We start from the raw sequence: 57,671 nt of genomic DNA, 5'->3' as shown, positions 1-57,671 counted from the left end.
AGATAGCTATCTATATAGCTATCTATCATGCGCCCGCGCAACTGCGTTACCTGGTTTCGTAATACGCGGCAAAGACACTCGCGTTGGAGCGGGTTTCCGGTAGCACGTAGACAATGCCACTCGTTGCGCTGAACGCCGGGCTGATGAAGTTTCGGTAGAAATCGGCCGGCACGTTGATGCAGCCATAAGAGATGCGCTTGTCCTGAATACTGGACGACGCCAGACGCTCGGTACGGCGCTCTTTCGGGTTGCTGGTCACGACCGGATGCATCGCAATAGCATTTTTATAATCCACCCAAAGAATTTCTTCGCCTTTCAGATTACGGGCCAGTGAGGCAACAAAACGACCTGCGGGCGTGGTGCGTTCTTGTGGGCGGATGCTGGATAGCTTCTGCTGCCCGATGCCGGGTACCGAGTCATCGCCGATTGCCAGGCCCAACAGCACCGATGCCGAGCCTGCGAGCTGGCCGTTGGCATTGAACACCAATACGCGGGCCTGCTTTTTGTCGATGATGAGAAACGGCATGCCCAGGTTATCGCCCGAGTCGACCACCCAGTTGGCGGTGTCTCGGGTTTCCCGGGATACAGCGTTGTTGCGGAAATCCGCTCGTCGGGATACAGAGCCCGATTGGACTTCCTGTGCAGCAGCTGCCAGTGCCGGCAGCTGGAAAGCACCCGCAACGATCAGCAGCCCAAAACAGACGAATGCCGATGCCCGAGGAAGAACCTTCCTCGGGACGCTGCTTTTTTTCGTCCTGGGCAAGAGGCGCAAGGCAATACTCCCATCAACAGTCATGACGCGCCCCATTCTCCAGCAGCCAGAGCCCTGACTGCCGGTTGGCTCGCTGTGGTTCAGTTACGTTCCTGCTTGGGCAAATAAACCGGGGCTTTATAGGGGTAAGGTATCTGGTGGGCGGCGGCTTTTTCCGAAGCATTTTCCGCGGCCTTGACCGGTACCGGCAGGATTGGCGTGACCTGCGCCAATTGACTGCCAGGCACATTGATCCCGGCCCCCACGACGGTCAGCGCGGACAGTGACGGGATATACGCGGCGGCAACATTCGAGCGTTCGCCCTGCGGGTCGCTATCACTTGACGGCCTGCCGGGTTCGCCCGGGTTGTTCGGATTGTTCGGATTACCCGGGTTGTTTGGATTACCTGGATTACCCGGATTGCCTGGGTTGCCTGAATTATTGATATCGGGAGTCGTTGCGCCCGGGTATTCCTGCACCGGCAAACCAGATGGAGTAGAAGCGAGTGGCAGCCCCGGTATGCCCGAGACAGGGGATCTGGAGCCCGTGGGTGTCGGATTTGCAGGTGTCGAACCAAGCGGTGATGAAACCGGAGTCGCCGAACCAGGCACTGTCGTCACCGGTGGTGTCGCGCCAGGCACAGTTGTACTCGGGGCTGTCGAGCCAGGAACAGTCGTGCTCGGTGGCGTCGAGCCAGGCGCAGTCGTACCCGGGGTCGTGCCCGGCAATGTCGTGACCGGTGGCGTTGTAACGGGTGGCGTCGTAACAGGTGGCGTTGTCACCGGCGGAGTCGTGACTGGCGGTGTCGTAACCGGAGGTATGGTCACTGGCGGGGTTACCACCGGCGGGGCCGTGATCAACAAATTGCCCGGAGCGTAAGTGATCGTGTAGTTGGACGGATTAAACGTGCCTGCGGTCGCGTTGCTGGCCGTGATCAGGTAAGGACTGCCTGTGGCGCTCGCGCTCGCGACTGTCCCCAGGCTCGTCAGGGTCGCGCCGCCAACGGTCTCGCCATTGACCAGCCCCAATGAGGTGAAAGCCGAATTCGGAATCACCAGCGTATCGCCTTCGGTCTTGCTGGCGTCGTTGGCCGTGATGGTCAACGGGGCTGGCGTGATGTTCGCCAGGGTAATGCCGGATCCTGGAATACCGGCAGCTGCCGTCACATTGTCAAACGGCGCGAACAAGGCAAACAGGCCGCTGTTGGCACCGCCAAGGGAATAACTGTTGTAAGTCACCGTTTTGCCAGTGCCTACGTTTGCCGTATCGAACGTGGCAGTACCGCCCTGCGCCACGACGCCAGCCGGGTTGTTGCGCAACGACAATATCGCCGCGTTGTTGCCGTCATAGACCTTGTTGTCAGCCTGGAGGTAAGTCCACATGAACGGCGTCAGCGTCGCGCCACCGGTCAGGGTGAAATTGCCGGTGAAATCCGTTGGCGTTGTGTAGGTGGTCGGCGCGTAGTAAATCTTCACGGTGGACACCGTGCCGGTCACCACGGCCTTGGCCCCGAAGCTTACGGTGCCCTGATTCAGGCCATCATTGGCAGCCACCAGCAACGCGTTGCCGTTGGTCACGGTGAGTACCTGGTTGAGTTTCACATTCTTGCCAGCCACCATCGTGACATTGCCGCCATTGCCACCGGCCTGCGTCGCGCTGATCGTGGCGTTCTGATTGACATCACGTATGGCGAGCAGCTGCAGATTTCCCCCGGTCGTGGTGATGGGTGCACTCACCTCGATATCACGCGCGGCACTCAGGGTCAGCGTGGTCGTGGCCGTCCATGTCACCGGATCCTGGACCAGAATATCGCCGTTGCCTGTGCCTATAGGGTTTTGAATCAGGACGTTATTGGTAGTCAAGTTACCCGAGAGCGTGGTACCGGAGATATTGCCCGTGCTCGAAATCACGTAATCCAGGGGATCGATCAGCCAGGTTCCCGTCTTGCCATTGGGTGCCAAGGTGGTAATCCTTGAACCCTCGGCGACGTTGACGTGCGCCGCAGAAGTCTCGACAAAACCTCCGGAACCGCCATTGGGCGCGCTGGCATCCAGAGTGCCAGCCACGTTCACGGTGCCGTTCTGCATATCGCCCATCAACATGATGGTGCCGTTGCGATTTTCGATGGTCTGGGCCCGGACGACGCCGGTGTTGTTCACGGTGGAAGGCAACAGGCTGTTAGCCGATTGAGCGGTCATCAGCACCCGGCCGCCATCGGCCTGGATCAGCCCGCCGTTCTGCACCAGCGCATCCACCGCGCCCTTGTTGACCGCCACATTGAGCAGCCCGTCGCCCGCCACATCCAGGGTGAACGCGTTGCCAGCCGCCAGCGCAACGGTGCCCATTTGCGCCTGGATGACGCCCTGGTTGCTGACATTCGCGCCCAGCAGAGCAACGGAGCCGCCGTTGGCATTGATCGAGCCGTGGTTGACCACGCTGCCGGCCCCGGTGCCTTCGAAGTTATATTTACCGGCCATGAAATCGCTGTCGCTGATGTTGCGCGTAGAGCCCACCAAGCCGCCGACATTGACCGACGCACCCTGACCGAAAACGATACCGTTGGGGTTGACCAGGAACACTTTGCCGTTGGCATTCAGGCTACCCAGAATGCTCGAAGGGTCCGCGCCCAGCACCCGGTTGAGGGCCGTGGCACTGCCGTTGGGCTGTACGAAATTGACCGCCTCGCCCGTGCCGATATTGAAACTCTGCCAGTTGATCGCGGCATTCTGGCTCGTTTGAGTAATGGTCGTAGTGGCTGCACCCGAACCGATCGTGGCGCTGCCAGCCGACACCGCTCCGCCGACGGGAAGGGCATAGGCGTTGAATCCGGCCGAAAGCAGGATCGCAGCCGTCAGCAGTTTCAGCGTGAAATGGAAAGGAGCAACGGCGACGAAGGTGCCGGCCTTGGCATTCCAGCTGGATGGGTAATGGGTATTCATGGTGTTTACCTACTTGATTCAGGCATTGCTGACGTGGGATTCGCTGCGGTAACCGGGCCTGCGATCAAAAATATTTGACCATCTGCACCCAGAAGCGGCCGTTGGAATCCGGAGCCGAGGTAGCTTTCTCGCCGCCCAGCTTTGTCGCGTAGTAGGTCTTCACGGAGTAGTTATTGAAGTCGAACCAGTTAATGCCCACCCCTGCCCCGCTCAGCGTTCTGGTCCGGTCCGAGTTATCCCAACGATTCTCGTTGAGCGTGACCGTACCGCTATCGACGAAGCTGATCAGTTGCAGTTGCCCTAACCATTGTTCAGAGAATTGCGGCAGCAGATACCGGGCTTCCAGAGTCGCCAGATAACCTTCATCACCAAAGGCTTCGCCCTGAGGATATGCCCGTACGCCGTCTATCCCGCCCAGGTACATCTTTTCCGAGATATCCAGGTTCTTGGAGGCAACTTGTCCATTGATCGCGCCGTAAAGCGAAAACGCATCCGTGACCCGTTGCAAGCGCATGGCACTGAAACCCAACTTGTCGTAATGCCCGTTACTGCGGGCTGTAAGTCCATCTGCCGAGCGCGCTTCGCGGGTTTCGATATCAAGGTTGCCGGTCGACCAGGTCAGGGCGCCCGCCGTCAGTCCACCGCCGCCAAAGTCATCGCGATGATCGCCACGCAGCGTTGTCATCAGCACCTCGACGTTCCGGTCGACATGGGACGACACTAAGTCGATACGGTCTTCGAAAGTCTTGTAATCAAGACCAACCTGAACATACAGATTGCTTCGGCGTGAACGCAGCAGCGGGTAACTGCCGTAGACACTGACAATGTCCGCCGTGCCGTTGCCGTGTAAGTCACTGAACTCTTTACCCAGCTTATAATCCAGCCGGCTATAGGCTACGCCCGCAGTCGCCTTGCCAAACTGCATCTGATAAGCCGCGCGGGCATAGTCCAGACCGTCAAAACTGGAGAGCGCGCGAAGTGTCGCAACGTCCCCCTGGCCTGCCAGATTATTGATATTCAAAGTCCCGCCCAAACGGTACTGACCGGTATAGCGGTTGCCGCCGTTATCGGCGTCGATGCTGCCTGTTACGAGTTGTCCAGGCGTCACATCGACAATCAGGTCGGCCGCGCCCACCGATGCGCCGGGCACCAGCGTTGAGCGCACGTCGACACCGGGCGTGTCCGACAACAGCAGCAGATCGCTTTCAAGCGCAGCGGAGCTGATCACATCGCCGCTGTGCAGGTCGTCCACTGCGCCATTGGCCAAGCGGTTGGAGAGGTTGCTCTGATTGCGCATCGTGACGGCCCCATAGTGGCCTTCGATGACCGCAATCGTAACGGCGCCGTTCTTGATTTCCTGGGCTGGCAAGTAGGCCTGCGCCACAAAATAGCCCTTCTGGTGATAGAAGTCGGCAATCTGCGCGGCCATCGCCTGCAATTGGCCAAGGCTGAGTTCCTTGCCCGCAGTGAAGCCCGTCAACTTGAGCAGGTCGGCTTCGGAATAGAGCCGTTGCCCGGTCAGATGCAGGGAATTGACCTTGATCCGGGCGCTGTCTGAAGCAGGAACTGCGGGTGCCTGGGTCGGTTCGACCTGGATTTTGGGGTCCACTTTTTTGAGTGTGGGCGAGGCGGGAATCTGTTGAATCTGACTCCCCGCGCCCGGAGGAAGCTGTACCGCATACGCCCCCTGGCTCAAGGTCAATAGCACACACGCCACAAACTTCTTCTGCACAATAATCCTCTCGGTATTTCTACCTAATGGTATTTCTACCTAATACAAGAGTCCTGTGACCCCACAGGCTCGGTGCTTTCTAGATCAACTTGATGAATAACCGCGTGCAGCAGATGGCGTTTAAGGCATGTGCAACAGAGCAACACCCTGTTGTTAATAACAATCGGGGGCGCTTTCGACATTTCTGATCATGCAGACAAAACTGTTCTAGCCGCAAAACTCACACGAACTTTCGCCCGGAAGCCATTAATAGTTGCCTGCATGATTCACTACAGATAACTATCCGGCTACAGGACGAATGACAACAATTTGGAGTTTTACCGGCGGTGCCGACTCAATAAAACCAGTCATAGCACCTTGATCACCACAGTTTATGCTCACCGTTGTTTTTAGCAAGCAAGAGACGACCGATATAGGTATAAGTACCTATTAGCCAAAAATCAGAACCGGTTAATTACTTTCAGGACTCGGGGATACAGAAAAGCAGGGTCCAGGCCATGATCAATTCGGTAATAGTGCTCGCTCCCATTTTCTGCATGACCCGGGTCCGATGGATGTCCACGGTTTTTTTGCTGTTGCCCAGCTGAGTGGCGATTTGCTGGCTGGTCATATCAGCCAGCATCAGATCCAGAACCTCTCGCTCTCGAGACGTCAGGTTGTCGAGCCGCTGGCGGTAATCGTCAGCCAGGGCTCGGCGGGCAAAAACTGATTTTGCCCGGTGGGAAATTTTCTCGAGCTTTTGCAGCAGTTGATCATTGCTGAATGGTTTTTGCAGAAAACCAATCGCCCCGGCACGGGTTATCTGAATGGCGGCTTCAACCGTTGCATGCCCGGTCATGATAATGACAACCACATTCAATTTGAGGCGCACGATCTCATCCAGCAGCACCTCGCCGCGCATTTCAGGCATCGCCAGATCAAGAATCATGCAGCCAGGAAGCCCGTCGTAAGCCTTCAGAAACGCGGCGCCGCTGGCATGCAGCTGTACCGGATAGCCGGCAAACGTCAGCAACTGATGGAGGGCATCGCGAGTATTGCGATCATCATCGACGACATGGACAGTCACAGGGGCGCTGGCATTATTGAAAGTGTTTTGAATGGTCATGTCCACGGCCCAGGAAAGCCAAGCCCGGATCGGACCAACGTCCGTCGTGTCTTGGTAGGCCGAATACTAAACCCAAGGCGAGCATTTGGCACAAACATAAACGCCGATTAAAGCGACTCGACAGTTGCCGCTTGTCTAGTTCTTTGCGCGCTGTCGTAAGAAGTCAGTAGCAGCACTGGCGTAAGTCCGACGACCACCATGCAACTTTCTGCTGTTTGGTGAGCCTATCTATCAGCCATGAACGTTCGATTTTTCGCCACGCTCGGCTAGCACGCGTTGACTGACTCTCTCAATCAGCGTTGAGCGCAGCAAGACCGGTAGGAAATCAATATGCGTCTGGGCGATTTCATTTTAGAAAACATCGAATCGATCCTTCAGCAGTGGGAAGATTTCGCAACAACAATTGCCCGCAACAGCGACCTGAATTCGCTCGAATTACGCGCCCATGTGGAAAAAATGCTCGGGGCGATTGCCACTGATTTAATAACTGTTCAAATGAACGATCAGCACATCAGCAAGTCGCACGGCGCTGCGCTAGGACAACACGATGAAATAGCCACAGACATTTACGCTATTACTCCGCTGATGGCAGGTTCAAGCATCGACCAGATTGTTGCGCAATATCGTGTCTTGCGCATGAGCGTATTGATGAAGTGGATGCAACGGATCAAGTCGGGAACGGATTTCGAAGTCGAAGACATGCTGCATTTCAACGAGTCCGTGGATCAAGCCGTTGCCCGATCCATCGCCCGTCAAGCGCTCGCCGCCGAGCAAGCCCGCGCGCATTTTCTTGGCACCCTTGGACATGACCTGCGCACGCACCTTGGGGCGATACTGCTGAGCGCCGACGTCTTGTTACACCGCAAGGATATTGGGGCAGAGTCCGCCAAAGCGGCGACCAGGATTCATACCAGCGTCCAGCGCGCTGACGAGGTAGTCGGGAATCTTCTGACATTCCAGACTACCCGCCCAATCGCCGAGCCCGCATAAACGTGTCGTACTCCCCCTCCTACCAGACTATGCAGGGTTCGGTAGGACCGGATTTTTAACGGGGAAACGGTTTAGCGCATGTCTGCATATGGCGTCACCGGTTCGATCGGCATCGGCAGGTTGCCTTGCCATTCATCGAAGGTGTAGCGCAAGTACAGCATGGCGCGGCTGGGGGCGTAGCCTTCGCTGTGTTGCAGGGAAATCCCCGAGCCCAGGACCAGGTGATCGGTCAGGCGACGTTCGACCAACGCTTGCAGACGAACGCTCGCGCCGGTGCTGCTGCTGCCGGCCTTGGTCAGGGAAGTGTCGGCGTCGATATCCAAACCGGCTGCTGCGGCCTGGCTGAACAGCTTTCCGGCCGGGCCATCCAGCGGGTACAAGTCGCTGCCATCGGTTTTCGAGAATGACCAGCCCACCGAACTTTCCAGCTGGGCGGACCAGTTGGCATTGCGCCACGCGTAGTTGAACGGCACGCCAATCGAGTAGTACTGCTGCGGACTGTAATAACCGCCCTGCCCCAAGGTGTACTCGCTCAGGTCCTTGTCGTAGCCCCAATACATCAGCGTCAGGCCGGTGCGCATGCGTTGGTCAGCACGGTCCACCAAGCGGTAGTAATAACCGGTCATGGCTGAAAGCCGCTGGTTATCGACCACGTTCTTGCCGCGCAACCAGTGGCTGCCGAAACTGGCCCACACGCCATCCACGCCGCCTTCGTCATGGCTCAGGCTCAAGGTCACGCCGTTGCTGGTCACGCCGCCCCAACGCGTACCAGTGACGGGATCAACAGCACCGGCGTAAGACACCACCGAGTTGCTCATGGGCCGACGCGAGGCGGTCAACGTCCAGCCAATGGATTTCCAGTCACTGCTGTAGCCAACACCGCCCAGCCAGTTGCCGACTTCGAAACCTTGTGGCGTATGGCCCAGATCCAACGCCCATTGGGCATTTTTCCAGCCCACGGCCAGGCTCGGACCGCGGGTGCTTTGCGAGGTGCTGCGGCAGCCATTGGGCACCAGCGCGCCGGTGGCCCGGTCACGGAATTGCACAGCGCAGGTGCCGAATTCTTCCCGGTGCAGGCCATCGGTGTCGGTGTCGAAAGCCGTGGCTTCAAGATCGACCTGCTCGGCCTGGACAAAACCCTGACCCTGAGCGAACGGCGAGTCGATGCGCAAAATGGTCGTCTGGGTCGTCAGGTCGGAAATCCCCGGTGCCGTGTTGTCATTGCGCCAGGCGAAGTCGCGGTAAAGATTGACGGTCGGGTTCTGCTGTTTGTACAGCTCGTCGACGTCACTGCGCAGGCTACGCGGCATCCAGTCGTCGCTGTCCCTGGCGCGACTGGCCCTGGTCATGGCCACGTTATCGCGGGGGCTGGCCTGGCCAGGTGCAATCAAGCCGGCCGCCGCCATGCTGCGGGCGTAATTATCCAAAGCCTGTTGCGGCTGATCCCTGGCCATCAGACGCGCCGCATCGCGGTAGATCAGTGGGTCGGTCTGCGGCGTTTTCAGCAGACTGGCAAATATCGCGCTGGCTTTAGCCTTGTCGCCCACAGCGGACCAGGCATTGGCCAGCCGTCGCTGCCAAGGCGCAGGAGCCGAAGGCGCTACGATGATTTTTTCCAGATCGGTACGCGCTTGAGCAATACGCCCCATGGCAATCAGCGCTTCGATCAAGCCCAGCTGCGCCTCGGCATCCTGTGGTTGGGCCTTGAGCACTTTGCGGTAGTAGCTTTGGGCCTGCGCGTGGTCTTCACGCTGCGCCGCCCAATCGGCAAGGGTGCCAAGGTCGTCGACGGTAGGAGCACGCAGCAGCAAGGCAATGGCCTGGGGTTCATGCCCGGAATTGCGCAGTTTTTCGGCCTGTGCCAGCAGTTGCCGACGCTTGATCCGGAGGTCCAGCTCGCGCATGTTATCGGTCCACGCAGCGGCCGGGATTTGCCCGAGGCTGGCCGCTACTTCACTGTCGCGGTTCGCGTTGGCCAGATACAGGCCATGGGCGTAGCGGGCCTCGGGATTGCGGCTTTGACGCGCGAGCAATTGACGGAACGCATCATCGGCTTCGCGCGGTCGGCCCAGGGCAATCTCGGCGGCCGCCAGACGATAGGTCAGCCATGGATTGTCTTGATCCTGCAGGCGGATTTTCTTCAGCAGCACCACCAATTGCGCCCAGTCCGAATGCTGGCTGGCCAGGTCGGCTTGCAGGTTCAGGCGCTCAAGTTCGATGCTCTGGCGCAGGCTGGCAAATTCCGGCTGGCTGCTGGCTGGCAGGGAATTGAGGAAGGCTTCGGCGCGCTCGCTGGACTGTGCGCGATACAGCCGCATCAGGGCGCGCACCACACTGCCGTTACCCGGTTCGACCTTGCGCGCCTGCAACAACAGGGCTTGGGCCGCGATGTCATCGGACTCGGCCATGGCGACATTGGCCAGGCCAATCAAGGGGTCGGCTGAATCAGCCTTGAGACTGCGCGACTGCTGATACGCCTTGCGCGCCGCTGCATAGTCCTTGCGCTGCAGAGCTTCGTCGCCTTTTTGCAGGATCATCCAGTTGCGGGTCACTGCCTGCAGATCCTGCCATTTGCTGATGTAATCGGTGTCCTGTTCCTTGCTCAGCGCCGTGGAGAAAGCTTCGTACGCGGCCGGGTATTTGTTCTGGCGCATCAACGCCGTGCCCAGGGCACCATAAAGACTTGGGTCTTGGGGGTAGGCTTTGATAGCGCGACGCAACAAGCTTTCGGCGGCCGCGCTGTTGCTGGCGGTGTCCTGCTCAAGCAGGCGCTTGGCTTTGACGCCCGCCTGCCAGGCCGGATCAGCCAGCAAGCCTTGTTGCGCGGCGAGCTGTTTGCTGGCCTCTTTGGCAAACGGCGAATACGGGTAATAGCGAACGAATGCCTGCCACGCCTGCGCGGTCTGCGGGTTGACCGGCAGCTTGATCAGGTAGTTGTATTCGCGCTCGGCGGCATTGTTGCTGGCCTGCGGGTCGGCTGCCAATTGATGCAGCACGGCCAGGGCTTCGTCATTGCGATCCTCGGCAAACAACAGCCCGACCAGCATCTGGCGCACGCTGGCATTGCCGGGGTAATCCCGATCCAGCGCCTGCACATGACCGAGCACCACGGCACGCTGGCCGCTGATGCGACTGCGCGCGCTCCAGTACTCCATGGCCATCGCCAGATCCGGCGGTTCTTTCCCGAACAGCGCTTCGAAGGCTGCGCTGGCCTCGTCGAAACGACCGGCAGCGGCCAATAGCCGAGCCTGCTGTAATTGGCGCAGACCGTCCTGGCTCTGCAACTTGATCAGCGCCTGGGCCTGACGCAGTTGCGCCGAGTCCGGAGCTTGCTGACGCAGGCGAGTCAATAATTGCTCGATCCAGGCCACGTTCTGCGCCTGGGTCTTGTCGGCCAGCGCCTGACGAATCTCGCCCACCAGCACTTGGGGATGATCAGGAGCGATCAGTTCCAGCCGCGCCAGGGAGTCGCGAACCAGATCGTCGCGCTGCAAGGCTTCACCGATGCGCATCTGTTGCAGCAGCCAGCGCTGTTGCTCTTGCTGTTGCGCAGAAACCGGCATCGCGGCGCCGAAGCTGGCACCGCTCAGACAAGACAGCATGAGTACGCAGCGCAAGGCCACGACCTTGAACGTGCTCGGTTGGGATGCCAGGTTCACTGCGCGCATGGACGTGTCCAGTTCGGTTGCAAGCGTCCATCCTTGTCGAATCGATAGCGCTGCTCGTCCCAGCCCTGACCAAACATCAACAGCGACTGGTTGTAATAGGCGTCGGCCAAGGGCGGCGCTTGCTGCAGGCGCACCCGTTGGACGGCCAGCGCCGCCGCGGTGGACGGGTCGCTGGCCAGTAGCGGCAACAGGGCCGCCGAAAAACCCACCGGCCCGGTGCCCATGGTCTTGCCGCTCCGGGTATCAACCTGCTCCGGCACCTGCCCGAGACGCGCGGTGGCCTCCAGCATGGGCTTGAAGTGATCGAGCAAGGCGCTGCGCTCGCGAGCATCGGGTGCCAGCATGCCCAGCCACAGATAGACACGAATCGCGTCATAGCTGCCGATTGCACTGTTGGCATCGGCAACAACGCCTTGCCCGGCCTGCCACATCAACCAGTCCGCAGCAAAACCTTTGGGCGAACCTTCGATCAACAGGCGTCGGGAGTTTTCCGCCACTTCGGCCCAGATTGGCGCGATGAGTGCGAATCGAGCCAATAATTGCGGCGGCACATAACTGGGGTTCAGGCGCCAGCCCTGAGCGGACTCAAAACCCACGCCCCCCGGCAGCAACATCAGGCCAAGGCCCGGCAGTTCGCGCAGGGTTTGCGCGGCACTGCGCCACAGCAAGTGCTGACCCAGCGTCAGGTAATCCGGCCTGCGCCACAGGCGGCCGGCTTCCAGCAGGCTGTAGGCAATCCACAAATCGGCGTCGCTGGCGTTGTTGCTGTCGAGCACCCGCCATTGGCCATCCTTGTCCAGACCCCATTGCCAGGCGGGCAGGCGACGATCGAAAGCACCGCTCGCCAAATTGTTGCGGGTCCAGTTCAATAGCCGCTCGAAGCTGTCCGGATCATTGGCCACCAAGGCAAAAAACAGCCCGTAGCTCTGCCCTTCAGACGTGGTGACCTGCTGCGGGGAAGATGCATCGATGACCCGCCCGTCAGCGCTGATCATCTGCTGCCTGTAGTTTTCCCAGGCCGGCCAGGCGCACTGGCTCGCGCCCAGGACAGGCCCCGCCATGAGCGGCAAGACTGCCGCAAGGAGCAATGATCGGGCGATGCTCACCGACTTACTCTTCATACGCCAGACGACGACGCGCCGCCCACTGCAGGACACGCCAGGTGAGGAAGGCACTGAGCAGCACGCCAGACACCGCCAGGAAAGCAAGCAGGACCGGGTGTTCCGACAACTTGAACCAGAGCATCAGCCACCACGGCAGGCTGCCCACGTAATAGTGGTCGCCGACCATCTGGCTTTGCACGCCACTGCTGCGGATCAACACCACGGAGCCGGCCACTGCGTCCATCTTGCCGCTGTCATTGAGCGTCTCGCGCAATAACTGGAAGTCGGCGTCTTCAGTGGCCAGCAACGCCACGATGCTGCGCTGTTCATGGAGAGGCGATTGCAGGCCGACAATGGCCGCAATCGGACCTTTAGCCGAAACCTCGACCCGACTGGCAGCCGGATTGCCCGCGCTCTTTTCCTGGGCAGAACCCGGTCCTTGGTTGTTTGCCTTGAGCAGCCAGTCCCGGGAACGGTCGAGTAACAGACTCATGTCGCGGTTATCGCGCATGTCCGGGGCGAAAGAACCGAGGATCAGCAGGTCTGCGTCGTGCTTTGACGCGTCTTCCCAGTTGTCGCTCAGCGTCAGGTTCATCGCAGGCAGACCCGAACGCGCGGAGATTCCGGCCACCGCTTCCAGGTACGTGCTCAGCTGTACTGCGCTGGGCTGCGGCGGCAGCAACACCACGGTTTCAGACAGGTCCGCCATGCGGCTGTACGGGAAACCACTGCGGGCGAACGCTGCCAGGTCAGGCATGGCGATGTAGTGGTGATAGCCGGACATATCGATGGTCGACTGATCATCGATCACCGCCTGAATGTCCACCGGCAACGACGTCTGGCAGCGATCACGCTGGGAACTGCTGGCGGTGGTGGCGAAGCTGAAATTGAATTTCAGGTTATTCCGGTCGCCGATCTTCAGCGCCGGAACCGACAGCTTTTCATTGACGTTCGCCGACTCGCTGGACAGCACGGCCAGGCGCAATTCTTCAAGCCGGTCATTGCTGTTGACCAGCAACGGCAGGCTGGTGATGAACTGATTATTGAGGCTGATGTTCAGTCGCGAACCGTCATTGGAGGCCGGTGGCGTGTAGCGGTATTTGGTTTGCAGCGGGATGCCCTGGTTACGCCAGACAAACAGATCCGGCGGCAGGTTGATGTCCAGGCTGATGGGCAACGGTTGCAGGCCACTGGCGCGCAATTGCTCGGGATACTTGATCAACTCGGAGAAACGCACGGCCCGGTCGGTGCGCATCCAGTTCGGCGCGTCGTAGGGCTGGCGCGGCTGAATCTGCTGCACCTTGTCGATGACCACCCGATCCCCCCGGAACAGATCACCCCCCAGTGCCAGCGCTTGCGCGGCAGCGACCAGATCAGCTTCGTCGCGGCCCAGCACCAGCAACACCTTGCTGTAGCGATCGACAGGATTGTCGATCATCTGCACCACCGGAGCCTCTACCGCCGGGAACTGCGTGAGGTCGGCCAGGAATGCCGGGCGATGGCTGTTGGTGGCGAACACGATGGATGCGGTCACCGGCGCAGCGGCCGTGGCGGCGGGCAGTTGGTCGAACAGCACCGGAAATTTCGTGCCGCGCCAAGCGGCCTGGCTGCCGAAATACGAGGCCAGAATACCTGCGGCACGCTGCTCGCCCTGAGTTGGGGAAGCGGCGAATACCATGTTCAGGACCGGCTCGTCATAGCCGCGCGAATCGTAGAAAGGCATCGGGAACCACGCCAGATCGTTCTTGACGATCAGGGCCTGTTCTTTCAGCGAAACCAGGCTGGTGCGGCTGATATTGACCCACAGCGCGCTGTTGGAAGGCTCTTCGCAAATGTCGGTGTAATGGCCGACAAACTCCAGGCGGACCCGGTTGAAGTCGCTGATCAGGCGCGGGTCGAGATCGACCTGGCGCACGGTCTTTTTCCCCAACTGCTCCTTGTCGATGGGGATCACGCTCATCAACACATCGTTGAGATAGACCCGCAGGTGCGACAGCGTGGGCAGCAGGGCCGGCGACGGGGTGTATTCCAGTTGCAGCTTCGCGTCGCTGGCGATGCGGTCGCGACGCATGGTGAATTCAAACTGATCGGTGTTATGAGTGCCCAGCAACAGGCTGTCGGCCACTCGTCCCAGTTGCTGAAAATTACGCGAAACGTCCCAGCTCGGCGCCGTGCTCGCCACAGCTGAAGCCACCGTCGGCGGCATGACCGGTGCTTGAGCCTTGGCGGCTTGCTCCTTGAGGGGCAATTCCTTGAGGGGCTGGGCCTGAGCGCAGCCGATGGCCAACGACAGCAGGCTCAGCAACGTGAAATTCAAATAGCGACTCATGGTGCGCATACCGATCGAGAAGGAGAAGAAAGAGGGGCTGCCTTGGCGAAACGCGGCACATAGCTGAGCAGCCAGGCGAGCAAACGCATGAACGGGCGGGCCAGGGTTCGGGTCCAGGCAGGCAGGTATTGATACAGGCGGTAATAACCGGTGGCGCCCAGACGCAGCACGTCGATAAAACTGTGCAGCGGCCGGTCCGGGACGAACGCTTCGTTCCAGTTCAGCCAGGCGTCGGCACGGGCGAACGTACACTGCACGTAGTCGATCCGCTGATCCGCAGACAGCTCGTTGAGGGCGATGCCGATAAAGTTCTTGTGGCTGCGGCTGACGATGCCGGGGAACAGAAACTCCCGTTCGCCACGCTGCATCAGCAGGGAAATCCGCTCGCCTATGGGCAGTGCCAGTTCAATGTCCAGCCGAACGCCCGTGCCGCCTTCGGAATAGTCCACCAGCATGCAGGGATAGTAGCGGCCGTTTTGCAGACGTATCGCGGCCGGCAAGCGGGCCTGCACCCGATGAGTTTCGCGTACCTGGCGTACTTCGGCGGCAATCGCCACGGCCGAGCCGACGATCAGCAGGTTGTAAATGACCCACAGACTGCTGACCAGCGTGGTGCCGATCTCATTGCTCGGCCCGTAGAACAAACGCCATACCGCAAAGCCCAGGCCGGCGACATTCAGCACCGCCAGCACCAGATACGGCCTGGCAATGCCCCAGTCGAACTGGTTTTCGGCCATCAGGCCGCCCTTGGCAGTGACGTTGAATTTGCCTTTCTTCGGATTGAACAACGCGACAGTGGTCGGCCGTGCGATGTACCAGGCCAGCACGGTTTCATAGACTTCGCCCCAGAACGTCAGGCGGTGTTCGCCCTGCATGCGCGAGTTGGTCAGGCTGGCGTGAACCATGTGCGGGATCACGTACAGAATGATCATCAAGGCCGGGGCATAGATGATGTAGGCGTGCATCAGCAGAAAGGCCAAGGGCGCGGTCAGGAACACCAGACGCGGCAGACCCGCCAGAAAATGCAGCATCGCGTTGGCATAGCAGATGCGCTGGAAGATCGTCAGCCCTTTGCCCAGCAACGGGTTGTCAGTGCGGAAAATCTGCGCCATGCCTCGGGCCCAGCGAATCCGCTGACCGATGTGCGCCGACAGGCTTTCAGTGGCGAGTCCGGCGGCCTGGGGAATGCGTACGTAAGCCGAATTCCAGCCTTTACGGTGCAGGCGCAGCGCGGTATGGGCGTCTTCGGTGACGGTTTCCACGGCAAAGCCGCCGATCTCATCAATCGCCGAACGGCGCAATACGGCACAGGAACCGCAGAAGAACGCGGCATTCCACATGTCATTGCCATCCTGCACCAGGCCGTAGAACAACTCGCCTTCATTGGGCCGCTGGCGGAAGGTATCGAGGTTGCGCTCGAAAGGGTCCGGCGACAGGAAGTGATGCGGTGTCTGCACCAGCGCCAGCTTGGGGTCGCGCAGGAACCAGCCCACCGTAAGTTGCAGGAATGAACGCACCGGCACGTGATCGCAGTCGAAGATCGCGACCAGCTCGCCATCCAGTTGCTTCAATGCCTGATTGAGGTTACCGGCCTTGGCATGCTTGTTATCGGCGCGGGTGATGTAATTCACCCCGGCCTGCTCGGCGAACAGGCGAAATTCGTCACGCTTGCCATCGTCGAGAATCGAGATGCGCAATTTGTCATGCGGCCAGTCGATCCCCAAGGCGGCGTACACGGTACCGCGCACGATGGACAGGTCTTCGTTGTACGTCGGAATCAGCAGATCCACGGTGGGCCACAGTCGCGTGTCGCGCGGCAGCTGCGCCGGCGGGCGATTCAACGGCCAGCAGGTCTGGATATAGCCGAGCAACAACACCAGCCAGGAATAGGTTTCGGCGATCAGCAGCAAGACGCCGCAGGCCAGGTCCAGCGGACTGTCCCAGTTCAGGGTCGCGGTGTAGCGCCACCACAGGTAGCGACAGGAGACGATGATCGACAGCATGATCAACAGCAGCGTCGGAAACCGACCGGGCACACGGCGGATCACCATGGCCACCGCCCACAACAGAATCACGAACATCAATTGCGAGGCATAGCTGAAAGGTTCGGTGATGCATACCACCACCAGAAGCAACCCGACACCGGCGCAGATATAGTTCAGCCACTGCTGTTGGCGAAGGTTGAGGCTACGCCACCACTGGGCGCCGTCATGCATCATCTTGCTCTCGCTGGCATGCTCGGGCAGGCCATTGAGGAAAACGCCGATACGGTTCCAGACCCGCTGGTTGGACTGCCCCACGTTGCTGACCCATCGCGGGGCCGAGCGCCGCCGGGCTTGCGGCCAGGGGCGGAAGACCAACAGCCACAGGCTTTGCAAAACGATGCGCAACGGGTCACCGGCACTGGGGACCTTGCTGGCAAGGTGCGGATACCAGCGCTGGCGCTGTTCCATCAGGCGCTGCCAGACCGGGGATTCGAGCCGCAGGAACAACCAGGTCAATGCCGTGAACGACGCCAGCATAAACGCCGTCGGCGGGTAGCAGTCGTAGCGACGCCGCAGCTGCATGTAAGGAAACCAGCGGGCGATCATGCCAGCTCCCGACGGCGTGTCAGGCACCAGGTCGCCAGGCTCAGCGCGTCTTGCGCGGCAAGGCTGTCCGGCGCGTATTGCCCCACTGGCTGCTTGAATGCCAGTGCTTCGCGCACCGCTTCATCGGCATGGATGGTCAGCGGCAAGAGCCGGGCCGCGTAATGTTTGCGCCAGATAAGCAACAGATCGCGTTGCAACTGGCTGCCCGGATCGAAGCGATTGACCAGCACCGGATTGCTGCCCGCCTGCTGCAACAACAGCACATGGCAGGCAGCATCAGCCTCGGCCAACTGGATCGGGAACAGGCAAGGGCCAATAGTGCCGTGACCCGGCAGGCGTTGCGGCAGATCGAACAGCAGCCAGTCATAATTCGCGGCCAGACTCGCCTGACGTCGGGCCCAGATCTGCGGATCATCGAGCAGCTGTTGCTCGATGCTCGCGGACTCATCGGCACTCAAGCCGCCATAAGGCAGGATCTGCAGGGTCGAGGTCAGGCTCCAGGCCTGCGTGTGCCAGTCCTGGCCATCGAGCATCGCACGCGCCCAACCCGACTCCTGAGAAGCAAGCAGATTGAAATGCAGGCGCAACAGGTTTTCCGGGCACATGTCGATCATCAGCACCCGTTCACCAAGGCTTTCCAGGGCATGGCCGACGGCCGCCACCAGCGATGAGCTGCCGACACCGCCACGAACCCCGCGCACACTCAGCGATGTCACTTCAGCGCTCCGAATCTGTCCTGTTGCACCGGCTGGGCAACCGGCAGCGGCAGTTGCTCTGCCTGCTCGTCGGCGATAGCGAAGTCAGCCAGCAACGGCCAGCGCTTGAGCGCCCGGCTCAACTCCAGTTGCGCCGAAATATCGATGTATTCCAGACTCGGCAGGCGCAACTCGACTTTAAGCCGGGCAATGTCATCGGCCCGCTCATTGCGCGATAACGCCTGATTCTTTACTTGAACCTTTGTGGGTAAGGCAGCCATGCGCCCTTCTCCTTGATCCGAACGTAAGGCTTGCCCGCGTAGTCGAGGACAACGGTTCCAGCGTTTTCCGAGACCACCGGGGTCTCTGGCAGATTGGCCAACAGCGCCTGCCAGTCCGGGCCCAGCCCATCGCCCTGGGGCGGCGCGGCGTACAGGCGCGAGATGATTTCCGACAAGGCCAGATAACTGCTCGGGCCGGTGACATGAATCGGCTCCGTGCGAAGATTCTTGCCCATGCCCACCAGCTTGATGCCTACCGGCACATGAGTGATCGACGCACTCGGGATTTCCCGCATTCCGGAGATCTGCATACGGTCGCCGTGCAAGGCCGCGCCGTGTTCAGGCACGATCACCACGGCTACGCGACGGCCGCTCTTCTCCAATGCCTTGAGGAACGCGCTCAGGTCGTCGATCAACGCCTGGGCTCGCGGTTTGTACTCGGCGCTTTTCGTGCCGCCATCAAGGGTCAGTGCGCGATTGCCGTCATGCAGCGTCGTGGTGTTGTAGAACAGCGCAACCCGCGAATCAGCCTGCGCCTCGCGGTGCTGCCACCACTTGTCCAGCACTTCGCGATCACGCCAGATCGGCGAGCCATCAAAGCCCACCAATGCCCGTTGCAGATTGGCCGTACTGACTTCAGGCCCCGGCAGCGAACCCTGAGCGCGGACTTCGTCGATAAAGCCTTCGAACTGACCGGTATGGTTGAGCATCACTTCGCTGTTGAACCCCAGCTTGCGCAGGTCATCCATCAACAGACATTGTTCAGGCGCCACGCCGTAAAGCTTGCTGTGCGGCTGCTGGCCACAACTGGCGCGCAACAGCCGAATGGCCGCCGGCCCGCTGTAGGAAGTGGCCGAGTTGAAGTTGTCGAACACCATGTCCATCTGCGCCAACAAGCTGTTGTCGTGCAAACCCACGGCGTCCAGATCATCCCAGGCCATCGAGCAGATATTTATCAGCAGCAGGTCGAACGGCTGGGCAGCCGATTGCGACGGCTGGAACACCACTTGCCGAGCGGCCTCGGTGGTGTAGAACTTTTGCAGATAAGCGTCGAGGGTCGGACTGTCCGGCTCGGCACTGACGATTGACGCGCCACCGGCAACGGCGGCCTGGGCCGTGTTCTGCTGAACAGGCACATGCATGGCCAACAGGCCAGCGCCGCCCAGCCAGGCAAAACCGGCCAGGGTCAAGGTGGTAAGGCGCAGCCACTGACGTACAAAAAAGTACGCCACCACCAACAGCAGCAAAGCGCCGCACAGGTTCCAGTCAATGAAACGACCCGCCAGTTCAAACAGATAGTCCCCGGTGAAATTCAGTACGCCGGGCTGGTCCAGCAGCCGGCTGAACGGCGGCAGCCAAGTGTCCTGATAGAACAACGCCACACCCAGCGGCAGGGCGATCAACGTGCGTAGCAGCGCCAGATAACGATGACGCAAAGGCACCAGCAGTACGGCGGCAAACACCAGATTCGGCAGAATCTGCATGTTCAGGTAGCCGCCCCACAACAGCGCCAGCTTGATGATGAAATACAGGTTCCACAGCCCCAGGCCCGGCCAGGTCCAGGTGCTTTGCACTTGGGCGTGACTGCCGTCGAAACGTTCAGGACGGGTCATGAGCATCACTCACAACAGGCGCCGCAGGCGCACGCCGTCGAACACCACGCGGTTGCAGATAGCGCGGCGGCAAATAGCGCTGGAGCCAGCGCTTGATGTGCTGTCCGAAGCTGCGCAGCACGAGCATGAACGCCACCGTCATCAGACAGCTTGCCGCGATCACCTGGAGCAACTGGGTGAAATTCATGAACAACGCTCTGACAGTGACAGCGTGATGCGTTGTGGCACGTAGCCGGCCTGAACAATGGCGCGGGTCAGGTCAGCGGTCACTTGCCCGGTGGCCAGGCGCGCCGTTTCCGGCGTTTGGGGGGCGTCGATGAAATCCTGACGCGGGAGCACATCCGCAGCGGAAAGCACCTTGCATTCGCTGAAAATATCCCGCCATGGCAAGCGACAGATATTGCCCAGCGCGGGCTCCAGCCCGTCGCCACGGCAGGCAAACAGGAACAGATAGAAATTACCGTCCAGGACACAGGCCACATCACCAAAGCGGCGCAGCGTGATCTGACTCAGGTACTGATCGATGTTCAGGTCGCCACGGGGACGCAATCGCAGTAACTGGTGAGCAAGCTCGCCGGATGCACCGCCATAGATCTGATCGAGCAGCTCGATAAACTCCCTGGGAGGTAATATCCCGCGCAGGGCTGGAGGACGCAGACGCTCAAACAGCGATTGAATATCAGGGGTCTGGCGATAACGCCAGATCTGCCCCTGAGCGCTTTCCACCATGCTGAGGAAATTCGCCAGCGTCGTATTGGAAGGCACAATCAGATTGGCCCCGCAGGCCAGCAACAGGCGCTCGTCGCGGTAACGCAGGCAAGGCTCCATTTCCCGCACGATGATCTTCAACGCTGGGCCGCATTGCTCGCGCAGCTCGTGTAATTTGCGCGCCAGAGGTTCTACGTCCTGGTTGCTCTCCAAAACCACAATCACGCTGGCCGCACGGGCGTTGGCAGCCTGCTGCAACAGATCGGCACGGTGCTCGAAAAGGCGCCATTGCTCAGACAACGCGGCCGCGCCCTCAAGGGCCGAGCGTTGGGTCAGGTAAATGCGTTGGTCGTCGGTACGGGTCTGCACCGGATTGGACAGTTGCGTGTCACTCAAGGCAAAACCCTGGTCAGTCACTTCCAGGTCGAACGCTTGCGCTGCGCAAACCCCCAATTCGCTGTGCCAGAAGTTCAACTGATAATGAATCGAGCCGTCCTGGCGATAGAGCTGTGCCAGTCCGGAAAGTTGTTCATTAAGACTCAGCAGGCGCTCGTGCAACAAAGGCGCCTGACCATTGCACAGCACTAATAAAGTGCTGTCGATGCTCAACAACCATTGCCGCGTACTTACACACCAGTTCTGTAGCTGTCGAGTATCCAGATTTTCCAGGTGGGTAGAAGACAGTATCAGCACCAACTGACTGCCACGCACCAGTTTGATGCGATGCAGATCCGAAGACAGCACCTTGAAAGCCTTGCCCGCAGATGCATCGTGGGGGATGGAAAACAAGCGCAGAGTGCCCGGCCCGCTGTCGTCAGCCATGCCTTGGACAACCGCCTGGGGATCGGCGCCGCTGCAGACCAGCGTGGCGCTATGCTTGTGCGACAAGCCTGACAAAAACTGCCGGGCAAAGATGTCCGCGTCGGTCGCATGATCCAGAGCGACCCAATACAAACCTCCCTCGCGCAACAACATCTGCTCATCCTGCAGATGCCGGATAGTTAACGTGACGTGACCCAAAACCTTCCACTCCAACTGCCCGAATGCATAAGCGACACTTAACCGTGCGATTAAATATCGGCAGAACTACCAGAACTTGAAGGTCGTCAACAAAGAGATCAGGGAGTATCAGGCGGCGTTGTCGTCGACACGCATATCTCAATATGTACGCTAAATGATAAGAACCATTCCCATCGAGCTACTGAATTAAAAGTATCCCGCGACAGGCAGAGTTGCCCTGCCGGGAGAGGTAAATGATGTGATATCAAACTGACACTGTCAATATTTTGTAACAAAGACACCGATCTTCGGATGAACGGCAAAACTCTCGTCATTTAATTGGCGGCGGAAATTGTTGAAGGCGAGAAAGCGCGGCTATCAAGCGTGCTTATTAGCTATCTAGCTATCTAAGCGCCGACCGTAATCGTTGGAGATTCTATGTCTGGGGGCAACCGCCAGGCGCCAGACGTATTGTCTGAACCGACGTCTTCCCGGCTAAAGCCGGTCCCACAGTGGGACCGGCTTTAGCCGGGAAGACGTCATTCCAGTAGACGCAAATGCATCGGCTGTACGTGCAGATCCGTTGAAGGCTTGCCCGCGAATCGGGCGCCCCGGTTGGCCAGACGTGCCGCGTTATCGTTCTTCGCGGGCAAGCCTCGCTCTAGATTGCTTTTGTCTGGCCCGCTTCAACCCGCTGGTAACGCCATGCCTTTGGGCCATAACAACCAGATATTGCCCTTCTGTTTCATATCGCCCGCCAGGTGGCCGGCTTCTTCGCCGGTGCCCCAGAACAGATCGGCGCGCACTTCACCGGCAATGGCGCCGCCGGTGTCCTGTGCTGCGACCGGACGCACCAGGCTGCTGCCGTCGGGCCGGGTCGTGGACAACCAGAGCAGGCTGCCCAGCGGAATCACCTTGCGGTCAATCGCCACGCTGTAACCGGCGGTCAGCGGCACGTTGAGCGAACCGCGTGGACCTTCGTTGCTGTCCGGGTTGCGGGCGAAAAACACGTAACTGGGGTTGCTCGCCAACAGCTCGTTGATGCGCTCCGGATGCGCCTTGGCCCAGGCACTGATGGCGCCCATGGTCACGTCTTCTTTCTTCAGCTCGCCCTGCTCCACCAGCCAGCGGCCAATCGCTCGATAAGGACGACCGTTCTGATCGGCGTAACCGATGCGCAGCTGCTGGCCGTCTTCCAGACGAACCCGACCCGAACCCTGGATTTGCAGGAATTGCAGGTCCATCGGATCGGTCAGCCAGGCAACCACGGGCGCATTGAGGCCCTGACTGGTGATGGTCGCTGCGTCGTCATATGGCTTGAGCACCCGACCTTCGAGCCTGCCGCGCAAGCGCTTGCCCTTGAGTTCCGGATAGATGCTGTCCAGGTTCACCACAATCAGATCGTCGGGCACGCCGTACACCGGCACCGGGGTTTGTGGCGTCTGGGTCAGGCTGCCGGGATAGACCGGCTCGTAGTAACCGGTGATCAAACCGTCGGTGCTGCCCGCAGCGGAACGCAGGACGTAAACCTGCAACTGGGCTTGCAGGAACGTGCGGATTTGCGCGCCGCTCGGCGTCGCCGCAAGCGTGCTGGCCGCCGCACACGTCGCGCCCCAGACCGCATCGGCCTTGAGTCGCACACACGCGCTGCGCCATGAGGCGAAACCGGCCTGCAAATCACTGTCGGTAACGGCTGGCAACACATCCCAACCGGCCTGGGTATAGGTGGTGTGGGGCGGTGCGGGTATCGGCGGGGTGGGCGTTGGCGTTTTTTCGCTGTTGTCGCAAGCGGTGAGGAACACCGCCAGTGCAGCCCAGGCCAGGCCGTTACGCCAGGGTGTGAAGAAAGGTGTCATGTGCAGTGCGGCTCCCGTGGAGCGACTTTTGGCCAGCAAGGGTACTCAATGCACGATCAATGCAAAAGCGTTGATCTCCAGCCGCGCCATAACAAGGCAATGACGCCCCGGCGATGTGCAGCGGTCGGGGGTTTCAGGGGCAAGTGGCATTCCGGCGAGCAACGCAAGCGCCCCGCTATTCCCGGCGATCACGCCGCAGAAAGCCCGGATTGACGCTATGGAAAACTGAATTGGCCCGCGTATTGCTTTGTGTAATTTACACAACTGTGAAAGTTACACATGACCATGCCAGCGACCAGCCCCGACATAGCGCCCGTTTTACCGACCGATGAAACCTCGGCATCCGCGCACCGAATCAACTCGATCATCGATCTGTGGTTGGGCGAACAACTGCGTCAGCGGCGCAAGGCGCTGGACAAACCCCTGCGTCAGGTGGCGCTGGCATCGGGCATTTCCGTGAGCCTGTTGAGCCAGATCGAACGCGGCTTGCGCTCCATTTCCCTGCGCACCCTGAGCGCCCTGGCGCAGGAACTGGATATCCCGCTGGAAACCCTGATCCGCAACTCGCAGCCCCGCGACAACGAAACCGCCGGGGCCGTGGTGCGCGCCGGGTTTCACACGGGCATCGACCTGGCCGACAAGGGCATCCAGAAAGTCAACCTGACCCCGCCCGCCGCTCGGGGCAACGTGCAGATGTACCGCGCAGTGATTGCGCCGGGTGGCTCGACCGGCAACGAGCTGTTTTTCACCCACACCGGGGAACAGGTCGGTTACGTGGTTCAGGGCCAGCTGGAGCTGTGCATTCATGACCAGCTGTTGCGGCTCAACACCGGCGACAGTTTTTGCTACGACGGCAGCACGCCACGCCGCTGGCGCAATCCGGGCACCACCGAAACCATCGTCATGTGGAGCGTCACGCACATCAGCAAATAGGCGACGGCAGAACCGAGATTCCCTCGGAACACACCTACTTCACTTGAGGAACGCATATGAAAAATCCATTGGCACTCGCCACATTGTTCTGCGCGCTGACCCTGACGTTCACCACTGCGGCCCAGGCTGCAACGCTCAAGGTCGCCTCTACACCGACAGGCAGTCCCTTTACCTTTCTGGACACCAAGACCAACAGCGTCGAAGGCGTGATGGTCGACATCATCAAGGCGGTTTCCACCAAGGCGGGGTTTGAGGTGCAGATCGAGCCGATGCCGTTTGCGTCGCTGATCGGTTCCCTGACCTCCAAGCGCGTGGATCTGATCTCCGCCGCGATGTTCATCACCCCGGTTCGGGAAAAAGTCGTGGACTTTTCCAGCCCGGTCTACAGCTACGGCGAAGGCGTGGTGGTGCCCAACAGCGACACCACCGCCTACACCAGTTTTGAAGAAATGAAAGGCAAACGGGTCGGCGCGCAAGTGGGCACGGCCTTCGTCGAGCCGCTGCAAAAGAGCGGGCTGTTCAGCGAAGTCAAACTCTACGAAACCACCGCCGACCTGATGCGTGACGCCAACTCCGGGCGTATCGACATCGGCGTACTGGACTACCCGATTGCGGCCTACGCGATCAATCAGAAGCACTTCCCCAACCTGCGCCTGGTGACCACTTACAAGGCCACCATGCCCAACAACATCGGCATCGCCGGCCGCAAGGGCGACACCGAACTGATGGGCAAGATCAACGCCGCACTGGCCGAACTCAAGGCTGACGGCAGCATCGACGCCATCCTCAAGAAGTGGGGTCTGTAAGCACGCTCCGCAGTGTCCGGCGCGCTGCCTTGCGTAGCGTGCCGAGCGCGTTCCCTGCACCTGACCCGAGTAGTCGATCATGTCCGAGTTCCTGACCCAATCCTGGCAATTTCTGCCCATTCTTCTCCAGGGCGCGTGGCTGACCATCCAGGTGACCATCGGCTCGCTGCTGCTGTCCACCGTGCTGGGCCTGGTCTGGGCGGCCATGCGCGTATCGGGTGTGCCGGTCCTGGCCTGGATCAGCTCCGCGATCATCAACCTGCTGCGCGGCATTCCGATCATCGTGCTGCTGTTCTACATCTACTTCGTGATGCCCGATTTCGGCATCACCATGAGCGCCCTGCAAGCGGGGATTATCGGTCTGGGCATCGCGTATTCGGCGTATCAGGCCGAGAACTTTCGCGCCGGTATCGAAGCGGTCGACCGCGGCCAGCTTGAAGCCGCGCAGTCCATGGGCATGGGCTGGTGGCTGATGATGCGCCGCGCCGTGCTGCCCCAGGCGGTGAAAATTGTCCTGCCGCCCTACGGCAACACGATGATCATGATGCTCAAGGATTCGTCCCAGGCCTCGACCATCACCGTCGCCGAGCTGGCGTTGCAAGGCAAGCTGATCGCCACCTCGACCTTCCAGAACGCCACGGTGTTTACCCTGGTCGCGCTGCTTTATCTGATCATGTGCGTGCCGCTCATTCTGCTGGTGCGTCACTTCGAAAAACGGGGGAGCAAATGATCGAGATTCGTGCGCTGCGCAAATCCTACGGCGACCTGCAAGTCATCAAGGGCATCGACGCCTCGGTGGCCAAGGGTGAAGTGATCTGCATCGTCGGCCCGTCGGGCTCAGGCAAATCCACCATTCTGCGTTGCATCAACGGCCTGGAAAGCTACGAAGGCGGCTTGATCGAAATCGACGGCATCAAGGTCGACCGCAAGGCGCCGACCATCAAGGCGATCCGCACCGAAGTGGCCATGGTGTTCCAGCGCTTCAATCTGTTCCCCCATCGCTCGGTGCTGGAGAACGTGATCGAAGGGCCGATCTACGTCAAAAAGGAAGACCGCAAGCAGGCCACCGAACACGCCATGGAGTTGCTCTACAGCGTTGGCCTGGCGGAAAAAGCCGAAGCCTTCCCCGCGCAGTTGTCCGGCGGCCAGCAACAGCGCATCGCCATTGCCCGCGCCCTGGCGATGCGGCCCAAGGCGATTCTGTTCGATGAGCCCACTTCGGCACTCGACCCGGAACTGGTGGGCGACGTGCTGGACGTGATGCGCCGCCTGGCCGAAAGCGGCATGACCATGGTGGTGGTCACCCACGAAATGCAATTTGCCCGGGAAGTCGCTGACCGAGTGATTTTCATCGATCAGGGCGTGGTGGTCGAGCAAGGTCCGTCCGCCGACGTCCTGAACAATCCGCAACACCTTCGCACTCAGGATTTCCTGCGGCGCGTCCTTCATCCGATGTAAGCGCGAGGTTCGCTGCAATGACCCGTACATACTTTCCCTTGGCCCCTTCGCTGTGGGCTGCCACGGCAGTCGCCGCACCACCGGCCGAGCCGTTGGCGCAGGACATGCAGGCCGACGTGGTGATCGTCGGTGCCGGATTCTGTGGCTTGAGCACCGCGCTGCATCTGGCCGAACAAGGGGTTCGGGTGGTGGTGCTCGAAGCGCAGGAAGTTGGCTTCGGCGGCTCCGGTCGCAACGGCGGCCAGGTGATTCCCGGCCTGAAATATGACCCCAGCGAATTGATCGCCAAGTTGGGCGCGGACAAAGCCCAACCCTTGATCGACTTCGCCGCCGGCACCGTGGACGCAGTGTTCAACCTGATCGACAAACATCAGATGGACGTGCCCCGCGTGCGCAACGGCTGGATTCAAGGCTCGCACACGCCCGCTGCCCTGAAGCTGGCGGAACGCCGCGTGCGTGACTGGAATGCCCAGGGCGTCGCCGCGCAGTTTCTTGATCGTGACGAAACCGCGCGGCTGCTCGGCACCGACAAATATCACGGCGGCTGGCTCGACCCACGCGGCGGCGGCATTCAGCCGTTGAGCTATGCCCGGGGTCTGGCCCGCGCCGCGTTGGCCGCAGGGGTGCAGATTTACACCCGCTCGCCGGTCACCGAACTCAAGAACAGCGGCGGCAAATGGCAGGTCAAGACCGCGCAAGGCTGTCAGGTTTCCGCAGAACGCGTGGTGTTGTGCACCAACGGCTACACCGACAATCTCTGGCCGTCGCTGAGCAAAACCATCATCGATGCCAACTCGTTTCAGATCGCCACCGAGCCACTGCCCGAAGCGGTGCGCCGCACGATTCTGCCCGAAGGCCATGTGTCCTCGGACGCGCGCAACCTGTTGCTGTATTACCGCATCGATCACACCGGGCGGTTGATGCTGGGCGGACGCGGCACCTTTCAGGATCCTGACCCGTCGCGCAAAGATCACTGGTCGCATCTGGAAAGCGCGGTACACAAGCTGTTCCCGCAAACCGCAGGCATCCCGATTGCCTACCGCTGGTGTGGACGCGTGGCGATTACCCGGGATTATTTCCCGCACATCCACGAACCGGCGCCGGGTTTGCTCATCGACATCGGATGCCAGGGACGCGGCGTCGGCCTGCAAACCCGCATGGGGCAGGCGCTGGCCAGTTACGTGCACAGCGGCGATCGCAGCGTGTTGCCGGTCGCGCCAACGGACATCAAGGCGTTCCCGCTGTATGGCCTGCGGCGCGCTTACGTCGCGGCGGCAATTGCCTGGTACAAGATGACCGATGGAGGGCTTTGATCGGGGGGTTTGATCAAGGTTGCGTTGGATCCTGCAGCGCCAACGGACAGCCTGCTAAAAAATTCTGAATCAGCGTTAACGCGCCGCAAATGTGCTGTTCGCAAAATACGAACACGAGAATGCACCCGACGCCTAATGGATAAAGGTCTCGGGCCGATAGGCCTGCAACCATCGCGGTGCTCACCGCAAAATTGACAACAATAAAAGGCCTTCACCATGTTGCTGAGACGTCTGAAAGTCGGTCCCCGTGCGGCACTGGGATTTTCCGCTGTCGCACTGCTTGTGATCATCCTCGGGCTATTTGCCCAGAGTCAGATGCAGACTATTCGCAATGGCACCCTGGAGGTGCTGGACGACACCCTGCCGAGCTTTGTCGCGCTAGGTTCGATCAGCGACAAGATGCTGCGCTTGCGGATCATCTCCTTTCGGATCCTGGTAGATCGCGAAGAAAGCCAATTGCGCGGCAGCATCAGCCGCGGCGATGAGCTGATCGGTGAGCTTGGCAAGGCGCTGGACAGCTATTCCAGGCTGATCAACAGCGACGAGGAAAAAGCCCAGTTCGTGTTGTTCCAGCAGGTGCTCGCCGACTATGTGCGCATTCATAAGCAACTGGTGGAAAAATCCGGCACAGGCGATCTCGAAGGTGTGCGCGCGCTGCTGGGCGGCGACTACACCAAGTACTCGGTCAAGCTCGGCGCGCAACTCAACGAACTCATCAAGCTCAACACCCAGGCCGCACAATCGTTTGCGACGCTTTCACAGAGCCAGTACGAACGCTCCAATATCGGGGTGATGCTGTCGATGGCATTGGCTGTCGCCTTGACCATCCTGCTCGCCACCCTGTTCACCCGCAGCATCGTGGCGCCCCTGCGCGAAGCCGTGCAGGCGGCTGAAGCGATAGCGGGCGGCGACCTGTCGCGCCCCATCCAGGTCGTAGGTAACGATGAACCGGCCCGCTTGCTCGACGCGTTGCGCAGCATGCAGCAGAGCCTGAAAAACACCATTCTGCATATTGTCGACTCCTCGAACCAGTTGGCCTCCGCCGCCGAAGAGCTCAATGCGGTGACCGAGAATGCGGGCAAGGTATTGCAGCAGCAGAATCATGAAATAGAACAGGCCGCGACGGCCGTCAACGAAATGACCGCGGCAGTGGACGAGGTTGCCAGCAATGCCACCGCGACTTCCGTGGCCTCGCGAACCGCTGACCAAAGCGCCAGCAATGGCCGCGACCAAGTGGACCAGACCATTGCCGCGATTCATCAAGTAGCACAAAACGCCGGCACCACCGTCAGCCAGGTCACGCAACTGGCCGAGCGCGTGCATGGCATCAGTTCGGTGCTGGACGTGATCCGTTCCATTGCCGAACAGACCAACCTGCTGGCGCTCAACGCCGCCATCGAAGCGGCGCGGGCAGGCGATGCCGGGCGTGGCTTCGCGGTGGTGGCAGACGAGGTCCGCGCCCTGGCCCATCGCACCCAGCAGTCGACCCACGAAATCGAACAGATGATCGTCGGCACCCGCAAGGACACCGAGCAGACCATGGTGGCAATGAACACCAGCAACCAGCGGGTCCAGGAAACTTTGGAGATCGCCAGCGCTGCGGGCCAGGCGCTGCAACAGATTACCGAGGCGTTCAGCCAGATCACCGAGCGCAACCTGGTCATCGCCAGTGCCTCGGAAGAACAGGCCCAGGTTGCCCGCGAGGTGGACCGCAACCTGGTCAATATTCGCGACCTCGCCATGCAGACCTCCACAGGCGCTCACCAGACCAATGTCGCCAGCCAGGAACTGGCACGGCTGGCAGTGGACCTGAGCGCACTGGTCACGCGCTTCAAGCTGGCCTGATCGCCGCTACTCGACACTGGCAGGCCCGGAGCCTGCCAGTGCACTCGCCTCCCGCAACGGGTTATTTCAACTGATTGAGTACCCACAAAATATCGGCATAAGGCAGGGAAACTGAATGTATCTCATCCGAATGCACGCTAGTCTTATAGACACTCAAATGGATGCGCAAACAAAGCCCGCGTTATCAAAGCGCGGGCTTTTGTACGGTATGGGAGAGGACTTGTCTCCGATAAGGCAAGCCCCGGATTGCACATGGAGGGCTGAGGCATTCCGGGGCGCAACGTAGCCTGTCTTGATCAGGAAACGCTCGCGCGGACCTCAAGCCAACACTAACGTGCGTCGTATACGCAGATATTTTTCACCAACCACCCGTCAGTTTCATCAAAGCCTGCCGATAATATTCACACGCATTGGGGGACCAAGGAGCAGACGCAGTATGCAGACCTACATCGACAACCTCACAGAGCAAGGTGTATGTCTCTTTGGGGAAATTCTGGACGTGAGTCAGACTCAGGCGCTGTATCAGCAAATGATCTCGACGCGGGACTTCGGTCCGGGCTTGTTCATGGAGGAGGCTGAATATCTCGCTCAAGAAAACCACTTCAACGCCAATCCGACCAAAACGTTCAACTTCCTCAATGCGTTTGAACCGCAACTGCAATTTATTGAGCAAGACCCGATCCTGACAGGGGTTCTCGGCAAAGTGCTGGGTGATGACTATGAGGTGGTGATAAAGAAAGCAGTTTGCGGTGTACCCGATGCCTGGCTCCCTGAATGGGTGCGAGCAAGGATTCACGACGTCAACGTGGCGAACCTGGGGCCTTATATCCGCAAGCCGTTTCGCGACATTACTTACTTTCGTGGCATCGACTTTCACCAAGACATCATCGATTGGCCACAAGGTCGCGTCGAACTGGACCCGTCGTCATTTCTGACGCTCTATGTGTATCTGCATGAAGTGACCGAGCGTGACTCCCCTCTGCACTTGCTGCCCGGCTCGCATCGTTTGGGCGCGACGTTGTTTCCCCATCGGTTGGAATGCCTGGGGGATGACCGTTGGACGTATGAGGATGATCACGGTCAGCAGATCGAGTGCAGGGATCACACCCTGGTAGGCGGCGCAGGTTATGTGGGCCTTTGGCATAACTGTGCGTTGCACGGTACCCGTCCGCTGGATGATGAATCCGATCGTTTTCGATTGTCATTGCGCTACTTGATAGGCAAGTCCAACGACCATAAAGGTTCGACGGCTATCAACAAGATAAACGACACCCTTCAGGGTGAACTCAGGCCGATCAGGACCCGCCGGGACCTGGATGCCAACGGCGTTGCCCAAATAAAAGGCAATATCATCAATAACGCCTAAGCGTGTGCCGGACAACAGGCTAGCCATGGATGCAGTTGGGTGACTCACGCAGTGCCATCACTGATAATTTGAAAAACGTAGCACGAGGCGGGTATGCGGATGTGGTTCAGGCAAAAAGTACGGGTCTTGATTTTTGGCACCGGCGCCGGCGGTATCAATTACTACAAGAGCTCCCGTGGTAACCACAAGGTCATTGGCTTTCTGGACAACAATCAGCAGAAACAAGGCCAGTCACTGTTTGGCAAGACCATCTATGCCCCCGAACAACTTGCACACCTGTCCTACGATAAAATAATCATTGCCAGTGATTATTACCGCGAAATCAGCGATCAGCTCATCGGAAAGTTGGCCATCAGTGAAAACAAGATCAGTGTCTATTTTGCCACTCAGATATCTCGTTCAAAGCTTCAGCGCTTGAGGAAAAGCGCGGAGCTCCTTGGCTATGAGCGCATTTGCCGTAACCCCGGATGGGTTTCCGATTGGCTATATCGTTTTATGATGGGCGTCACATCAAGTCGTGTCCAACGCATGCAAGTGCGTTGGCTGGATGATATGAGTGTTAACAAAGTGCACATTTTTCGCCCGTCCATGGAAAGCCAGGTCCAAGGGCCACGGTACTTGAACCAGCACGTGACGCCCACCGATATTACTTTGCCGGAAGTGGCGCTCTATCATTTTCGCCATGGGCAGATTTACTCTGTTTCCCGCTCGGTCATCCTGCCAGATGAGCAAATAGTCATTGAGCGCGTCACCACTTCCGGGTCAGCTGAAGCTGACTACAGCTGTGCTCACTTACTCCATCATGGCCAAAACCTGGCGCTGGTCCGCACAAGCCAACCCGAACACATTGAAAAAGGGATATTGATTTCGGGCTGCAACGAGCTTAATTATTACCACTGGGTATTGGAGATACTCTCGCAACTGCAGTTTATCGAAGAGCTGCCTGGCCAATACGCCGACTATCCCATTCTAATATCCATGTCCAGCCAGAAGATCCTCTCGATTAAAACCTTGATCGAGAGTTTTGGCATCCAAAGACCCTTTATTTATCTTTCCAGTCTTACAGCTTATAAAGTCGACGATCTGCTGCTGATCTGCGCACCCAACAACCTCATCCCCAATATAAAGGGCACGGCCTGGAACGTAGCTGAAAACAGTTTTGCGCGTCACGAATCCATCATGTTTCTCCGGGAAAAGGCCTTGGCATTGAGCCGACGCACAACCCGGAATGCGCTACCCAAGCGGGTGTTTCTGGCCAGAAAAGGCTTTCTGAGAAATTATAATCAGGTGGAAATAATGGCGCAGTGTGAGGCTCATGATTTCGTCAGTGTTTACATGGAAGATCATGATGTCAGTCAACAGATAGCTATCATGGCGAATGCTGAAATAATCGTTGGCCCGACAGGTGCCGCCTGGACCAACATTATATTTGCTTCAGCAGGGGTGAAGGCATTGTGCTGGATGGCACAAGAGTGGGGGGCGTTATCCTGTTATTCGAACCTGGCGGCCATTGTTGGCGTAGAGATGGACTACATTCCCTATCAAGCCGGGACCTCTGACTCCAGAGAGCTCTACTACGCCCCCTATTCCATTGATGCCAATACCGTCACGACCTGGTTGCAGCGTCATTTACCTGTAACGGCTGTCAGGGAAAGTCTATGAATATCCAGTTTCTGCAACTGCAAACTCATGGCGACGACCGTGGCTCGCTGATTGCCCTGGAGGAAGGCAAGAACATTCCTTTTTCCGTCAAGCGTGTCTACTACATGTTCGATACCCGTGAAGGTGTTCGCCGGGGCTTCCATGCGCACAGGACCCTCAAGCAAGTGGCCGTCGCTGTGCGCGGCTCTTGCCGCTTTATGCTGGACGATGGTCGGGAGAAAATCGACATCAGGCTGGATCATCCCCATCAGGGGCTTCTGATCGAATCTTTTATCTGGCGCGAAATATACGATTTTTCTGAAGACTGCGTGTTGATGGTGCTGGCCGATCAGCTCTACACCGAGTCGGACTATGTCCGTGACTACGCCAGCTTTTTAACGGAAGTTGCGAAATGATCCATCCCTTGAGCGACGTTCAATCACTGTCCATTGGCGCTGGCACCAAGGTGTGGCAGTTTGTCGTGATCTTGCCAGGAGCGGTGATCGGTAATGATTGCAATATCTGCGCGCACACTTTCATCGAGAACGAGGTCGTCCTCGGTCACCGGGTAACCGTCAAGTCGGGTGTCTATTTGTGGGACGGTCTGACCATCGAAGACGATGTGTTCATTGGCCCGTGCGTAGCGTTCAGCAATGATAAATACCCGCGCTCGAAAGTTTATCCTGACGCATTTGCGCAAACCCTGGTCAAGCGTGGCGCTTCAATCGGCGCCAATGCCACGGTGTTGCCCGGCATTGTTCTGGGGGAAAACTGTATGGTTGGCGCAGGCGCTGTCGTGACTCGTAACGTACCTGATAATGCCGTCGTAGCGGGCAACCCGGCAAGAATTGTGAGGTATATCGATGCACGTTCCTTTCCTTGATTTAAAGGGTATCAATCACGAATATGCCGCTCAGCTGAAAGCGGCCTGTGGTCGGGTGATCGATTCGGGTTGGTACATCGCGGGCGACGAACTGGCTCAGTTCGAGAGTGAATTTTCAGCCTATTGCAACAGCCGCTTTGTGATCGGCGTCGGCAATGGTTTCGATGCGCTTTCATTGGTGCTGCGCGCCTGGAAAGAACAAGGAAAGCTCAGCGCTGGCGATGAAGTGATCGTGCAGAACAACACGTTTATCGCCACGATTTCAGCAATCGTGGAAAACGATCTGGTTCCGGTGCTCGTGGATGTTGACCTCGCGACCTACAACCTGGACATGACGGCAGTCTGGGCAGCGCTGAGCGTGAAAACCCGGTTGATCCTGCCGGTGCACTTGTACGGTCAATTGGCGCCGATGCCGCAGATCATGGCGCTGGCCAGGCAACACGACCTGTTGGTGCTGGAAGATTGCGCACAAGCACATGGCGCTCAGTTACAGGGACGCAAGGCAGGCAGCTGGGGGGATGCGGCAGCCTTCAGCTTTTATCCCGGCAAGAATTTCGGCGCTCTGGGGGATGCTGGCGCAGTAACCACTGACGATCCTGAGCTGGCGAAACTGGTGCGCGCACTGGGTAACTATGGCTCCAGCGTCAAATACCGACATGATTTGCCGGGCATCAACAGTCGTCTGGATGAAATCCAGGCGGCCATGTTGCGTGTCAAGCTCAAAGGACTGGACGCTGATACCCAGCGCAGACGCCTGATTGCTGAGCGCTATCGGACGCAGATCGTGAACCCGATCATCAGACTGCCCGCCGTGGCAGAGCCTTGCACACATGTCTGGCATCTGTTTGTCGTTACCTGTCCGTGGCGTGACCTGCTCAAGGCCTGGCTGGCGGAGCGTGGCATCCAGACGATGATCCACTATCCGTTGCCCATCCATCACCACCAGGCCTATCGGCATCTGGCATCGGCTGCGACGGCGCTCAGTGAGTCCTTGCCCCATCAGATCCTGTCGTTGCCTCTATACCCTACGTTGACCGAGGCGGAGCAGGATTACGTCATTGAGTCCATCAATCAGTTTTCGGGGGCATGACCGAGTGGAAATTATCGTGACACCACTACTGAAAATTTCCATTCTGTTGCTCAGCGCAGCGCTTACTTAGCCAGACGCCCGTAACGATCTTCGAAGCGCACAATATCGTCTTCGCCCAGGTAAGCCCCGGATTGCACTTCGATCAGTTCCAACGGCACCTTGCCCGGGTTGGACAGCGAGTGTTTGACCCCCAGCGGGATGTACGTGGACTGGTTTTCGGAGAGGATCAGTTCGTCGTCGCCACAGATCACCCGCGCCGTGCCGGACACCACGATCCAGTGCTCGGCGCGATGGTAATGCAGCTGCAGCGACAGGCATTCGCCCGGCAAGACGCTGATGCGCTTGACCTGATAACGCTCGCCTTTATCGACCGTGTCGTAATGGCCCCACGGGCGATTGACCAGCGGATGGGTGACGAACTCGGCGCGCTCTTCGGCCTGCAGACGCTTGACCACATCCTTGACCTGCTGGCTGTCGTGCTTGTTGGCAACCAGCACGGCGTCCTTGGTTTCGATGACGATCAGGTCTTGCAGGCCAACGGTGGCCACCAGACGGTGATGGGATTGCACCAGGCAGTTATGGGTGTCGATCGCCATTACATCGCCTTCAAGACGATTCTTGTTGGCATCATGCGGGCCCACATCCCAGATCGCCGCCCAGCTGCCCAGATCGTTCCAGCCGGCATCCAGCGGCACAACCAGACCGGCCGAGGTGTGTTCCATTACCGCGTAGTCCACCGACTCATCGGCGCACAACGCAAACTGTTCGGCCGGCACGTGCAGGAAGTGGCTGTCGGCTTCGGCCTGGCTCAGGGCAACCCGGCATGCAGAGAGAATGTCCGGGCGATGCCGGCCAAGTTCTTTCAGGAACACCGAGGCGCGGAACATGAACATGCCGCTGTTCCACAGGTAAACGCCTGAAGACAGATACTCTTCAGCCATTTCCGGTGATGGCTTTTCCTTGAACGCGGCAATGGCAAAACCGCCCTGCTCGATGGCTTCGCCGCACTGGATGTAACCGAAACCGGTCTCGGCGTGGGTCGGCGTGATGCCAAACGTCACCAAGCGCCCTGCTTCTGCGTAGGACTGCGCCACACGCACGGCGTCGCGGAATGCGTTTTCATCATGAATATGATGATCGGCGGCCAGCACCAGCAGGATCGGATCGTTGCCATCAGCGGTTGCTTCCAGCGCAGCCAGGGCAATGGCCGGCGCCGTGTTGCGGGCCAGCGGTTCAAGAATGATCCGGCGACTTTTCATCTTCGCCACGCGCAGTTGTTCAGCGACGATAAAACGGTGATTTTCGTTGCTCACCACCACCGCAGGCGAATGCTCAAGGCCATCCAGCCGCGCCAGGGTGCGCTGAAACATCGTTCCCTGATCCTGACCGTCGAGGGCAAGAAACTGCTTGGGAAAGCTTTGGCGCGACAGAGGCCACAGACGCGAACCATTACCGCCAGCCAGGATTACAGGGGTGAACATAGAAGCTCCATTCTTGTGCCACGTAGGTGCAGCGAGGGGCGCATTATCCGGGGGCTATAGGGGGGATGCAATATGGCGTGTTGCTATCGTGTGAACGATGCACCTGTTCAGGTAGGTGTATCAAAATTGAACCGAATGGCTTTTTTCGCCTCTATAGACCTCTACTTGACGGTGATGGCACTCAATGCCAAGCCTGATTGTCGTCAATTACTCAGGAGAAGGACACTCCCATGGCTATCGTTACTTACTCTCTTCCCAGCTTCGCCATCAATATCAACGATTGGGATGGCGCGCTCTCGCAGCTTTCCTCCTCGCACTACCAGATCACCGACGGCTACCACCAGACCGACGTTTATGGGTCCTTCACCTATAACGCCAGCGGCGTGACCGGCGGCACCGTTACCGGTATGTACTGGACCCAGGGAAACTCACCGGTGTTGAGCATGTCCGGGCTGAAGTTCGATTTCCTTGATGCCTTGAACGCAAGTTCGACCCAGCTGGAGCAACTGGCCTTTAAGGGCAGCGACACGTTCAACGGCACCTTTTTCAATGACGGCTTCTACGGCCACACTGGCAATGACACCTTCAATGGTGGCGAGGGCCGTGACACCGTCTTTTATGATGGCAACAAGGCGAGCATCGGTGTCAGCGCCAACGGCAAAGGGTTCACGGTCAATACTCTGGGCAAGGTCGATACGCTCAACAGCATCGAACGAATCGACATGGGCGATGGTTCAGTATTGGCTCTGGACGTCAAAGCCGGCGAAAACGCAGGTTCTGCATACCGGATCTACCAGGCTGCATTCGACCGCAAACCGGATGCAACGGGTCTCAATTACTGGGTCAAGCAAATGGACGGTGGCGCCAGTCTTGCCGAAGTCGCCATGGGCTTCGTCAACAGTAATGAGTTCAAGGCGGCCAATCCGACCAACGACTCCACGACCCTGATCAACAGCTACTACCAGCATGTCCTGCATCGCGCCCCCGATCCAACGGGTGCCCAGTACTGGAGTAACGCGATGGCCACCGGCATGCAGGCCAGCGATGTTCTGGCCTCTTTTTCCGAGAGCACGGAAAACCTCGCCAATACTGCGGCTGCGCTCAAGGACGGGGTGTGGATGTAGGCTGAAAACCTGCGGGCACAGTTTCCTGCGTGTCTAGTCCTGAAATAGGTTTACACCTATTTCAGTCTGAAGCGTTATCGAGAACAAGTCCTTTTCCACAGGGTTACGTGTTGCTTTGGTGGGAGAGGACTTGTCCTCGAAGGGATTGGCAGGCACTGAAGTGGCTGTCAGGCAGATTTGAGGTTGGCCGGGCTGACTTATCGAGGACAAGTCCTCTCCCACTTCAGACCACAAAGGACGGGACAGCAGGCAAAAAAAAAGCACCGTGGGGAACCCCCCCACGGTGCACAGCTTCAAATCACAAACCACCCTGGAGAATGGCTAACGATCAGAACTTACTCTTCGGTTGCAGCCTGGCAGCCGAGCAAATCGTCGTCGTCGATGGAAAACTTCTCCGACGCGCTGATTTGTTGATTCTTGACGATGCACTCGTCTTCGTCTTCATCGACCAGACGTACATCCCATTTGCCCGCCGTCACACCGGTCAGGGTCAGGGTCATGCCTGGCTTGAGCACTTTTTTTCCCAGATGGTCATCACCCCAGTCGTCCTGGCTCGATGGCGCGAAATAGATCTCATGGATTTCCCACGAGGACTTGTTCTCGATGTTGATTGTCGCAGCGAAAGCAGGCACAGCATGCATGGCAAAAAGCGAAAGGCCAGCAGCGACAAGCACTTTATTCATTAATTGATTCTCGATGGAACTATTGGTGATATTGAAACGCCACAATGATTCGCGCCAGCAAAACCGTCAACTCTCAAATGAAAATAAATTTACCAATGTGTCGGCGCGGGCTAAAAAAGCCGGCAATGGCGTCAAAAAAAGGGCATTTTTGAAGGGTTTGGCCCTTCGCAACCCATTTTTGACACCAAGGTGTCTCCAGTTGTTGCCGTCGCTGTTAGACTCGCGCGCGGCTGCATGGCATCGACCAGAGCCGTCAGCCCGCCTCCACCTAAACGATGTGCGCCAGACAGGCGCTGACAGGTAAGTCCGACTTCATGAAGTTATTGCTCAATATCGAATCTCTCATCCCGCCGCTGACGGGCATTGGCAACTATACGTTCAACCTGATCGAACAGTTGCAGGCTCACGATATTGAGAACATCGACTGCTTTATGGGCTCCCGGCACTGCTCGGGCGAGCAAGCGCTGGCCAATTGCATTGCCGCCAGCAAGCAATACGCCCAAAGCGATGCTCCAGCGCCGTCGCAATTACGCGCTCTGCTGCGCAGCTGGACCTTTACTTATCGTGCACGCGAGATCCTGCGTAATACCCAGCTGCGTATGCGCGCCGGCAAATTTCGTGACCACGTCTACCATGAGCCCAATTTCATGCTCAAGGCCTACGCCGGTAGCAGCGTGGCCACCATTCATGACCTGTCATTTATTCACTATCCGCAGTTTCATCCGCAGAAACGTGTGGAGTGGCTCACAGCTCAACTGCCCAAAACCCTCAAGCGCGCTGATTTTCTGATCACGGACTCGGACATTATTCGCGACGAGCTGATCAGTGATTTCGGCGTCAATGCTGACCGAGTGCGTACTGTCTATCTCGGGGCAAGTGAGGCGTACGGCCCGCAAACCCCTGAGCAGACCCGCCCGACACTGGAGCGCTATGGCCTGCAACACGACGGGTATGTGCTGTTTGTCGGCACGCTGGAGCCACGCAAAGGGGTCGATACCCTGATTGACGCCTGGTGTCGTTTACCCCAAGCGCTGCGTGAGCAATTTCCTCTCGTGCTGGCCGGTGCGCCCGGTTGGCATAACGAAGGCCTGGATGAACGCATCAAGGCGCTGGAAATCAGCCACGGCCTTCGACAGTTGCGTTTCGTGCCGGGCAGCGATCTACCGACTCTGTACGCGGGAGCTGCGGTGTTTGCCTATCCATCGTTGTACGAAGGTTTCGGCTTGCCGGTGCTTGAAGCGATGCAAAGCGGCGTGGCCTCGATTTGCACGGCTGATACGTCCATGTCTGAATTCACCCAAGGCAGCGCATTGCTGGTTGAGCGCGGCAACGATGAACAACTGGCCGCGCAACTGACCGACTTACTGAGCAACGAGCAGCTGCGCCGAAGCGTGGCTGATGCCGGCTTGCTGCAGGCCAAAGAGTTCTCCTGGAAACGTTGTGCAAAAGAGACCCTGGAGATTTACCGCATGGTCAGCCCTCACTGAATATCACTAACACCCGGTTGCGTGCGACCCGGTTGATTCAGGCAGTCCACCCAGTCCGGTCGAGCTCCGCGGGCCGGTCCGGCCTGTTAAACTCGCCCGCTTGCGCCACGGCCATTAAGGAATTTCCATCATGCAACGCACCCTCATCACGGGCGCCAACGGTTTTGTCGGGCAGATTCTGTGCAAGCTGCTGCAACAGGCCGGGCATCACATCATTGCCCTGACCGGTTCAACTTCACCTTCGCCTGCGCATGCCGATCAGGTTGTGCAATGCGACATCCGTGATGCCGCAGCGCTTGAGCAAGCCATCGCCGAAGCCGCACCGACGCATGTGGTGCATCTGGCCGCCATCACTAACGTGCCGATGAGTTTCAAGGAGCCGCTGCTGACCTGGCAGACCAATGTCATTGGCAGCGTCAACCTGTTGCAGGCCCTGCGAAACAAGGCACCTGACGCCTTTGTGCTGTTTGTCAGCTCTTCGGAAGTCTATGGCGCCAGCTTCAAGCAAGGCATTGCGCTGCGTGAAGACAGCCTGTGCCAGCCGCTTAATCCCTACGCGGCCAGCAAACTTGCGGCCGAAGCCGCCTTCAACGAATATTTCCGTCAGGGCCAGCCGGGCGTCATCGTGCGACCGTTCAACCACATCGGTGCGCAACAGTCGGCAGATTTTGTCACCGCCTCTTTCGCCCGCCAGATCGCCCTGATCGAAGCCGGCCAGCAAGAACCCACGCTGAAAGTTGGCAACCTGGACGCGAGCCGCGACTTCCTCGACGTCAATGATGTGTGCGCTGCTTACGTCCAGTTGCTGCAATTGTCCGAACGCGGCAGCGATTACCCGCGCTGCTTCAATATCTGCTCCGGTCAGCCACGCAAGATTCGCGACATCCTCGACGAAATGCTGGCCATGAGCAGCGCCGAGATCAGCGTGACCCAGGACCCGGAACGCATGCGCCCTTCGGACATCCCCAGCGCCACCGGTGACAGCCAGGCCATGCGCGAAACCATCGGCTGGCAACCGGCGATCAACCTGCACTCGACCCTCGAACAGTTGTTGGCCTACTGGCGCGCGCAGGTTTCTGCGACTTCATGAAGGTCCTGCTCAATACGGAGTCGCTGGTCCCGCCGTTGACCGGCATCGGTAATTACACCTATCACTTGTTGCAGGAACTGACCCGCTTGCCGCAACTGGAAGCCGTCGAGTGCTTCAATACCCGAGGCTTCAGCACCGCACAGAACGCCCTGCAAGTCTGCGATGCGGCCCAGACTCAGCAGTCGCCACGCGAGGCCAGTGGCCTGCGCCGTGTGCTCAGTGCCTTGCCGCTGGCTTATCGGCTGCGCGAAACCCTGCGCAACGGGCAGTTGCGCCTCAACGCCCGACGCTACAAAGATTTCATCTATCACGAGCCCAACATCATCCTCAAAGCCCATCCCGGCCTGAGCATTGCCACGGTTCATGATTTGTCGTTCGTGCATCATCCGCAGCTGCATCCACCCGCGCGTGTGGCCTGGCTCAACCAGCAGTTGCCCAATACCCTGGCGCGTGCGGATTTTCTGATCACCGATTCAGAGTGCGTGCGTCAGGAGCTGATTGAGCGCTTCGACGTCGCGCCCGCAAAAGTGCGCAGCGTATACCTGGGCGCCGATGCGCGCTTCCGGCCACACAGCGCAGCGCAGACTGAATCGGTTTTACAGACGCATGATTTGCAGCACGGCAGCTATGTGCTGTTCGTTGGCACACTGGAGCCGCGCAAAGGTGTGGACCTGTTGATCGACGCCTGGTGCAGCCTGCCCGAGTCCCTGCGCCGCGACATGCCGCTGGTGCTGGCCGGAGGTGCGGGCTGGCATGGCGAAGCGTTGCAGGCGCGCATCGCTGAACTCACGGCAAGTCATGGCCTGCGCCACTTGAAGTTTGTTCCCGCCGCCGACTTGCCCGCGCTGTACGCCGGGGCCGGTGTTTTTTGCTATCCCTCGCTGTATGAAGGCTTCGGCCTGCCCGTGCTGGAAGCCATGAGCAGCGGTGTTCCGGTGCTGTGCAGCGCCGACACGTCCATGGCCGAATTCAGCGCCGGCAGTACCGCCCTGTTCGAGCGCGGCAGCTACGAACATCTGGCCGAACGTCTACAAGCCCTGCTCACTGACGACCGCCAGCGCCAGCCCCTCGCCGCCGCCGGATTGCTGCGCGCCAAGGAATTTTCCTGGCAACGCTGCGCGCAACAGACGGCGGAAATTTATCGGCTGGTCGGGCAGTAGACCTCTGCAATCAGGCCAGCCGTCGCCCATGCTGATTGAAGCGTATCGAGTTTGTTACGATCAGCCTCTTTGCATTTCGCTCAATATCCTGACATTCGCGCCTCAACCGCAATGGCAGACATGGAGGTCACATGGCAGACGGCACGACTCTCGAAGATGGTGTATTGGTCACACGCAGCACCGAACCCCTGGCCAATGGCGAATTCGCGTTACGGGTTTCGATTCCCATCGTCACGGCTGCGCGGGTCGATACCTATGGCGACCCGACCTCGGCCTATATCCAAATGGGCAAGAACTACGTCGACCTGCCCATCGGCTTCGGCGTGGTGTCCATCACCGGTAATAGCAAACCGCTATCCGCCAGCGCCGCTACGATCAAGGCCGCCGTCGACGCGGTGCCCATCGTCCACAGCAAGGCCGAAAACGCCTACATCAGCACCTACACACAGAAATACCTCAACACCCTGTCAGCCACCGATTCCGTGCAGGTGCAGACCATCACGCCGATCACCGACGCATTTGCCCCGGTCGATCGGCTGTCCATAGGCGCGATCTCCGGCCATGATGCCCAAGTGATCGATGCGAGCCTGATGGCCGTGGGCTCCACGGTGCTTTCCTATGCGCAATTCGTCGTCGTACTGGGGACAGCCGCAGTGGATATGGCCACTAACGGCCATTTTGTGATTGGGGATGACGCCAGTCAGGTTTTTCAAGAGGTAAGCCGGGGCGGCACGGTGTACGCCGGTGGCGGCAATGACACCCTGATAACCGGCTTCGGCCTGGCCAGAATCGACACGCTGTTTCATGGCGGCAAAGGCTATGACACTCTAGATGTCGGGCCGGGAAGCATCGAGTTGCACGCGGGCTACGTGCTCCTCAAAGGCGGTCATGAAGTCACGATGAAGCTGATCAACGTCGAGCAGATCAAAATGATCGACCAGATCATCGACATCACCGCCACCACGGCCCAAAAAGCCATCGCCACGCTGTACCAGAATATCCTCGGCCGCCAGGCAGATCTGGACGGTTTCGGCTTTTGGGACAATCAGGTCAAGGCCGGGCAAAGCCTGGGGCAGGTCGCGATCACCATGACCCGCTCCACCGAGTCGGGCAACACGCTGTTCAATGGCCAGACCAGCCATGATCTGGACACCCTCTACAACGTCATCCTGCACCGCGCCACCGACCCGGTCGGCAAGGCTTACTGGAGTGCGCAGATCGATCAGGGCCACCAGACTCTGGAGCAAGTGGCGCAGGGTTTCGTTACCTCCAACGAACTGGTGGGGGCGTACCTGCAACAGAATCAGTGGGATTTTCTGGTCTGATCGGACTTCCTGCGTCGACGCTATCGAGGACATTCCTCTCCCACAACCCGGTAGGAGGGGACTTGTCCCCGATGGCGGCGGATTGGCCGACATCATTTAGCCTGACCCCATCCGGTGTCTGCGGCAACGCCTTCCCGGACAAGTCCGGTCCTACCGAACCTTCAGCCCGCGAAGCCGCCATGAGCCTGGATATGAAGGTGGTACCAGTTGATTGGTACTTTGCAGCGGAGCACATTGGCAAACTGCCATCCGAGGCTGATCTCTAAAGAATCAACAATACGTGCCGCTACTATCGTGAACTGTAGGTAATCAGCACCTCTAAACCGCAAATGAGCCTAGTCAATATGAACGCTGACGTTACCGAACACGTGATGTGGATTACCGGCCTGTCGGGGGCGGGGAAATCGACGTTGGCCCGTGAGCTGGTTGCCAGGCTTCGACACGATGGCCACTCGGTGGTCCTGCTGGACGGCGACGAGCTGCGCGATGTCTTTGGTGCAGCAGCTGCCAACCCACAAAACCATGGCCGTGAGGGTCGACTGGCGCTGGCGATGCAGTACGCTCGCCTGTGCAAAGTCATTGCGGCGCAAGGCCACATCATAGTGATCGCCACCATTTCGTTGTTCCGCGAGGTTCATACGTGGAATCGAGCCAATCTACCGGGTTACTTTGAGGTGCACTTGAAGGTGCCCATGGAGGAACTGCGCCGCCGGGACCCCAAGGGTATTTATCGACGCTTTGATGCGGGTGAGTTGCACAATGTCGCCGGGCTCGATTTATCGGTCGATGAGCCGGACGCGGCAGATTGGGTGGTCGCGTTTGACCCTCTGCGCTCCCTACAAACGATCAGTGATGATTTACTGCAGCATTTTTATAAAAGGAAGTGGGCATGAAAACCGAATGGGATTACACCACCCTGGCCGACGCTTATCTGAAACGGCCTGACTATGCCGAGGCCGCGATAGACGCGATGCTCTCGATAGCAGGCGCAGAAAAAGGCGACAGCTTTTGCGATGTCGGCGCAGGTGTCGCCCACCTGACCATCATGCTGGCCAGTCGCGGTCTGGATGTTGTAGCCGTAGAGCCCAATGATGCGATGAGAGCCAATGGCATCAAGCGTACCGCGGACCTTGCCAATGTCAGTTGGCATGAAGGCACCGGTGAAGTTACCGGGCAAGCGGCGAACGCTTTCGATATGGTCACTTTTGGCAGCTCGTTTAATGTCTGCGACCGCCAGCAGGCGCTCAAGGAAACGGCGCGCATCCTTAAACCAAAGGGTTGGTTCGCCTGCATGTGGAATCATCGTCATCTTGATGATCCTGTCCAGGCCCGCATTGAAGCCATCATTAAAGAGCGGGTACAGGGCTACGGCTACGGCACGCGACGTGAAGATCAAACGGCGGTAATCGATGCCAGCGCACTGTTCGGTGCGGTTGTTCATCTTGATGCGCGGGTCATTCACGAGCAAAGCATTGCAGAGTGTCTGGAGGCGTGGCGCTCCCATGCGACGCTGGAGCGCCAGGCCGGTGCGAAATTCCATGAGGTGATTAGCGCAATCGATGAGTATCTGCAAAGCCTCGAGACGTCCTCGATCCAGATTCCATACTCGACCAATATTTGGGTCGCACAGTTGAGATAAGGCTGATGCCGCTGCATTTCTCCACCAAAGCCGGCACGTTGGTCACCCTGCAAGAATCGCTTATGTCGGCTCGTATTGCTGCGCTGCTGTCGTTCACCGTGAAGGACTGGCAACTCGATAGGCAAGCCTGTTTGCTGGATGTTCAGGGCCGGGTGGGGGCGGGTCCGTGGATCGTGCGCTCCAGTTGTCTGCGCGAAGATAGCGCGCAGGGGTCGTGTGCGGGGGCCTTTCTCTCTGTTCCAGGGGTCGATGAAGCCGGGTTGGTATCGGCGGTTGAGCAAGTAATCGCCAGTTATGGCGAGGCACATCCGGCAGATGAGGTACTGATTCAGCCGATGTTGAACAACGTCGTTCGCGCAGGCGTGGCTTTTTCCCACGACCCCAATACCTGTGCGCCCTATCGACTGGTGAATTGGTCGCAAGGCAGTGACACCGCGTCGGTCACTGGCGGCAAGGGCGGGCGACTCTGGCAACAGGCAGCAAACAGCAAAGTGCCGCCACCGCCCGATATAGCCCCCGTGATTACCCTGCTCGAAGAGTTACTGGAGTTGTTCGATGGCGCACCGGTGGACTGCGAGTTCGCCGTCACGCGTGAGGCAGAAGACGACGTATTGTGGCTGCTACAGGCCCGGCAGTTGATTTTGCCGGCACCTGCGCAGTCCCAGGCAACACAGGCCGCTCGCCTGGACAGTATCCAGCGCAAAGTGGCCAGGGGCATGCAGCCGCACCCCTTCCTGATGGGCCAGCGTACCGTCTACGGGGTGATGCCGGACTGGAATCCAGCCGAGATTATCGGCATCCGTCCCAAACCGCTGGCACTCTCGCTGTACCGTGATTTGGTGACTGATTCGATCTGGGCTTACCAGCGCCACAATTATGGCTACCGCAACTTGCGTAGCTTCCCGTTGATGCCGCACTTCTTCGGGTTGCCGTACATTGATGTACGCCTGTCATTCAACTCTTTCATTCCGGCAGACCTCGATGAGGGACTGGCCGGACGGCTGGTCGATTACTACATCGATCGGCTCTTGGCCGAACCGACATTGCACGACAAGGTGGAGTTCGAGATTGTTTTTTCGTGCTACACACTGGACTTGTCGCATCGACTGGAGCGTCTGGCCAGCGCCGGGTTCCTGGAGCATGAGCTAGAAGCCATCAGCACCAGTTTGCGCAAGTTGACCAATCGCATCGTTCATCCCAAGGATGGCTTATGGCGCGCGGATGCCAATAAGCTCGACATGCTGAGTGCGCGACGTGAAGAACTGCTCGCCTCCAATGCCGACCCGCTGGAGCGGATCTACTGGCTGCTGGAGGATGCAAAGCGCTACGGCACGCTGCCCTTCGCGGGCCTGGCACGTGCTGGCTTCGTCGCGGTGCAAATGCTCAGGTCCCTGGTGACTGTAGGCGTGTTTTCCGAGGCCGACTACGATGGTTTCATGGCGGGCGTCTCCACCGTCAGCGGCCAGTTGGCACGTGACCGGGCAACCCTGGACAAGACCACTTTTCTCGCGCGCTACGGACACTTGCGCCCGGGCACCTACGACATCCTGTCGCCTCGATACGATGAAGCACCGGAACTCTACTTCGACTGGACTCAGCGCCCGGCCGTCCCCGAGCCGGCAAAACCGTTTTCGCTGACCCTTCCGCAGATGCGCGCAATCGTCAAGCAACTGGAAGAGCACGGCCTGCAACCTGATCCGGTCGGTTTGCTGGACTTCCTGCAGGCCGGAATCGAACTGCGCGAGCTCGCCAAGTTTCACTTCACCCGCAATCTCTCGGATGCCCTGGCTTTAATCGTCGAAGTGGGCGCTCAGCACGGCATTGGCCGCGAAGAGCTGGCCTATTGCGACATCAGTGTATTCAAGGAGCTACACGTTGCCGCAGTCGACCCCAAGGATGTGCTGTTGCGCAGCATTGAGCAGGGCAAGGCTCGCTACGAAGAAACGCTGAAGATATCGCTGCCGCCGATAATTACCCGACCCGAGGATGTCTGGTCCTTCGAATGGCCGGAAACAGCCCCCAACTTCATCACCCAGAAACAGGTAACTGCACCCGTGGCCGGCAGTGATGACCGAGAGCGGTTGGCGGGGGCGATTGTCTGCATTCCCAATGCGGACCCGGGGTTTGACTGGTTGTTCGCCTATCCGATTGCCGGGCTGATAACGGCATGGGGCGGCGCCAACTCACACATGGCCATTCGTGCTGGCGAACTGGGCCTGCCGGCAGTCATCGGTGCCGGTGAAGTGCTCTATCGCCGCTGGTCAACGGCGCAGCGCCTGCATGTGAACTGCCCCGGGCGCTGGGTGGAGATACTGTCGTGAAGGTTGTGGCCGTAAGCCAGCGTGTGGACGTATTTCCTGAGCGAGATGAAAGCCGTGACGCCCTCGACCAGCGCCTGATCACGTTTCTGCTAAGCGCCGGCCTTTTACCAGTGCCGGTGCCCAACATATTGGCCCTGCAAACACTCGACGGCGAGCAGACTGATGATGCCCTGCATGAGTGGCTAAACGCGGTAGCGCCGCAGGCTATTGTGCTTTCGGGAGGCAACGACGTCGGCCAGTGCCGCGCACGTGATCTGACCGAAACCCGTTTGCTTGACCATGCACGATCCCACTGTCTGCCAGTACTCGGTATTTGCCGGGGCATGCAGATGATCGCGCAGTGCGCAGGCGGCGAGCTGAAACCTGTTACAGGTCATGTCCGGACGCGGCATAAAGTGTCCGGGCAAATAATTGCTGACGTGAACAGCTATCACGGTTTTTCTCTGGCCGCTTGCCCAAAGGAATTTGCGGTTCTGGCGCGCAGTGAAGATGGCGAAATAGAAGCCATCCGACACCTCAGCCTGCCCTGGGAAGGCTGGATGTGGCATCCGGAACGCGAAGAGGCTTTTGCCGCACACGACGTTCATCGATTGAAGCAGTTGTTCGAGATTTCATGAGGTAAAACTGTTGTGAAAGCCATTATTCTGGCTGCCGGCCGTGGCAGCCGCATGAAAAGCCTTACTGACGAACGTCCAAAATGCCTGGTCGAGTTGCGCGGCAAGACGCTGCTGGAGTGGCAACTTGCGGCGCTGCGCGGTGCAGGTATTTCCGAGATCGCCATCGTCACGGGCTACAAGCGCGAGTTGCTGGCAGACCAAGGGCTGGTTGAATTTCATAACGCCCGCTGGGCAGACACTAATATGGTGTCGTCATTGGCGTGTGCCGACAGTTGGCTACAGGCGCAACCATGCATCGTCAGCTATTCCGATATTTTCTACAGCCCGGCAGCGGTTCTGTCGCTTATGGCGAGCAAGGCTGCCCTGGCGGTGACGTATGACCCGAACTGGCTGGAACTGTGGACAGAGCGTTTCGGCAATCCATTACTGGATGCCGAAACCTTCCGCCTGACACCAGCCAACACGTTGGCCGAAATCGGCAACAAGCCCACATCTGTAGACGATATTCAGGGCCAATACATGGGGCTATTGCGCCTCACACCCGACAGTTGGGCAGAAATAGTCCGGCTTCGCTCAGCGTTAACCCCGACGCAGTGTGACAAAGTGCATATGACCAACACCCTTCAGCAGGTCATTGATGCGGGTAAGATCCCGATACACGCCCTTGCGTATTCAGAAGAATGGGGAGAGGTAGATTCTTCTGAAGATCTTTTTCTCTATCAGTAGTGATCATTCCCTGCCCGTCTCTACTTCCTATTCGTGTCGATGGCAAATAGTGGCGATCAGCGCCAGCTCTGTCCACAAGGCCAGGATTGGCAATGCCTGCAGGGCGGTTTGCACTATTTAATATTCTTGATTCGCCTTCATTTACACCCAGGCCCGCCGATAACAGGATTTGAGTACTACCAGCAACAATGAGCGAGTGGAAACATGCAAAGCTGTGTCAATAACCTGATGGAGCATGGCGCGCACCTGTTTGGCGAGATTCTCGATGTCGAGCGAACCCAGACGCTGAACCAGCAGATTTTGTCGCTACCGCTCTATCACACCCTCAGCGACGCCGGGCAAACTCATCTGATCACGACGCTGAATGCATTCAACGGGGCAACAAAATGAGCGTAAAGGCACTGCTTGCCAGAGACTTCAGGCCCATCGCCTTCATGGTCCATGTCGCCGAGATGTTCAATCACTATCAAGCAATATGGCGGCTGCTGGGCGAAGACAGCTTCGACATCGTGATCCACGGCACCGATGAAGAGCGCGCCAAAAGCCGAGCCCTGGCCGAAGCGCTGGGTTACCGCTGGTTCGAGAGCGTGAGCATCCTCAATATCGGGCATCGCTACGACATCGTGGTCTCCAACGTGAGCATGTACGATCACGGCGATCAGCCGCTGATCAAGGCACTGGGCAATATTCAGGTGCGCTTCATGTACGCCCTGGGCGCGGCCAAACACAACTTCGCTGCCTGGAACAGCCACTACGACCTGATCCTCTGCTTCGGGCCCTGGGAGCCCAAGCAATTGAAAGCGTGCTGCGATGCCGTGACCTTTCAGATGGGCTATCCGCGTTATGACGAGTACTTCCGTAAACCGGAGCTGCTGGGCGTCAGCCCGCCGGGGCTGACCCTCGACCCGGCGAAGAAAACCGTGCTCTGGCTGCCGAGCTGGCTGGAGTTATCGTCGATCAGCCGTTTTGCCGACGCAATGGCCGCGCTGTGCAGCGATTACAACGTGATCGTCAAGACTCACCCGCTGTCAGTTGAAGCCGAACCCCACGTGCTGGCGATTCTCGACGGTTATGACTTCACGGCCGTGATCGTCACGGTCTATGACAACCTGAACCTGTTCCGCTGCGCCGATTACGTGGTGTGCGACTACGGCGGCACGTCGTTTGGTGCCCTGTATCTGGACAAGAACCTGCTGTTGCTGAACGTCCCCGGCGCCGAACAGAGCGCCATGACCGGTGAAAGCTCGCCGGATGTCCTGCTGCGCGAAGAGATCATTAATGTCGATGAGCAAGAGCGCTGGAATCTGCCCGCACTGCTCGCCGATGACACACTTTGGGCTGCCCAGACAAAAGCACGGCAGCGCCTTCGTCAGCAGTACTTCGTCAACAGCTATGGCTTTTCCGCCGAGATGGCCGTCATGGCTTTGTGCAATGTCGAAACCCTGCTCAAGCAAGGCTAAAAGCCACGGCGCTGAGCCTGCCCCCTGCCACCTACACAAACACAAACACATCATCGTTGACGATCGTACGCATGCCGGTCAGGACCAGTACGCCGGTACCGAAGCTGCCGCCCACCGGGTTGCTTACATCCAGGTAGAAGGTTTCATTCGCCTCGGGTCTGGTGTCGCCGATGATCTCTACCGGGATCACTGCCTGGTTCTCGTTGGGATAAAGAATCAGTGTGCCCTTGGTCACTACATAATCCTCCCCGGCCCTGGCCGTACCATCGCGGGTGGTGTAATCCACGCTCAGCACCTGGTTGGCATTGCTGCGCACACCGGTGAATTCCAGCAAAAAATACGCATCGACGACGCCGCTGTTGCCCTCGGTCACGGCTAGTTTGACTTCCGAAGCCTTGGTCGGCGCGCTGACGTAATTGGCGCGCAAGGTCTGGTCGATCGCTTGCTGATAAGCACTGACCCGCTGCCAGGCAGCGATTTCGCCGAAGCTGCTGTCCAGCGTGTCGTTGATGTCCGGATGCGTATTGCCCTGGCTCAGGCTGGTGACATAACTGGCAATGCCCGCCACCTTGCCGTTGATGAATGCCGGACCGCCACTGTCGCCCGGCGAAATTGAACCCTCAACCTGGCCCAGCCCGGTGCTCTGCACATTGAGAAAGCGCCCCAAGGCGTCCTGCGCCGTGGTGCCGTTATCAAAATCGGCGATCAGCTGAGTACCGGCTGCAGGCGTCCAGCTCATGATCGAGCCGAGTGCGGCCTTGAGGGTTGCCGTATCAGCATCGAACTGGTTGCTGGCCTTCTGGCGGATCGGCGCGGCGGCGTACGTCAGCGACTCACCGCTGTCACCGGTACCCGGCTGACCGTAGCCAACCATGGTCATGGTTTTGCCGATCTCATCGCTGCTGCGGTACAGCTCGTAGCGATTGGCCGCCACCGGCGCATGTCCCGTGAGCCAGACAATCGCCAGATCATTATTGGTATTGGCCGCGTCATAGTTCATGACGCTGACCTTGCTGGTGGCCATCGTCTGAGTACCTGCGGAGGTCTCAAACCTTACTGTCGCAGCGGTGCTGCCGTGGGTGAACAAATGCGCGGCGGTCAGAATCGCCTGCCCGTCATACAGCAATACCCCGGTGCCGTAATAACCGGCGACCGAAACCATCACCACCCCATCGTAACCCTCACCCGCCAAGGCGCGGTTGCGCATGTCCGTATAAGAAGTAACTGTGGAGACCATAGAAATACCATTGCATTCGGACTGGATGAGCGCATCGCCACTGTATCGGCAGACAGATGCAAGGGATGAATACGCGGTGACACCTTCGAGGACAAGTCCCCTCCTGCCGGATCTGCGCAAAACCGGTAGGAGGGGACTTGTCCCCGAGAGGCCCGCCCGGCGAACCTCTATCTGCCTGACAGAGCTTCGTTACCTGAGCCAATGCTTCGAGGACAAGTCCTCTCCCACCAAACAACGCGCCTCTGTGGGAGAGGACTCGTCCTCGAAGGTGGTAGATACAATTTTTCTTGTGGCACGCTGCCCGTCCCCTTTATAAGAAAACCTCTCATTCTCAATATTTAAGGACAAGTCATGAGCGGAGCCTGGAACGAAGGTTATTTTACGGACGTGGGTTACACCTACGGCTATTACCGGGAAATCAATCCGGTTTTCCAGCGCTATTGTTTGCTGTTGAATGGCTTTGCCAGTGTCGAGAGTCCCAACCCCCAGCATTGCGAATTAGGTTTCGGCCAGGGCGTCTCGGTCAATATCCATGCGGCGGCCAATCCGGGCCATTACGTGGCTACGGACTTCAACCCTGCCCATGCGGCGCATGCCAACGCACTGGCGAACAGTTACACCAACGGCGCGCGGCTGTATGACGACAGTTTCGAGCAACTGTTGGCCCGTGATGACCTGCCGCAATTCGACAGCATCAGCCTGCATGGCATCTGGACCTGGGTCAGCCGCGAAAATCAAAAACTGATCGCCGAGTTTGCCCGTCGCTACCTCAAACCCGGCGGTGTGCTCTATATCAGCTACAACTGCTTCCCTGGCTGGTCGCCTTCCGCGCCGCTGCGTCAGCTGTTTACCCTGCACGACCGCTTTGCCGCGACATCGACCGGTGCTGCCGAGCGAGTGGATGCGGCACTAAAATTCTCCGAGGCGCTGCTGGCGGCCCAACCCATATACGCCAAGGCGGTGCCAAACCTGGACGCCAAGCTAAAGGGTGTGATGGGGCAAAATCGTCAGTACGTTGCCCATGAGTATTTCAATCGTGACTGGAACTGCATGTACTTCACTGACGTAGTGGATGCGCTGTCTTGCAGCAAGCTCGACTACGCCGCCACGGCCGTGCCGCTGGACTCGGTGGACGCCATCAACCTGGGTGCCGAAGGCCAGGCGTTTCTGCAAGGCATCGAACACCCGATCATGCGCGAGCAGGCCCGGGATTACTTCGTCAATCAGCAGTTTCGCAAAGACTTGTATCTGCGTGGCGCCACCCGATTATCAGCGAGCGAACAGCGCGAGCGTTTGCTCGATACGCGTTTCGTACTGCTGCAACTGGCAGACAGCGTTCCCAGCAAAGTCACGGGAGCCGTGGGCGAAGCTACCCTGCAAGCCGAAACCTACGGCCCGCTGATCGAGGCGCTGGCGGCCAAGGCTTATGCCCCCAAAACCATGCGTCAGCTGGCAACCGCCTTGCCCGCGACTCTCTATGGTTCCCTGCAACAAGCTATCGCCGTACTGATCGGCATGGGCGCCGTGGCGCCGTGCCAGAGCGAAGCGGCCGAGAAACAGGTGCAGACACGCTGCACCGCATTGAACCTGCATCTGTGCCAGCAAGCCCGGTTCGACAACCGCATTGAAACCCTGGCCAGCCCGGTGACCGGTGGCGGGGTGTCAGTGGGCCGCTTTCAACAGCTGTTTCTGATGGCCCTCAAGCAAGGCAGAAAACAGCCTTCGGAATGGGCGCAACATGCCTGGCAGATCCTCGCCAGTCAGGGCCAAAGCATCATGAAAGAAGGCAAAGCCCTGAGCAGCGCCGAAGAAAACCTCGCTGAGCTGACCGCCCAGGCCGATGACTTTTCCGAGAAGTCGCTGGTCATCCTCAAAGCACTGAAAATCGCCTGAGATTGAGGTTACCGGGAGGGCCTTATCGAGGACGAGTCCTCTCCCACAGGGCGCGTTGCCTTGGTGGGAGAGGACTTGTCCTCGAAGCATTGGCACAGGCAACGAAGCCGAGCCTGGCAGATTGAGGTTGGCCAAGCTTGCCTCTTCGGGCACAAGTCCCCTCCTACCGGTTTGCGCAGGCCCGGTAGGACCGGACTTGTCCGGGAAGGCGTCATCGAGGACAAGTCCTCTCCCACTTCAATGCGCGTTGCCTTGGTGGGAGAGGACTTGTCCCCGATAGCAGTGGGTCAGGCGTACAACGCAATCCCCTGATCCACCACGCCTGCGAGTTTGATCGCCATTTCCGGCGAGTCCACAAAATCGGCGATCACGCTGGCCAGCCCAGTAGCGCCAGGGTTCTTGGCCAGTTGGGCGACGTGAAAGGCCAGCCTTGTAGCGTCGGGCGCACGGCCAAACGCGTTTTGATACAGCTGGGTGACGAAGGCGGTGTTATTGGTCACCGCCGTGGCGCTGAAACTGGCGGCATCGGTGCCGGCGGCGTTCTGCAAGGCGTTGATGTCGTTGCCAACAGTCGGGTCGTTGTAGGCGACGGTAACGCTCTGGCCTGCGGTGACGGGCGTGGTCAGGGTCAAGGTCGCGGTTTTTGCGGTTGCATCGATCACCAGCACTGCCACCCAGGCCGGTAAACGAAGCATTGCGGGCCGAACCCAATGCCAGCTCAAGCTGCGGTGAACCGGTGACATCCACAGGGCCACTGAAAGCCACCTGGATGCTGATGACATCGCTCACTTTGTAGGAGCCATCGGCGGCGGTGGGTGAAACGGCCGTTACAGACGCGATGGCTACCATGCCGGGGGCCCCCTGCACGTAAAAAAACTGGCTGAATTCCAATCGGACTTTAAATATTCGAAAGTTTTTCCCTACGCATATGTTTTCGCAATCAAGCACAGCCGTCTCGATGCGCCTGCATGAAGCAATGTTTAATTACCAGATTGATACAAGGCAGATACACTCACGTACATAAAAAATGCAGAGCAAGGATTGCCCTCCTCATGACGCCCCAAAATACGCGCTTTGCGCATATCGACTGCCTTCGAGCGATAGCGGCGATATTGGTGATATGGATGCACACCAGTGAGCATTTTGTCCTGTTTGCCGCCCCCTCCTTTCAGGATCGACTGAACGACATCTCCCACTTCGCGGATTTCGGCAGATTGGGCGTGGTTATCTTCTTTGCGATCAGCGGCTTCGTCATCCCCTCAAGCCTCAAGCCCGGGCAGCCTGGGGCGTGCCGCGAATTCCTCATCAAGCGACTGTTCCGGCTCTATCCCATTTACTGGATTTCCATTCCTTTCGGACTCGTGACTTTCTGGTACCTGTGGGGCAAGGAAATTTCATTGGCGACCGTCTTTTGGAACCTGACCATGGTGCAAGAGGCGCTGGGGTTCACTTCTGTTCAGGGTCAGTATTGGACGCTACAAACTGAACTGGTCTTTTATAGCCTGTGCGTGATGCTGTTTCTGAAAGGATGGCTGCACTCGGCCTATGTCTTGTGCGCGCTGGTCGTTGTATCGAGTGCGCTGTGTCTATTGCCGATAGGCCTGGCGTTTATCGGCCACATATCGCCTTTTACCTTGCCACCTGCCTTGTCGACACTCGCGCTCAACTTGGGAGTAATGTTCTGGGGCGCGCTGTTCCGTATCTGGTATGACAAAAAACCAATGCCTGTGCTGACACGTTTAGCAGTTTTCGGTTTTATCGGCGTCTGGTCGGCAATGGCTGTTTTTGCCGTGGCGTATTACCTGCTGGTGAATGCGGACATCAAAATCCTGCACTTCTTTGTTCCCTATGCGCTGGGAGTCGCAGCCTTTGCCGGGCTGGCCATTTACGGCAAGGTCAAAACGCCTTGGTTGGTATGGCTCGGCACCATCAGTTATTCCCTGTATCTGTTCCATCCGGTGGTGTTCTACACCCTGTCGTGGCTGGCGCAAATCGGTCAGGTCCAGTGGCTGCAAGGCTGGCCGACAGGCGCCTACATGCTGGCTTCCCTGGCGGGAACAATCGCCCTTTCGTCGCTGACTTATCGATACATCGAGCAACCCGCCATGCGGTTGGGCAATGCCTTGGCGCGTAAACGCAGTTTAAGGCCCGCGCCACGCGTAGCACTTGCGCAATCAACAACGACAACAGCGCTGTAACTGCCTCCGGGCCGACCGACAGCCAAACGGGCGTCATCGAGGACAAATCCCCTTCTGCCGGTTCAGCGCCGTCTTTGTGGGAGAGGACTTGTTCTCGATGGCGGTGGCATAGCCGAAGAAATTTCATCAGGCAAAAACGACAAACCCCGCTGGCCTTTCGGGCAGCGGGGTTTTTTACCGATATCAGTGATGTTATGCAGCAGCGATGTCTGCAACCGCCATACCTACAACGCCGGTCAAAACGATCACCTGATCTGCAACAGAGTGCGTAGCACCATTGTCCACAAACACATAAGTATCAACACCGTTGTTAGCGACGTAATACTCTTGATTCCCGTTAGTATCGAGTGCGAACGACGCGTTCGCCGCTATCAAGGCGGCGCCGAAATCTGCTGCAGCAGCAGCCACGATAGTGGTATTGCCATTGGTAGCCGCTACGCCCAGGACGAGCTTGTCTGAACTCACCACAAAGTCAGTGATGTGATCGGCCGTTAATACCGTGAGGCCCGAATCAGTATTACCGATCACGAAATGGTCAGCGCCAGCATTGCCCGTCAGAGTATCTGCACCTGCCCCACCGGTCAAAACATCAGCACCAATACCACCGGAAATAACGTCAGCCTTGGACGAGCCAGTAATAATATCGGCCCCAGCACCACCTACAACCGTGAACCCATTAGCACCAGTGGCAGCGGTCAGGTTGATTGTAGAAACGGCCACGCCAGCGTTCAGCGTCACGGTGCCCGCATTGGATGTAGCCGATGTTGCGACAAAGTCCGTTATGTTGCTAGCGGTTACAGTCGCAGCCGTACCAACAACCAAAATATCACCGGTGGAAAGACCGTTAATTACATTGGTGGAACCGTTGGCAATGTTGTAAGTGTCGTTACCTGCATTGCCCGTTAGTGTATTGACACCGGCACCCGCGGAGATAGTGTCGTTACCCGAACCACCTACAACGGTGTCGTCGCCCGCACTGCCATTGAATACTTGACCAAGGTCACCCAAGGTCACAATAACGGCAGCGGACGTGTCGACCACCGTGCCCGCACCGTTAGCAATGGTGATTATTGTGGAACTGCCCGACAGGTGAATGTTTTCAAAACCCGTCAAAAGCGAAAGGTCAGCGCCCGCAGTAGCCCCTGTAACCGTCAACACATCCGACGAGGTGGTTGCGGCGAACGTTTTGGTGGTCAACGCCACAGCGGTGTCGGTCAACTTGACGCCGCCAGTGCCGGTAACGGTCAAACCAACAAGCGTGGCCGCTGAACCAGCCAGGACGTCGGTCGAAGCAAGCGCGACCGAAGTTACGCCAGCCACGGGCACTGCAACATTACCGCCACGGGAGAATGTAGCGTCCGATACGCCTACACCAGCGGCCCAGGCTACGGAGATATCACCCGTGGCAGTGCCGCCGAAAGTCGCTACATGGTTGGCAACCGTCGCAGTAAAGGCAGAGGGGGTGACTGGGGTAACCGGCGTTACTACCGCCGTGCCCGTGGCAGTCCCCACCGCAGCAATAGAATCAACCGCCACGTTGGCAATCGACGCGTAGGTCGCATCGGCTTTGGACAAATAAGTGCGTGCCAGGGCAGCAGCGGCGGCGCCGTTGTAGCCGGCGATTTCAGCGTTAGTGTCGATCTGCGCGGTGAAGGCTTTGGCGGCAATCAGTTTGTTGTTCACAGCGCTGGCATCGCCAGGACCGGCTGCCTGCTGGATGGTCCACGAAGCCTGGGCCTGAGAGACTTTACCCGAGTCCAATTGTGCGACCCAGTAAGCCAGGCCTGCAGCTTCAGGCGCACGGCCGAAAGCATTTTGATAGATGGCGGTAACCTTCTGCGCGCTGGTCGCGGTGCCGAACAAGGCAACCGATTCGGCAGAGGCCGAGAAACCGGCAATAACGGAAGCGATGCTGCCATTGGCGGCGTCGATTCGGTCGGCCCAATAGGCTTGACCTACCGTGTCAGCCGGGCGGCCAAAGTAAGCGATATAAAGTTGTTGAACCTGATCAAAATACGTCGAGGCAGCCATTTTAATTCCTAAATCCATTAGTTAAATAATCCTGACGTCACGCAACGCGTCAAAATCGGGATTATCAGAGGAGCCTGAATATAGCATGCTTTCTTGTGGGAAATAATTATAACTACCTGTTTATTCATTTATTTAGCGATTATTTTTACTGACGATAAATTGCTTTTGTTATATTCGGATTAGTTCCAAGCCAAAATGTTAAATATAAAATATAAATATCGGCTGGCAGGCCTCATCGAGGACAAGTCCTCTCCCACCAAAAGCAACGCGTACTCCTGGTGGGAGAGGACTTGTCCTCGATGACGGTGGCTCATGCAATGAAGGTGGGGAAGGCAGATTGAGGTTGGCTGTGGCTTTTTCGGGGACAAGTTCCCTCCTACCGGTTCGTGAAGTGCGCCCCAAAAGTTGGACAGCTGTTGATTAGGCTATCGCGGACTGGGCCCTGTACGCTACAGGGCTTAGCCCGCCCAGCTTCATCTTGATTCGATCATAGTTGTAATAACG

At 58.5% G+C, this 57,671-nt stretch carries 47 protein-coding genes; 27 read left to right on the top strand and 20 right to left on the bottom strand.

Translation table 11 applies throughout. The annotated features are described in order from the left end of the window. Nucleotides 1-46 precede the first annotated feature (46 nt). The 4 genes from ACP7E4_RS18040 to ACP7E4_RS18025 form a co-directional block, all read right to left on the bottom strand. Nucleotides 47-796 (bottom strand): hypothetical protein, encoded by a 750-nt coding sequence (locus tag ACP7E4_RS18040; RefSeq protein WP_426116343.1) that lies wholly within the window; start codon nucleotides 794-796, stop codon nucleotides 47-49. Between the two features lie 56 nt (nucleotides 797-852). After that, nucleotides 853-3,690 (bottom strand): filamentous hemagglutinin N-terminal domain-containing protein, encoded by a 2,838-nt coding sequence (locus ACP7E4_RS18035; RefSeq protein WP_426116341.1) that lies wholly within the window; start codon nucleotides 3,688-3,690, stop codon nucleotides 853-855. 64 nt (nucleotides 3,691-3,754) lie between these two features. After that, nucleotides 3,755-5,422: a ShlB/FhaC/HecB family hemolysin secretion/activation protein gene (locus ACP7E4_RS18030; protein WP_426116339.1), complete on the bottom strand. Its 1,668-nt coding sequence runs from the start codon at nucleotides 5,420-5,422 to the stop codon at nucleotides 3,755-3,757. A gap of 460 nt (nucleotides 5,423-5,882) precedes the next feature. After that, nucleotides 5,883-6,527 (bottom strand): response regulator transcription factor, encoded by a 645-nt coding sequence (locus ACP7E4_RS18025; protein WP_426116337.1) that lies wholly within the window; start codon nucleotides 6,525-6,527, stop codon nucleotides 5,883-5,885. 330 nt (nucleotides 6,528-6,857) lie between these two features. Between ACP7E4_RS18025 and ACP7E4_RS18020 the strand changes: the two genes are divergently transcribed. Continuing rightward, entirely contained in the window at nucleotides 6,858-7,517 is a 660-nt protein-coding gene (locus tag ACP7E4_RS18020; RefSeq protein ID WP_426116335.1) for a histidine kinase dimerization/phospho-acceptor domain-containing protein, read from the top strand. A 71-nt stretch (nucleotides 7,518-7,588) separates the two neighbouring features. Here the strand turns inward: ACP7E4_RS18020 and bcsC are convergent, their stop codons facing one another. From bcsC to mltA, 10 genes are all read right to left on the bottom strand, one after another. After that, nucleotides 7,589-11,185 (bottom strand): cellulose synthase complex outer membrane protein BcsC, encoded by a 3,597-nt coding sequence (bcsC, locus tag ACP7E4_RS18015; protein WP_426116333.1) that lies wholly within the window; start codon nucleotides 11,183-11,185, stop codon nucleotides 7,589-7,591. Further along, entirely contained in the window at nucleotides 11,173-12,285 is a 1,113-nt protein-coding gene (gene bcsZ / locus ACP7E4_RS18010) for a cellulose synthase complex periplasmic endoglucanase BcsZ (protein WP_426116497.1), read from the bottom strand. Before bcsZ ends, bcsC begins: the two co-directional genes overlap by 13 nt. Nucleotides 12,286-12,295: 10 nt before the next feature. Then, entirely contained in the window at nucleotides 12,296-14,617 is a 2,322-nt protein-coding gene (gene bcsB / locus ACP7E4_RS18005; RefSeq protein WP_426116331.1) for a cellulose biosynthesis cyclic di-GMP-binding regulatory protein BcsB, read from the bottom strand. Continuing rightward, the gene (bcsA, locus tag ACP7E4_RS18000) at nucleotides 14,614-17,208 is read right to left on the bottom strand and encodes a UDP-forming cellulose synthase catalytic subunit (RefSeq protein WP_426116329.1); all 2,595 of its coding nucleotides are present in this window, start codon (nucleotides 17,206-17,208) and stop codon (nucleotides 14,614-14,616) included. The genes bcsB and bcsA overlap by 4 nt, the downstream gene beginning before the upstream one ends. Next, entirely contained in the window at nucleotides 17,205-17,924 is a 720-nt protein-coding gene (bcsQ, locus tag ACP7E4_RS17995; RefSeq protein WP_426116327.1) for a cellulose biosynthesis protein BcsQ, read from the bottom strand. Before bcsQ ends, bcsA begins: the two co-directional genes overlap by 4 nt. Further along, nucleotides 17,921-18,184, bottom strand: a complete 264-nt coding sequence (gene bcsR, locus ACP7E4_RS17990) for a cellulose biosynthesis protein BcsR (protein ID WP_426116325.1) — start codon at nucleotides 18,182-18,184, stop codon at nucleotides 17,921-17,923. Before bcsR ends, bcsQ begins: the two co-directional genes overlap by 4 nt. Beyond that, on the bottom strand, nucleotides 18,154-19,797 hold the full coding sequence (bcsG, locus tag ACP7E4_RS17985) for a cellulose biosynthesis protein BcsG (protein ID WP_426116323.1): 1,644 nt from the start codon (nucleotides 19,795-19,797) through the stop codon (nucleotides 18,154-18,156). The genes bcsR and bcsG overlap by 31 nt, the downstream gene beginning before the upstream one ends. Next, nucleotides 19,784-19,984 carry a cellulose biosynthesis protein BcsF gene (gene bcsF, locus ACP7E4_RS17980; protein WP_426116321.1) on the bottom strand — a complete coding sequence of 67 codons (201 nt, stop codon included), beginning with the start codon at nucleotides 19,982-19,984 and terminating at the stop codon, nucleotides 19,784-19,786. The genes bcsG and bcsF overlap by 14 nt, the downstream gene beginning before the upstream one ends. Further along, nucleotides 19,981-21,525, bottom strand: coding sequence for a cellulose biosynthesis protein BcsE (bcsE, locus tag ACP7E4_RS17975; protein WP_426116319.1), 1,545 nt, complete (start codon nucleotides 21,523-21,525; stop codon nucleotides 19,981-19,983). The genes bcsF and bcsE overlap by 4 nt, the downstream gene beginning before the upstream one ends. A gap of 665 nt (nucleotides 21,526-22,190) precedes the next feature. Next, nucleotides 22,191-23,360: a murein transglycosylase A gene (mltA, locus tag ACP7E4_RS17970; protein WP_426116317.1), complete on the bottom strand. Its 1,170-nt coding sequence runs from the start codon at nucleotides 23,358-23,360 to the stop codon at nucleotides 22,191-22,193. A gap of 279 nt (nucleotides 23,361-23,639) precedes the next feature. On the opposite strand from mltA, the gene ACP7E4_RS17965 reads away from it, so the two are divergent. From ACP7E4_RS17965 to ACP7E4_RS17915, 11 genes are all read left to right on the top strand, one after another. Next, nucleotides 23,640-24,293: a helix-turn-helix domain-containing protein gene (locus ACP7E4_RS17965; RefSeq protein WP_426116315.1), complete on the top strand. Its 654-nt coding sequence runs from the start codon at nucleotides 23,640-23,642 to the stop codon at nucleotides 24,291-24,293. Between the two features lie 56 nt (nucleotides 24,294-24,349). Next, on the top strand, nucleotides 24,350-25,099 hold the full coding sequence (locus tag ACP7E4_RS17960; RefSeq protein WP_426116313.1) for an ABC transporter substrate-binding protein: 750 nt from the start codon (nucleotides 24,350-24,352) through the stop codon (nucleotides 25,097-25,099). A gap of 79 nt (nucleotides 25,100-25,178) precedes the next feature. Further along, the gene (locus tag ACP7E4_RS17955; RefSeq protein ID WP_020294267.1) at nucleotides 25,179-25,829 is read left to right on the top strand and encodes an amino acid ABC transporter permease; all 651 of its coding nucleotides are present in this window, start codon (nucleotides 25,179-25,181) and stop codon (nucleotides 25,827-25,829) included. Next, nucleotides 25,826-26,557: an amino acid ABC transporter ATP-binding protein gene (locus tag ACP7E4_RS17950; protein ID WP_426116310.1), complete on the top strand. Its 732-nt coding sequence runs from the start codon at nucleotides 25,826-25,828 to the stop codon at nucleotides 26,555-26,557. Before ACP7E4_RS17955 ends, ACP7E4_RS17950 begins: the two co-directional genes overlap by 4 nt. 17 nt (nucleotides 26,558-26,574) lie before the next feature. Further along, complete coding sequence (locus ACP7E4_RS17945) at nucleotides 26,575-27,870, top strand: NAD(P)/FAD-dependent oxidoreductase (RefSeq protein WP_426116308.1); 1,296 nt, start codon at nucleotides 26,575-26,577, stop codon at nucleotides 27,868-27,870. A gap of 216 nt (nucleotides 27,871-28,086) precedes the next feature. Further along, nucleotides 28,087-29,715 carry a methyl-accepting chemotaxis protein gene (locus ACP7E4_RS17940; RefSeq protein WP_426116306.1) on the top strand — a complete coding sequence of 543 codons (1,629 nt, stop codon included), beginning with the start codon at nucleotides 28,087-28,089 and terminating at the stop codon, nucleotides 29,713-29,715. A gap of 436 nt (nucleotides 29,716-30,151) precedes the next feature. Continuing rightward, nucleotides 30,152-31,081 (top strand): phytanoyl-CoA dioxygenase family protein, encoded by a 930-nt coding sequence (locus ACP7E4_RS17935; RefSeq protein WP_426116304.1) that lies wholly within the window; start codon nucleotides 30,152-30,154, stop codon nucleotides 31,079-31,081. A 93-nt stretch (nucleotides 31,082-31,174) separates the two neighbouring features. Then, nucleotides 31,175-32,743 (top strand): glycosyltransferase family 61 protein, encoded by a 1,569-nt coding sequence (locus tag ACP7E4_RS17930; protein ID WP_426116302.1) that lies wholly within the window; start codon nucleotides 31,175-31,177, stop codon nucleotides 32,741-32,743. Next, on the top strand, nucleotides 32,740-33,138 hold the full coding sequence (locus ACP7E4_RS17925) for a sugar 3,4-ketoisomerase (RefSeq protein ID WP_020294256.1): 399 nt from the start codon (nucleotides 32,740-32,742) through the stop codon (nucleotides 33,136-33,138). The genes ACP7E4_RS17930 and ACP7E4_RS17925 overlap by 4 nt, the downstream gene beginning before the upstream one ends. After that, complete coding sequence (locus ACP7E4_RS17920) at nucleotides 33,135-33,605, top strand: acyltransferase (protein WP_426116300.1); 471 nt, start codon at nucleotides 33,135-33,137, stop codon at nucleotides 33,603-33,605. The genes ACP7E4_RS17925 and ACP7E4_RS17920 overlap by 4 nt, the downstream gene beginning before the upstream one ends. Next, the gene (locus tag ACP7E4_RS17915) at nucleotides 33,586-34,695 is read left to right on the top strand and encodes a DegT/DnrJ/EryC1/StrS family aminotransferase (RefSeq protein WP_426116298.1); all 1,110 of its coding nucleotides are present in this window, start codon (nucleotides 33,586-33,588) and stop codon (nucleotides 34,693-34,695) included. The genes ACP7E4_RS17920 and ACP7E4_RS17915 overlap by 20 nt, the downstream gene beginning before the upstream one ends. 62 nt (nucleotides 34,696-34,757) lie before the next feature. On the opposite strand, the gene ACP7E4_RS17910 is transcribed toward ACP7E4_RS17915, so the two are convergent. Continuing rightward, a complete protein-coding gene (locus ACP7E4_RS17910; RefSeq protein WP_426116296.1) occupies nucleotides 34,758-36,176 on the bottom strand; it encodes a mannose-1-phosphate guanylyltransferase/mannose-6-phosphate isomerase in 1,419 nt (472 codons plus the stop codon). A 230-nt stretch (nucleotides 36,177-36,406) separates the two neighbouring features. Here ACP7E4_RS17910 and ACP7E4_RS17905 point away from each other — a divergent pair, with 230 nt between their 5' ends. Next, complete coding sequence (locus ACP7E4_RS17905; RefSeq protein WP_426116294.1) at nucleotides 36,407-37,300, top strand: DUF4214 domain-containing protein; 894 nt, start codon at nucleotides 36,407-36,409, stop codon at nucleotides 37,298-37,300. Between the two features lie 335 nt (nucleotides 37,301-37,635). Here ACP7E4_RS17905 and ACP7E4_RS17900 read toward each other — a convergent pair whose 3' ends face one another. After that, nucleotides 37,636-37,983: a hypothetical protein gene (locus tag ACP7E4_RS17900; protein ID WP_426116292.1), complete on the bottom strand. Its 348-nt coding sequence runs from the start codon at nucleotides 37,981-37,983 to the stop codon at nucleotides 37,636-37,638. A 314-nt stretch (nucleotides 37,984-38,297) separates the two neighbouring features. Between ACP7E4_RS17900 and ACP7E4_RS17895 the strand changes: the two genes are divergently transcribed. The 12 genes from ACP7E4_RS17895 (at nucleotide 38,298) to ACP7E4_RS17840 (ending at nucleotide 49,808) form a co-directional block, all read left to right on the top strand. Beyond that, a complete protein-coding gene (locus tag ACP7E4_RS17895; protein ID WP_426116290.1) occupies nucleotides 38,298-39,470 on the top strand; it encodes a glycosyltransferase family 4 protein in 1,173 nt (390 codons plus the stop codon). 130 nt (nucleotides 39,471-39,600) lie between these two features. Beyond that, entirely contained in the window at nucleotides 39,601-40,560 is a 960-nt protein-coding gene (locus ACP7E4_RS17890) for a GDP-mannose 4,6-dehydratase (protein WP_426116288.1), read from the top strand. Continuing rightward, nucleotides 40,557-41,720 (top strand): glycosyltransferase family 4 protein, encoded by a 1,164-nt coding sequence (locus tag ACP7E4_RS17885; protein ID WP_426116286.1) that lies wholly within the window; start codon nucleotides 40,557-40,559, stop codon nucleotides 41,718-41,720. Before ACP7E4_RS17890 ends, ACP7E4_RS17885 begins: the two co-directional genes overlap by 4 nt. Before the next feature lie 131 nt (nucleotides 41,721-41,851). Further along, nucleotides 41,852-43,045, top strand: a complete 1,194-nt coding sequence (locus ACP7E4_RS17880; protein WP_426116283.1) for a DUF4214 domain-containing protein — start codon at nucleotides 41,852-41,854, stop codon at nucleotides 43,043-43,045. Nucleotides 43,046-43,107: 62 nt separating this feature from the next. After that, entirely contained in the window at nucleotides 43,108-43,311 is a 204-nt protein-coding gene (locus ACP7E4_RS17875; protein ID WP_426116281.1) for a hypothetical protein, read from the top strand. A gap of 78 nt (nucleotides 43,312-43,389) precedes the next feature. Next, nucleotides 43,390-43,938, top strand: a complete 549-nt coding sequence (locus tag ACP7E4_RS17870) for an adenylyl-sulfate kinase (protein ID WP_426116279.1) — start codon at nucleotides 43,390-43,392, stop codon at nucleotides 43,936-43,938. Then, complete coding sequence (locus tag ACP7E4_RS17865; protein WP_426116277.1) at nucleotides 43,935-44,684, top strand: class I SAM-dependent methyltransferase; 750 nt, start codon at nucleotides 43,935-43,937, stop codon at nucleotides 44,682-44,684. The genes ACP7E4_RS17870 and ACP7E4_RS17865 overlap by 4 nt, the downstream gene beginning before the upstream one ends. Nucleotides 44,685-44,689: 5 nt before the next feature. Further along, complete coding sequence (locus ACP7E4_RS17860) at nucleotides 44,690-47,005, top strand: PEP-utilizing enzyme (protein ID WP_426116275.1); 2,316 nt, start codon at nucleotides 44,690-44,692, stop codon at nucleotides 47,003-47,005. Continuing rightward, a complete protein-coding gene (locus ACP7E4_RS17855) occupies nucleotides 47,002-47,622 on the top strand; it encodes a gamma-glutamyl-gamma-aminobutyrate hydrolase family protein (protein ID WP_426116273.1) in 621 nt (206 codons plus the stop codon). Before ACP7E4_RS17860 ends, ACP7E4_RS17855 begins: the two co-directional genes overlap by 4 nt. Before the next feature lie 12 nt (nucleotides 47,623-47,634). Then, on the top strand, nucleotides 47,635-48,348 hold the full coding sequence (locus ACP7E4_RS17850) for a phosphocholine cytidylyltransferase family protein (RefSeq protein WP_426116271.1): 714 nt from the start codon (nucleotides 47,635-47,637) through the stop codon (nucleotides 48,346-48,348). A gap of 204 nt (nucleotides 48,349-48,552) precedes the next feature. Then, the gene (locus ACP7E4_RS17845) at nucleotides 48,553-48,738 is read left to right on the top strand and encodes a hypothetical protein (protein ID WP_426116269.1); all 186 of its coding nucleotides are present in this window, start codon (nucleotides 48,553-48,555) and stop codon (nucleotides 48,736-48,738) included. After that, entirely contained in the window at nucleotides 48,735-49,808 is a 1,074-nt protein-coding gene (locus ACP7E4_RS17840) for a CDP-glycerol glycerophosphotransferase family protein (protein ID WP_426116267.1), read from the top strand. Before ACP7E4_RS17845 ends, ACP7E4_RS17840 begins: the two co-directional genes overlap by 4 nt. 31 nt (nucleotides 49,809-49,839) lie before the next feature. Here the strand turns inward: ACP7E4_RS17840 and ACP7E4_RS17835 are convergent, their stop codons facing one another. Continuing rightward, nucleotides 49,840-51,045, bottom strand: a complete 1,206-nt coding sequence (locus ACP7E4_RS17835) for a trypsin-like serine protease (RefSeq protein ID WP_426116265.1) — start codon at nucleotides 51,043-51,045, stop codon at nucleotides 49,840-49,842. Nucleotides 51,046-51,396: 351 nt separating this feature from the next. On the opposite strand from ACP7E4_RS17835, the gene ACP7E4_RS17830 reads away from it, so the two are divergent. Continuing rightward, a complete protein-coding gene (locus tag ACP7E4_RS17830) occupies nucleotides 51,397-52,938 on the top strand; it encodes a class I SAM-dependent methyltransferase (protein ID WP_426116263.1) in 1,542 nt (513 codons plus the stop codon). A 287-nt stretch (nucleotides 52,939-53,225) separates the two neighbouring features. Here ACP7E4_RS17830 and ACP7E4_RS17825 read toward each other — a convergent pair whose 3' ends face one another. After that, nucleotides 53,226-53,633, bottom strand: a complete 408-nt coding sequence (locus tag ACP7E4_RS17825) for a SwmB domain-containing protein (protein WP_426116261.1) — start codon at nucleotides 53,631-53,633, stop codon at nucleotides 53,226-53,228. Between the two features lie 357 nt (nucleotides 53,634-53,990). On the opposite strand from ACP7E4_RS17825, the gene ACP7E4_RS17820 reads away from it, so the two are divergent. Then, nucleotides 53,991-55,136 carry an acyltransferase family protein gene (locus ACP7E4_RS17820; RefSeq protein WP_426116259.1) on the top strand — a complete coding sequence of 382 codons (1,146 nt, stop codon included), beginning with the start codon at nucleotides 53,991-53,993 and terminating at the stop codon, nucleotides 55,134-55,136. 192 nt (nucleotides 55,137-55,328) lie between these two features. Here the strand turns inward: ACP7E4_RS17820 and ACP7E4_RS17815 are convergent, their stop codons facing one another. Together ACP7E4_RS17815 and ACP7E4_RS17810 are read right to left on the bottom strand one after the other, a co-directional pair. Beyond that, nucleotides 55,329-57,185: a beta strand repeat-containing protein gene (locus ACP7E4_RS17815; RefSeq protein ID WP_426116257.1), complete on the bottom strand. Its 1,857-nt coding sequence runs from the start codon at nucleotides 57,183-57,185 to the stop codon at nucleotides 55,329-55,331. A 402-nt stretch (nucleotides 57,186-57,587) separates the two neighbouring features. Continuing rightward, the coding region (locus tag ACP7E4_RS17810) for an IS3 family transposase (RefSeq protein WP_426114669.1) at nucleotides 57,588-57,671 on the bottom strand (84 nt) is incomplete at its 5' end.

This window comes from Pseudomonas sp. DSP3-2-3 (genome assembly GCF_049898225.1).
In the GTDB taxonomy this organism is placed as follows: domain Bacteria; phylum Pseudomonadota; class Gammaproteobacteria; order Pseudomonadales; family Pseudomonadaceae; genus Aquipseudomonas.
Note: the sequence above shows the minus strand (reverse complement) of the source record. Positions and strands in the feature narration are given on the sequence as shown.

Coding starts and splice junctions, on each gene's coding strand:
- ACP7E4_RS17815 (WP_426116257.1), bottom strand. CDS start 57,185: ATGGATTTAGGAATTAAAATGGCTGCCTCGACGTATTTTGATCAGGTT.
- ACP7E4_RS17965 (WP_426116315.1), top strand. CDS start 23,640: ATGACCATGCCAGCGACCAGCCCCGACATAGCGCCCGTTTTACCGACC.
- ACP7E4_RS17950 (WP_426116310.1), top strand. CDS start 25,826: ATGATCGAGATTCGTGCGCTGCGCAAATCCTACGGCGACCTGCAAGTC.
- bcsG (WP_426116323.1), bottom strand. CDS start 19,797: ATGACCCGTCCTGAACGTTTCGACGGCAGTCACGCCCAAGTGCAAAGC.
- ACP7E4_RS17925 (WP_020294256.1), top strand. CDS start 32,740: ATGAATATCCAGTTTCTGCAACTGCAAACTCATGGCGACGACCGTGGC.
- ACP7E4_RS17890 (WP_426116288.1), top strand. CDS start 39,601: ATGCAACGCACCCTCATCACGGGCGCCAACGGTTTTGTCGGGCAGATT.
- ACP7E4_RS17920 (WP_426116300.1), top strand. CDS start 33,135: ATGATCCATCCCTTGAGCGACGTTCAATCACTGTCCATTGGCGCTGGC.
- ACP7E4_RS17870 (WP_426116279.1), top strand. CDS start 43,390: ATGAACGCTGACGTTACCGAACACGTGATGTGGATTACCGGCCTGTCG.
- ACP7E4_RS17940 (WP_426116306.1), top strand. CDS start 28,087: ATGTTGCTGAGACGTCTGAAAGTCGGTCCCCGTGCGGCACTGGGATTT.
- ACP7E4_RS18020 (WP_426116335.1), top strand. CDS start 6,858: ATGCGTCTGGGCGATTTCATTTTAGAAAACATCGAATCGATCCTTCAG.
- bcsR (WP_426116325.1), bottom strand. CDS start 18,184: ATGGCTGCCTTACCCACAAAGGTTCAAGTAAAGAATCAGGCGTTATCG.
- ACP7E4_RS17820 (WP_426116259.1), top strand. CDS start 53,991: ATGACGCCCCAAAATACGCGCTTTGCGCATATCGACTGCCTTCGAGCG.
- ACP7E4_RS17825 (WP_426116261.1), bottom strand. CDS start 53,633: ATGCTTCGTTTACCGGCCTGGGTGGCAGTGCTGGTGATCGATGCAACC.
- bcsF (WP_426116321.1), bottom strand. CDS start 19,984: ATGAATTTCACCCAGTTGCTCCAGGTGATCGCGGCAAGCTGTCTGATG.
- bcsB (WP_426116331.1), bottom strand. CDS start 14,617: ATGAGTCGCTATTTGAATTTCACGTTGCTGAGCCTGCTGTCGTTGGCC.
- bcsA (WP_426116329.1), bottom strand. CDS start 17,208: ATGATCGCCCGCTGGTTTCCTTACATGCAGCTGCGGCGTCGCTACGAC.
- ACP7E4_RS17945 (WP_426116308.1), top strand. CDS start 26,575: ATGACCCGTACATACTTTCCCTTGGCCCCTTCGCTGTGGGCTGCCACG.
- bcsC (WP_426116333.1), bottom strand. CDS start 11,185: ATGCGCGCAGTGAACCTGGCATCCCAACCGAGCACGTTCAAGGTCGTG.
- mltA (WP_426116317.1), bottom strand. CDS start 23,360: ATGACACCTTTCTTCACACCCTGGCGTAACGGCCTGGCCTGGGCTGCA.
- ACP7E4_RS17910 (WP_426116296.1), bottom strand. CDS start 36,176: ATGTTCACCCCTGTAATCCTGGCTGGCGGTAATGGTTCGCGTCTGTGG.
- ACP7E4_RS17880 (WP_426116283.1), top strand. CDS start 41,852: ATGGCAGACGGCACGACTCTCGAAGATGGTGTATTGGTCACACGCAGC.
- ACP7E4_RS17935 (WP_426116304.1), top strand. CDS start 30,152: ATGCAGACCTACATCGACAACCTCACAGAGCAAGGTGTATGTCTCTTT.
- ACP7E4_RS17845 (WP_426116269.1), top strand. CDS start 48,553: ATGCAAAGCTGTGTCAATAACCTGATGGAGCATGGCGCGCACCTGTTT.
- ACP7E4_RS18035 (WP_426116341.1), bottom strand. CDS start 3,690: ATGAATACCCATTACCCATCCAGCTGGAATGCCAAGGCCGGCACCTTC.
- ACP7E4_RS17960 (WP_426116313.1), top strand. CDS start 24,350: ATGAAAAATCCATTGGCACTCGCCACATTGTTCTGCGCGCTGACCCTG.
- ACP7E4_RS17955 (WP_020294267.1), top strand. CDS start 25,179: ATGTCCGAGTTCCTGACCCAATCCTGGCAATTTCTGCCCATTCTTCTC.
- ACP7E4_RS17840 (WP_426116267.1), top strand. CDS start 48,735: ATGAGCGTAAAGGCACTGCTTGCCAGAGACTTCAGGCCCATCGCCTTC.
- ACP7E4_RS17905 (WP_426116294.1), top strand. CDS start 36,407: ATGGCTATCGTTACTTACTCTCTTCCCAGCTTCGCCATCAATATCAAC.
- ACP7E4_RS17830 (WP_426116263.1), top strand. CDS start 51,397: ATGAGCGGAGCCTGGAACGAAGGTTATTTTACGGACGTGGGTTACACC.
- ACP7E4_RS17860 (WP_426116275.1), top strand. CDS start 44,690: ATGCCGCTGCATTTCTCCACCAAAGCCGGCACGTTGGTCACCCTGCAA.
- ACP7E4_RS17885 (WP_426116286.1), top strand. CDS start 40,557: ATGAAGGTCCTGCTCAATACGGAGTCGCTGGTCCCGCCGTTGACCGGC.
- ACP7E4_RS17915 (WP_426116298.1), top strand. CDS start 33,586: ATGCACGTTCCTTTCCTTGATTTAAAGGGTATCAATCACGAATATGCC.
- ACP7E4_RS18025 (WP_426116337.1), bottom strand. CDS start 6,527: ATGACCATTCAAAACACTTTCAATAATGCCAGCGCCCCTGTGACTGTC.
- ACP7E4_RS17900 (WP_426116292.1), bottom strand. CDS start 37,983: ATGAATAAAGTGCTTGTCGCTGCTGGCCTTTCGCTTTTTGCCATGCAT.
- ACP7E4_RS17895 (WP_426116290.1), top strand. CDS start 38,298: ATGAAGTTATTGCTCAATATCGAATCTCTCATCCCGCCGCTGACGGGC.
- ACP7E4_RS18040 (WP_426116343.1), bottom strand. CDS start 796: ATGACTGTTGATGGGAGTATTGCCTTGCGCCTCTTGCCCAGGACGAAA.
- ACP7E4_RS17835 (WP_426116265.1), bottom strand. CDS start 51,045: ATGGTCTCCACAGTTACTTCTTATACGGACATGCGCAACCGCGCCTTG.
- ACP7E4_RS17865 (WP_426116277.1), top strand. CDS start 43,935: ATGAAAACCGAATGGGATTACACCACCCTGGCCGACGCTTATCTGAAA.
- ACP7E4_RS17930 (WP_426116302.1), top strand. CDS start 31,175: ATGCGGATGTGGTTCAGGCAAAAAGTACGGGTCTTGATTTTTGGCACC.